We start from the raw sequence: 54,737 nt of genomic DNA, 5'->3' as shown, positions 1-54,737 counted from the left end.
CGTCAGCCTTCAGGCTATCGCCAGCTGACCAGCCCGGCTCTCGCCGGAGAACGCGGTAACCCGCCGCCAGCTACACCACGCCAGGGGACACGATCTCATCTGCGAGACGAAATTGCCAACGAGCGCGCCGCCTTCGCGCATGCGAGCGATGTCGGCATCACTGTAGCCTAGCTCCCGGCAGATCTCCTCGTTCTGTTCGCCTTGTTCGCTGGGAGCGCCAGGGAGAGGTAATTCCGCGTCGGAGAACTTCCACGGGCGGCCAGGTAGGCGGAATTCACCGCCCTGCCGATCCGGGACATTCAGCGTCGCGCTCCAGTAGTCGGCCCATTCGCTGGCCGCGAGTTGCTCAACCGTGCGGACTTCGCCGGTAGCCAGCTTAGCCTGGTCGAAATGGGCGTCGAGTGTCGCCATGTCGGGGAAGGTCCAAATCCATTTTTGGACGATCTCTTCGAACTGCGCGCGATTGGCCCGACGCAGGCCCGAGGTGGCGAAGCGGGGATCCTCCAGCAGGTCGGGCCGCCGCATCGCCGCGACAAACCAGCTGAACGTCATCGCACTGACGATACTGATTGCGCAGACGAACTTCTCACCGTTCGGACCAGTGAAAAACGATCCATCGGTTGCACCCAGGATGGCCGGGTCGTCACCCGGGTCGAGGCCGTTGAGGTCCACATGGGCATGTTCGTTTACGGCCAACATTGTTGCGGCCATGGCGACGTCAACGTGTTGACCGATTCCGGTCCGCTCACGCTGGTGGAGCGCTGCGAGCACCGCGATGACACCTTGCAGTCCGACATACGCGTCGGCATGGCTGAGAGCGTCCGTTTTGGGCTCATTCATCAAGCCGAAATGACGAAGCGTGTGGTGGGTGAACCCGGCTTCGGCCTGGACGGTCGGCGCGTAGGCCATCCGGCCGCGCCATGGACCGCCCTGGCCATAACCCGAGATCGAGACATAGATCAACCGTGGGTTGCGCTTGGCGACGCTCTCGTAGTCGAACCCAAAGGAGGCAAGAGTGCCGGGGCGGAAGTTCTCGACCAGAATGTCGGCCGCTTCCACTAGCTTCCACGCAATCTCCTTGGCCTCGTCCTTGTTCAAATCGATCGACAGGGCGCGCTTGCCGGCATTCTGCTGCGCGTAATAGCCGGTGACGCCGTTGAGATTGATCGGCGCGGCTAAGCGCGAAACGTCCCCGCGAGGCGGCTCGATCTTGGTGACATGGGCTCCGAGGTCCTGCAGCGTGCGTCCGCACAGGGGGCCCGCCAGCACGCGTGAGAAATCAACGACCTTCACGCCTTCGAGAGGAGCGGCCATAGCTTAGCGTCCCTTGAAGACGGCAAGACCGGGGCCCTGCTTCATCAGGCTTTCGAGGCCGATGTTGAGGTCGTCGGACGTCCAAAGCGGCCGCTGCAGTTGCGCCATGGCCTCGTCAGCGGCCTCGACGCCCTTGGCCGCGGCAAGGTTGGCGATCTGTTTTGTGCTCGTGTGCGCGAGCGTCGGACCATTGCCAAGTTCGAGCGCGACCATCATCGCCGCTTCGCCAAGCTTCTCATCGTCCACGACGAGGTTGATGATGTTCCACTTCTCCAGGGTTGCCGCATCGTAGCGCCGACCCAGCATCGACATCTCTTTGGCTCTCGCGATCCCCGCTCGCTGGACCTGACGCTGGATCGCGCCCATCAGCGGGTTCAAGCCCAGCGTCGCTTCGACCGAGCCGATCTTGGCCGAACGCGCCGCGATAATGAAATCACAGGCCAATGCCAGTTCAAAGCCACCACCGACGCAGACGCCCTGCACCGCCGCGACAATCGGCAGCGGAAAATTTTCTAGGTCGCGCAGGAAGGCAAGCGAGGAGCTTCCGACCCGTCCCTCCGGGCCTTGCGACCGTTCGAACAGAGAAGTATCCGCCCCAGCGGAGAAGTGTCTTAGGCCGCTCTTGAGCAGGACGGCACGCGAGCCAGCTTCTCTTGCTGAGGCAAGACCTTCCCTGATGCCGCCCATCAGGTCAAAGCCGATCAGGTTGTGCGGTGCAGATTCCATCGAAAGGACAGCAACCGGCCCTTCGTAGGAGACCTTGACGCAGGACGAAACAGGCTTGGAAATTGAAGACATAGGCGTTCATCCCTTGATATTGATGACAACATCATTGCGCCCGTCACGCTTGATGATACAGGTGGTATCGTGCCATCATGAGGTGAAATGATGCCACCCTCCGCACTGCGTGATACTGCTGTCGGTCATGGCCTCCAGGCCCTGATTGAAGAGCTGGGGGCGTTGGGAATAGACGCTGAAAAGCTGCGACGCGCAGCGGGGCTACGATCCCTCGGCGGCACGCTCACCCAGGCGCAGCGACTGGCCGTGCTCACGGCCGCGCATGAACTGACCCAAGATCCCTTACTCGCGCTCAGGGCGGGCAAGCGCCAGCGCGTGCATCATTTCGGAGTTTATGGCTTCGCGCTCGCCACCAGCCCGACGTTCGGCGATGCTTTCGCCTTTGGCCACCAACACGTCGAGTTCGCAGGTGCCGTGCTGCGGATCACCCTCCGCCGGGAGGGTGATCGGGTCGTGATGCAAAGCTGGAACCCAAACTCGCTGCGTGGGCTGCTGCCGTTCGTTGCAGAGTTTTGGCGCGCCTCTATGGTCACCCTGAAGGGCGAAATTCTCCAGGACCACTTCCCATCCACTCTCATGCGCTTTCCCTATCCTCGGCCTGCGCATTGGCGGGCGTATGCCGAACTATTTCAATGCCCGCTTGAATTCGAATCTGAAACGATGGAATGGCACTTCGATGCAGCCGTGTTCTCGCGGCCTTGCCCAAACGCCAGCTCACTCACCGCAAACATCTGCCGAGACTTCTGCGAAGGCTTGATTGTGGGCGCAGACGGAGAAAGCTCGCTGCTCCGGGAGCTACGCAGCTACTTCCTAGGCAACAGCGGCCGGCGCTCCACGGCTGATGAGGCGGCAGCCGCGTTGGGTCTTTCGCGCCGCACCCTGTTTCGTCGATTGGCGCGAGACGGTACCGCGTTCCAAGACCTGCTCGACCAAACTCGCGCTTCGCTCGCCTGCGAGTTCCTGGAGAACACACATCTATCCGTGTCTGAAATCGCGGAGAGGTGCGGCTTTGGCGACGAAGCCAATTTCAGGAGGGCCTTCACTCGCTGGCGCAGGATAACGCCTAGCGCGTGGCGTAGGTCACGCAGGAATGACGAACATGCCTCAGTAAGCCGCTTGAGTTCAACTGCACCAATGGCGGCCTCGTAGCCCCCCGAAGTAACAAACCGCAGCTACATCCAACGCGGCAACATTCCCAATATAGTGACGGTCTCCTTGAACGAGACGCCAGCGACGGCCCCGAGGGAGCAAGCAACCCATCCGCTGAGGTTTTGATGGGTTGGCAAGTGCATCCGTCGATCCTTTCAACCCGATCTCAGCCGATGTAACGCAGACGATCGGTCTGCCCTTACGAAGTTGCGGTTCGTTGCGGGACGGATGAACCGTCTGGCTGGTGGTCCAACTCCCCTATGGGCGATGCTGCGATCTGCATCGATGCATCGCCCAACTCAGTCAAGATCTCGAGGGAGCGACAGCAGCGAAACCGGCAGGCGGCCTGGGCCCAATTACGACGGCGCTGCTTCCACTTTCCCCTGCAATTGCTTCAGCGTAGGATAATCCGTATACCCCACGGCATCAGGGCCATAGAAAGTCTCGGGACGAGGCGGGTTGAGTTCGGCGCCGACTCTCAACCTTTCGGCAAGGTCCGGGTTGGCAATGAAGGCTTTTCCGAACGCCACGGCATCAGCCCCCCCCTTGGCGAGTGCCTCGTCCGCCGAAGCTGCCGTGAAGCCTTCGTTGGCGATATATGTGCCGCCGAAAGCCTTCTTCAGATCGGGGCCGATACTATCAGGCGCCACCTTCTCGCGGGCACAGATGAAGGCTATCTTGCGGCGTCCCAGCTCTCGCGCGACATAGGTGAATGTTCTCGTGCGATCACTGTCCCCCATCGAATAAACGTCGCCACGGGGAGCCAGATGCATACCGACCCTGCTCGGCCCCCACACTGAAATCGCGGCATCCGTGGCTTCAAGCATGAGTCTTGCTCGGTTCTCGATCGAGCCGCCATATTCGTCCTCGCGACGATTCGAGACATCCTGCAAGAATTGATCGAGCAGATATCCGTTCGCTCCGTGCAATTCGACGCCGTCAAAGCCGGCCATTTGAGCAAACTGAGCCGCGCGTCGGAACGATTCGACTACGCCTCGCACCTCGTCTGTGCGCAACGCTCGGGGTTCGACATACGGCCGCTCCGGACGCAGAAGGCTAACGTTCCCCTTCGCAGCAATCGGACTTGGTCCGACGGGCAGGCCTCCCTCGTAGAAACTCGGGTCGGATATGCGCCCTACGTGCCAGATTTGCATAAAGATGCGGCCACCGGCGCGCTTTACCGCTGCCGTGACGCGTCCCCAGCCTTCGATATGCTCCGGAGCCCAGTTGCCTGCAACACCCTTATAACCAACTGCTTGTGGGGATACCGGAACACCTTCCGATATGATCAATCCCGCCGTCGCCCGTTGACTGTAGTATTCCGCCATGAGGTTATTGGGCACTTTGCTGTCGCCCGCCCTCAATCTGGTGAGTGGCGCCATGATGACTCGATTGGGAAGCAGAATGTCTCCTAACTGCAGTGGGTCGAACAACGTTGGCATGTCTCAGTCCTTGCTGGTTTCAAGTGATTATGACGAAGTACTTGCGTGTGTGACTTCGTTGACCTGATTCAATTGACGATCTCGAACGGCCCCGCGGCACCCATGCCGCCGCCAACGCACATGGTCACAACCCCATAATTTGCTTTCCTGCGACGGCCCTCGATCAGGATGTGACCCGCCAAACGGGCGCTGGTCATTCCGTAGGGATGGCCGAGCGCTATTGAGCCGCCGTTTACGTTGAGCTTATCGGGATCATAGGCACGACCGATTGCGGTCCGCGCTGTCGAAACGATAACGGCGTCTACCATTTCTCAATCTCCTCGTCTGATCCGGCGCGAGCATTGCCGCCTTCATCGCGAATATCGTTCTTTTTTAGAACTGGTCAAGCGCAAAGCCCTTGCATGACTTGCGCGAGGAATGCCTTCGGTCCGAACGTAGACACGCCGTTCGCGCCTAATACGCGCGTATTCTAGCTATTCTGGTACCACCAAGAGACACTTGCCGCGCGCAAACTGCCGCTCTGGAAAATGATCCGGCTATCTTTTCTTAGTTCTTTTTTGCATTGACTGGATTGATATTCCGAGGACAACTTGATGCGATCCACGTGAGATCCTCGCTTGCTACACGAATTCGCAAAAGCTTCTCGCCTTCGTGTACCGGGGCGAGAGAGTTCGGCGCTTGGCTCAGCAGTAACGATTGCCGCCAAAACCAGTCAGATCAACGCAATTCAAGCTCCTCGCTCGGCAGCTCTTTTGCCGGTCGATTCAATCCGGATCGTACGAAAGTCGCGCGGTCCGACAACGCGGCCATCCTTCGTCTTGATCTGCAGCCGACCGAGCGGCTTTCGATTCCGATTGTCGACCATCACATGTTTGAGCTCACCAGGCTTGAAGCAGTTCTCTTCGCCCCATTGCCACAGCGCAATGAGAACCACGTACAGCTTCTCGCCCTTGTCGGTCAGAACGTAACGATGGATCGACGACGATTCGTCATCCGGTTCGATCCTGAAGATGCCGTTCTCGACCAGCTTCTTCAGTCGGGCCGACAGGATGTTCTTCGCCAAGCCAAGGCTCTTCTGAAACTCGCTGAAACGCCCGACCCCGTGGAACGCATTCCGAATTATCAGAAGGGACCACCAATCGCCGACGATCTCCAGCGTGCGTGCAATCCCACAGTTGGCTTGATCCAGTTGGGTTCGTTTTCCTTTCATTGCTTCTCTCAGTCCGCTCCTTCGACCATTGAGTTGCAAAGTTAAACCGTTCGGACCGTGATGTCGATAGTTGAGGTTCCGGAAGCGGGCTTTTCCAGGCGCTGCGGACTGCGGCAGTGCAGAAACGTTCCCTTGACAATCCGCAAGCCAAGAGACGCTCCCACCCTTTCGCTCAGGACGCCTGAAGCCACGGCTTGAGGATGATCTTTCCGGCGCTCGCGCGCGCGGCGAGAATTCGGTGCGCCTCCGCCGCCCTGCTCAAGGGAAGAATATGCCCGATTTGCACCTGGATCGCCCCCGACTTGATCAAGCCAATGAGGCGCAGAAGTGCGGCGACGGCTTGCTGCGGTCGGGCCTGAAACCAACCACCCACGTAGTACGTGATGAGCGATTGGTTTAACCCGAGCATGGCGTATGGGTTGATGGACTTGCGCTCACGAGATGCGGCTCCAAACACAACGATGCGTCCAAAGGGACCCATGGTCTGGATGCTCTGCGTAAGAACGTCACCGCCGGTGGCTTCGAGCACAACATCGACCCCCTTGCCGTCGGTGAGCACGCGCAACTGGTCGCCCCAATCCGGCGCGGTGTAGTCAATCGCGTGGTGCGCACCGAGCTTCAAGGCGAGGTCGCGCTTTGCCTGAGTGCTGGCAGCGGCGATGACCTTGCCGGCGCCCAGATGTTTGGCGATCTGCACGGCGTAAGTACCTACCCCGCCGCCGGCCGCCTGCACCAGGACGGTCTCACCGGACTGAAGATGGGCGCAATCGGTGAGAGTTTGCAGGGCGGTCATTCCGGCGACCACGAGCGAGCAAGCCTGGTCCGGCGTCAGCCCCTCCGGCAAGGGGATGACCTTACCGGTCTTCGCCACCGCGTACTGAGCGTATCCGCCCGCCCCACCGTTTTCGAGGGACGCGAAAACTGTCATGCCCTCTTTGATGTTGCCGGCACTCTCGCCAACTACCTCCACGACTCCCGCGACCTCGCTGCCTGGAATGAACGGGAGCGGTGAAGGAAATGGATAAGGATCGTTGTTCCGCCTGACTACATCAGCAAAATTGACGCTGACAGATTCCACCTTGATCAAAACTTCGCCGGGTCCCGGTTTCGGCTTCGGGGCGTCCTCATAGACGAGGACATCCGGACCACCGTACTTGTGCAGTCGTGCTACTTTCATTGATTGCTCCATAACGAAGATGCCAAAGGCCTAGCTGAAGCGAATGTCGTCAAAGTCGATCGCCACAAAAACGGGCTCCGGCACCGCACTTCCGTCGGTATTGCGACGAAGCGCTCGCCTCCGCGTGGGCAAAACAACTCCATCGAAATTCTCGTGGTCCAGCAAGTAGTGTGCGGTGGGGACGCCCCCCTGTGACCGTCGCCGCATAATCCATTCGCGCGATTAATCCATGCGGATTGATGTAGAAAACCTGTTCCGGACAATGCGTCGCGATGTTTTCTGGAAAGCAAACCTTGAGACGGCACCACGTCTCCTGTCCCTCTTTCCAACTCTCGATTTCCTGAACCTGGAATCCTGGCATCGCAAACGTAAACGGCACGGTGAGATAGTTCCACATCGCGTAGCCGCTGAAATACGCGAGATGAAGATCGTCCCACTTTGATTCGACGGCATGTCCATCAAATGCAGCACGAGGATTATCGCGCGCTTGCAGAACTTCTCCCTTCGAGTCTTCAATCGTGGTACGCGAGGGAGTGTGGACGCTGCGTCTGCCCGCGCCTTTGAAGGGCGAATAGCTGATCCATTGCTCACGCGGCTTCACCGTGATGTGAACGCCGCGGAGTGCATCGCCATGACCTTTGCGAATCCACATCGCGCCGTAGATCGAAGCGTCTGCCTCAATCTTCTCGATCTTTTGCCACCGGTCGAGCCCGCCATGGGCAGCGAGCACTTCGTCAAGCAAGCCAGACATCCAGCATCACTCCTTGGAAGACCTCGCACGGTCAGAGGTTCTTCTTCAGGTTTAATTTTGCAACCCGAACCGACATTTGTCACATCCGGTTTAATTTTGCAACCAGTCTTTTTGGTGCCCCCGTCGGAACGCAGACAGCCTTCCAAGCACGGCGAGGAAGCGCTACACGCATACGATTGCTCAATTCGATTTTGGCCTCCACGTCGCTCTCAGATGGAGCCCCAGGATTCTTGACGAAGCTCAAGAACTTGCTCGATCGGCAGGCCTGCGTCTCATCGAAGAGCGACCAGACGTCACTCCTGATGGTGATCGACTGCGGGCGGCAGCTCATGGCCGCTCACGATGCCCCTCTTGGGATCCGCCCCCGGGCAATCCGGCAACTCTCGTACGGTGACCTGGTCGATCGTTGCATGTACAGGCAAGGGACCGGCGGGTGCTGACTAGGGCCGACGCCGGAACGGTAGCGCATGGAAACTTGATCCAGTCGATGAGAACGCAGCCCGCCAATCGGATTTGCGTCCTGGCAAATGCGGCCCGTTCTTTCGGCCTACGCGATGGACTGTGACGATTTTGGCGTGGATGCTGGACGTGCAGACCGAGCACCAATTCGTCCACCTCACTTTGTTTGCTGTGGGTTTTCGAGCCGGCTACTCGACGTCCTCCGACATGCGACACCGCTCAGGAATCAGATCGTTCGAAGGAACCCGCAGATTCTCCCAAGGCAGCGTTTTCCGATCAGAGTTGAGCCAGGCACGGCATCGCGACATGGCATTGCAATCTGGCGCAGATTGCATGACACCCGTCATATGCAAAATGCCCTCGAATGGAGACTTGCCCATGCTGCGGGCAGTTCTAGGCGATCGCATTCCTCCGGAATGCATCATGATCAATCCGTTTGCGCGCGGGGCTGCGAAGGAGATCCGGACACCCTGATCGAGTGAGGCATTCCCCCTCATCGATCTCTTGTAATGATGGCTGGATCGGACATTACCTCGGCTCTTCCTCAAGATGCTCTGCCTCTCGCGTCGGTGCACGAGCGGGAATGCGCGCATCGAGATTTGCGGATGCGCGCAAAACACTCATCATTTAGAGAACTGGAATACGGATTTGATCCGCTCTCCCGCATTAGCGACAGGGATAACCCAAATGGGAGTAGATCCCGGCGCAGGACTAAGCATTGTAGTGTATGGTTCGTTGTTAGTTAGATCCTGATTTATCCCTCGAAGCGCGTCCACATAAGAATCCGGGAGCACGAGCATTACGTGCGGACCGGTGTAGTACCACTGCTCAACTTTCTTTGGATCCGTTTTCGTGAATACATTCTGTCCCTCCCGCGCCTCCCCCATAAGCATGTACGAGAGGCCAACTCGGTCGATGTTTGGTTTTTTTCCTGAGATAGTCGCCTCCGCCCATTTCATCATTACTTCATCCATACACATGGGATTATGCTGAGGTCTTCCGGGAATATCGGGCATGCAAGTCCAACCATTGGTACCCTCGCGCAGCATTCGGTATTGGTGGGTGCCTTCCTTGGGCCAATCCATCACGGCCGCCCGATCGGTGATGCTGGGCGGCCCGGCGCTCAGAGCATTTGCGATCTTCCATTCATCGGAGTGCTCTGATGTGGTGAATGTGCCCGGAGGCAGAGGTGCAGTCGCGGTGGAAAGGTCCTCCGCACGAGCTACCGATGTGATCGCTGCAAGGCAGACGACATAGAACGCCGTTTTCTTCATAAACTCTCTCTCCTTCGATATACGCGTGGGACGCATGCTCATCTTCCAGGGCGATTGGCCTCCGAAGCAGTTCAATAGGCCCGTCGACGGCACTTTCTGTCTGGGATTTAGGGGCTGTGTATTCGGGCGTTTCAGTCTCTCTCGTCTGCGGAAGTGTATTGCCTTCCGCTCGCTCGAATATCGAACTCTCAATTTTGGCCGTCGATCGGTTCAAACGCCCCCGTCCGGCCTATCGCTTGGTCGACCACTTCGAAGGATCTGTCGCGTCAGTTCCTCACTGACGTTTTCGAATCCGGGGATATGCGCAAAGTCCTGAATTCTCAGGACTTCATGCAGGACGAACATGTACTCATCAACGGGTGCCTTGTAGGCGACCATCGCACAACTCCAGAATAGCGAGGGAAGATCTCAGCGCCCCTTGAAGACCGCGGCACGACGTTCGACGAAGGACTGGATGCCTTCCTTCATGTCTTCGCTGTTCATGACCCGATCGCGGATCTGGGGAATGATGTCGACCGCGGCCTTCTCCCCCGCCTCGATGAACTTGAGACCCGCTTCCTTGGTGATCTGGATGCCGATGGGCGCATTCTTGGCGATCAACCGAGCCAACTCCATGGCTCGTTCCACCTGCTTGCCGGCGGGCACGACCTCCTGGACGAGACCGATCTTGTAGGCCCGCTGGGCGTTGAACTCGTCGCAGAGGAACAGATGGTACATGGCATCCCCCCAACCGGCTCGCGTCAGATAGCGGAAGTGAGCGCCCCCGAGCGGCGCGATGCCGCGCTTCGACTCCATCTGGCAAAAGCGGGTATCTTCGGCCGCGACGACGATGTCGCCCGCGAGCGAAATCTCGATGCCGATCGTGAAGCAGATACCCTGAACGGCGGTGACGATCGGTTTGCGGCAACGGTTGGCGAGACCGAAGGGATCGATGTTGCCTTCCTTGCGCGGCTTCACGGTCGCCTTGGGTCCGAAGAACTTCGGCATGTCCAGACCAGCGGTGAAGTCCGAGCCGTTGGCGCAGAGGACGCCCACCCATAAATTCTCGTCGCGGTCGAGCAGCGTCATCGCATCCGACAGCTCGGCCATCATTTCGGGGCTGAACGAGTTCTTCTTCGCGGCGTTGTCGATCACGATCTTGAGAACGTGACCGTGCGTTTCATGATAGACGCGTCCCACCGTTTCGACCTTGTCCGACATTTCTCTTCTCCGCTGCGTTGTGTTGAAAATCTGCCTGGCGCGGGATGATGATCACGTCGCTTGTGACGGGATCAGCGTATAGGCGATCGACGGCGGCGGACCGACGGGTCAGTGCGCGTTGATTGATGTAGCCCTTGTCGGTGATTTCGTTGTGGTCGATCGACGGCGGATCGCTGAGCAAGAGCACTCGCTCGATACGCCGGCTTCCAGCGTTGCCGCACGCTTCGTCATGAGAATGGATACCCCATCGGATGGCGCCGCGGATCTCGCGATTTCCGACGATCTCTTCGATGGTCGCGGTCCGGTCCCCGATAAAGGAGCGGCAAGCTTCCAGATGAGGCCAGGCCAACAAACCGACCTCGTCGCGATCCTGACCCGCAACCAATGCGTCCGAAATCAGCGGAATCGCAGCGGTAATTGCATCGACAGGCAGCACGCCGACCAGGACGAACGTCCCGGACAAGAGTTTGAAATCCTCGAGTAGGCGCCCCGCGAAAATCAAGCCTTCAGCCGGCCGATCGTATTTCGCGAATTCGACGAGATCGCCGATCTTGTAAAACCCTTCTTCGTCGAACGCCGCTTCAGTCAGATCCGGTAGTTTCTGATAGCCCGGCGTGACGGCGATGCTCTTGATCCTGACTTCGTACTTACCATCCGTGACAGGAAGCAATTTGAGTTCGACGCCCGGACAGGGCAGCCCGATCAGCCCCACCCGCTCGGCATTCCAATGGGACATGGTTGCTGCCGGCGCCGTCTCGGTCGTCCCGTACGTCGTCGTGAACACGATGCGCTGCCCCGTGGTCTTGACGGCGAGCGCCTGAACGCGGGCATAGACGTCGTCGGGCAGGCGCGCACCGCCGTATGTCATCACTTTCAAATTCTTGAAGAAGGAACGGCATAGCTCGTCGTCGCCTTCGAGTGCCGCTGCAAGAGACGCGAAACCCGCCGGTGCGTTCGTGTAGGAGATCGGTGAAATATCGCGCAGGTTCCGGATCGTCTTCGAGAACTGTTCCCCCACCGGCTTGCCGTCGTCGATGTAGAGCGACAAACCCAGAGATAGGATGACGTTGAATACGCCGTTGCCACCCATGACGTGGTTCCAGGGCAGCCAGTCCAGGTCGACTTGACGAAATGGGGCCGGACCACGCGACGGCACGTCAGCGTCGGCACCCGGTCGGATTGCTCCCACCTCGTCTTCTCCCTGTTGGCGATTGGACCACTCCCGGATAGCCGCAGCCAAAAGTGATTGGCTTCAACCGCGAACATCCTTATCTTCCGGAAAGCGATCTGGATGATGCTCATCATCCAGAACTCAGGATGACGACTATCATCCAGATCGTCAAGTCTTAGTTTTTGGAGATTTCGGAACGTGGGTCATTCTCAAGCCGACAAAGCGCAGAGCCGGCAGCGGATTCTGGACGCGGCAGCGCTTCAGCTGCGGGAGCTCGGTCTATCCGGCGTGAGCATCGGGGACCTGATGAAGTCCGCGAAGCTCACGCACGGGGGTTTCTACGGGCATTTCTCGTCTCGCGACGATTTGGTCGCCGAGGCGTTGGAAAAAGCGCTTCGCGATGGCGAAGAGTCATCGCTACGGAGCGGGAGCACGAAGGGTCCGCGCACACTCAAGTCCTTCTTGAACAGCTATCTCAGCAAGACCCATCGTGACAATCCGAGTACAGGTTGCGCAATTTCGGCTCTGGCTGGCGACGTTGCGCGCGCCGGCACCCGCGTTCGGACGATCATGTCGGATAGACTGGGGAAGTATTTCGACAACATCAAAGACATCGCAGCAGAGGATGAGGGGGATGACTTCGCCATGGCCGTCATGAGCATGGTCGTTGGAGCTGTGACCCTCTCGCGTGTCATGAAGGACCAGGAGACCTCAGACAAGCTTCTGCTAGCGGCTCGCAAGGCCATCCTCGAATATCATGAGCTGCGCAAGAAGACCTAGGTCTACCTAGCCACCGATCTGCCAGGAGTTACGCTCTTCTACTTTGCAAGTAACTCGAATGCTGCCTTCACCTCGGTGCACAAGAGACGTCTACACAGGACAAGCGCAAGCCATTCGCGAGCATGTTCGTAGTCAAGCAGAATAACGCGCCGAGGCTCCCTTGAACGCATGAAGCTCACGGAGCAGCAGCAGCAGAAGGTCTAAAACTTCATCCGCGACCACCGCGGCTGCACCACGTCTGACATCCAGCGCGAGACGAGGATACAGTGCCCGAGCGGACGCAAGGTCGAGATGAGATAGGCCGGCGTTCCTATCGTCAGCGTCGGTCAGTAGAAGTGCGCCGGGGAGCCGCTCCTTCGAGATGTACGCCATCGAGGGCGACCGACCTGTCCACAAGATGGCGTACCGCTATGACGTGGCACGGGACGTCGCAGTGAAGATCCTCATCCGGAGGAATACCTCACTGCTTCCAGTTCACCCATAGCTGCCGCACTCTTTCCGAAAAGTCGATGAACCCACTCAATCATTTCGAACGAGGTTTCGTCGTTGATTTGCAAACACACATTTTCGAATCTGACGGACAAATTCCGACGGCATACCGACGCAATTTTTTGGTCTTGAATTCACAGAAAAATTGCTCGTCACCAGGCATTGGCAATTCCGCCGTTACCTCTACACGGCGAGGCCTGCGCCAGATTAGCGACAGATCGAGATCATCGCTGGTCGAACTTGGTCAATCGCCACCGCACGAGTTCGTCGGCTCCGGGGCCGGCCTGCGGCCTGACGTCTCGCAGCCGCACCACCTCCCCTGACTTGTCGTCGATCAACGCGACCTTAACCGGACGTCCGCTGTTCTTGTTGATGAACCTGAGCGGCGGTCCCGCTTCGCCTGCAACGGCCCACTTGTCCCCGACCTGGGCAAGCGCCTGAATCACCAAGACGATGTCCCACCCTTTCCGCGTGAGGATGTATTCGTAGCGATCGGGGCCCGTCTGGTATTGCCGCCGCTCGATCAAATGGTTCTCTTCCAAATGGCCGAGCCGGTCCGAGAGCGTCGCATGCGTAACCCCGGTCGATTTCCTCAATTCCTCATATTTGCTTAGCCCCAGCGAGAGATCGCGCAGGATCAACATAGCCCAGCGGTCACCCACGGCGTCGAGCACGCCGGCAATCGAGCACGTCATCCCCTCAAAGCTCTTCGACCGCATCGGATCCATCCTAGCAAATTACTCTAATGATTAGAGTATCTCGATCATCTACGCAAATCATTGCAAAGGGCTTGTTATTCTGTCACTCTTATAATTAGAGTTACAAAGACTCAGCGAGGGAGATGGCTGTGACGGACTTGCGCGATCTGGTTCTTGAGGCTCACGGCGCCGAGCAATGGCAACGGTTCCGAAAGATCGAGGGGGACATGTCGATCGTCGGCGCCCTGTGGGCGCGAAAGGGCTGGCCGGACGCGCTGAAGAACGTTCGCGTCACCGCCGATATCGCCGAGCAGCAGCTCAGCTACGAGCCATTCACGGCTGACGGCCTGCGAAGCTTCTATCGTCCCGACTTGGTCGCGATCGATACCTTCGACGGCAAGCGCCTCAAGCAACGCACCAATCCGCGCGATGCATTTGCAAGCCATACGCCGGCTACCCCGTGGGACGATCTCCACCTCGCCTATTTCAGTGGCTACGCGATGTGGAACTACCTCAACACGCCCTTCATGTTCGCGCTGCCAGGCTTCGCGGCGGAAGAGATCGAACCGTGGGTTGAAGGTCACGAGAGCTGGCGCCGACTCAAGATCACATTCCCAGAGTCGATCGCCACCCACTCACCCGAGCAGGTGTTCCACGTCGACGGCAACGGCCTGATAGCGCGGCTCGATTATTCCGCGAACGTCGTCGGTGGCATTCCGACCGCGCACTACACTTCCGATTATCGCGACTTCGCTGGAATCAAGATTCCCACCAAACGCCGCGCCTATCGCCGAAACACCGATGGGACTCCGATCCGGGACGGAGTTGGCGTGGCCATCGACATCAGCAACGTCAAGTTCTCGTGAGGAGATGTCATGTCTACGCGTGAAGAGCGTCACACGGTGACCTTCGAAATCAACGGCGCCCGCAAGACCGTGGCCGTGGAGGCGCGACGACTGCTCGTCCATTTGATCCGGGAGGACCTTGGCCTCACCGGCACGCATGTTGGCTGCGATACCTCACAATGCGGCGCCTGCACCGTGGAGATCGATGGACTTGCGGTAAAGTCCTGCACCGTGCTGGCCGTCTCGGCAGAAGGTGCGTCGATCACGACGATCGAAGGCCTGACCAGCCCAGGCGCCGATCTCGACCCGATTCAGGCCGCGTTTCACGAGCATCATGCGCTGCAATGCGGTTTCTGCACGCCGGGCATGGTGATGAGCGTGCGTCAACTCTTAAAGGATCAGCCCGATCCGGGCGAGCACGACATTCGCCACGGTCTTGCCGGCAACATCTGCCGCTGCACCGGATATCACAACATCGTCCGCGCCGTCGAAAGCCTGGCATCGAAAGGCGAACAGTCATGAACCAGGCGCCCGCGATCCGCCAAATCGGTCAACCGCTCAGGCGACGAGAGGATTTCAAGCTCCTCGCCGGCAAGGGGCGTTACGTCGACGATATCAAATTGCCCGGCATGCTGCATATGGCGATCCTGCGATCGCCGCATGCCCATGCCAGGATTGGACGCGTCGATCTGTCGGCCGCCAGGAGCGGGCCCGGTGTCCGCCTCGCCCTGTCCGGCCAGGCGCTCGACGGCAAGATCGGCCCCATCAGACCAAACTGGATCATTCCCGGCAGCAAGGTACCATCTCGCCCAGTGATCGCAATCGATCGCGTTCGCTTTGTCGGCGAGTGCGTGGCTCTGGTGGTGGCTGAAACGCTGGCTGAGGCCTATGACGCCATCGGCCTGATCGATGTCGATTACGAGGTACTGCCCGCCGTGACCGACGAAGAAGTCGCCGTCCGCGATGGCGCGCCGCAGCTCCACGACAACGTACCCGGCAACATCACGACGATCTACAAGGTGCGCGGGGGCGATTACCAGAAGGTCAGTCGCGAGGCCGATCACGTCATCGGACTGCGCGTCGTCAACAACCGCTTGATCCCGACCTGCATGGAAACGCGCGCGATTGTTGCCGCGCCGGAACCGGATGGCACGCTGACAGTCTATATCGGCAGTCAAGTTCCGCACATGCACCGGCGCTGGATCGCCGAAACCGTCGGGATTCCCGAGCATCAATTGCGGCTGGTCGCGCCTGACATCGGCGGCGGCTTCGGCGCCAAGATGCATCTGTATCCCGAAGACCTGCTCTGCCCGTTTCTTGCACGCGAGCTCGGCGCACCCGTCAAATGGTGGGAAAGCCGCTCCGAAAGCCATCAATCGACCAGCCATGGTCGTGCCCATACGGAAAATATCGAGATAGCGTTGAGGAGCGACGGCAAGATCCTTGGCCTGAAGGTCGAGACGCTGGGCAATGTCGGCGCCTATCTCTCGAACATGGCGACCGGTGGCCCGACCGTGAACACGGTCAACTTCGGCACCGGCACCTACAAGATCGACAACTATGAGGCAGTTTCCCGCGTCGTCGTCACCAACACCGTTCCGGTCGATGCCTATCGCGGTTATGGCCGCCCCGAAGGCGCATACATCGCCGAGCGCGCCATCGATGCGGTGGCCCGCCATCTCAAGCTCGATCAGGTCGAAGTGCGGCGGAAGAACTTCGTTCAACCGGCGGAATTTCCCTACCGGCCGTACGGCAGCATGGGCGTGATGTATGACAGCGGCAACTACCAGGGGCTGCTCGAGAAGGCGCTCGCGGCTTTCGACTACGACCGACGCCGCAGCGAATGCGAGACCCTGCGCGGCAGCGGCATCTATCGCGGCGTTGGCGTCGCCGCCTATACGCATATGTGCGGAATGGCGCCATCACGCCGGCTCGCCATGAGCGGATTTGACCGTGGCGGCTGGGAAAGCGCGCGCGTCAGCATCGACTCCAGCGGGCGAGCCACGATCTATTCGGGCTCGATGAGCCAGGGACAGGGCCACATCACCTCGCTATCGCAGATCGCGGCAGACGTGCTGCAAATTCCGATCGAGAACATCGACGTCGTGCAAGGTGACACCCGCCAGGTGCAGGCAGGCCACGGCACTTTCAATTCGCGCTCGATGGCGGTCGGCGGATCCAGCGTGCACGTGTCCTCGCAACGTATCGTCGCCAAGGCCAAGAAGATCGCCGCGAGCATGCTCGAGGTCGACGAGAAGGATGTGTCCTATTCGGCGGGCGCGTTCAGCGTGCCCGGCACGGATATTGCGCCGGTGACGTTCTCGAAGGTCGCCCGCATGGCCTATGTCGGCCACAAGCTTCCGGATCGGCTGGAGCCGGGCCTCGATGAGACGGTGTTCTACGACCCGACCGGCATGGGCTCGCCTTCGGGCGTCCATCTCGCCTATGTCGAGGTCGATCCGGAGACCGGGATCGTCGACATTCTCGACTATGTCGCCGTCGATGACGTGGGGACCCTGATCAACCCTCGCCTCGCAGCCGGCCAAATCCATGGCGGCGTCGTGCAGGGCATCGCCCAGGCGCTCTACGAAGAGGTCAGCTACGATCCCGACAATGGACAGCTTCTGACCGGTTCGCTGCTCGACTACGCCGTTCCGCGCGCCGAGCATGTGCCGAACATCCGCTCGCTGTTTCAGGAAACGCCCTCGCCGACCAATCCGATCGGCGTCAAGGGTATCGGCGAGAGTGGTTCTATTGCCGCCCCACCCTGCATGGTCCATGCCGTGCTGGATGCCTTGTCTCCATTCGGCATCACGCATCTTGATATGCCGCTGACACCGCCTCGAATCTGGGCGGCGTTGCAAGAAGCACGCACGGGAGCAGACCAATGATCCCCGCAGCCTTCGATTATGTCCGTGCGTCTTCGCTCACCCAGGCGATCGGTCTGCTGCGCGAGGATTCCGACGGGGCGAAGCTTCTGGCCGGTGGCCATACGCTGCTGCCATCGCTGAAGCTGCGGCTGGCCTCGCCCGCGCTCCTCATCGATATCACCGGCCTCGCCGAGCTCAAGGGAATCGACATCAGCGAGGGCGGCATCAGGATCGGCGCGCTGACGACCCATGCCGAACTCCTTGCTTCCGAGCCGTTGAACGAGCAGCTGCCGATCTTTCGCCAGGCGGCCGGCCTCATTGCCGATCCCCAGGTGCGAAACCGCGGAACGATCGGTGGCTCGCTCGCCAACGCCGATCCCGCGGCCGACTGGCCGGCGATCATGCTGGCGCTCCAGGCAGAGTTCGAAATCGCAGGTTCCAAGGGCTTCCGGAGGGTACCAGCCCGCGACTTCTTCGTAGACATCTTTTCGACGGTGCTGGAGCCGGACGAAATTCTCACCGGCATCCATATCCCACGGCCAAAGCCACGCACGCGCTTCATCTACCGCAAGATCCGGCATCCAGCGAGCGGCTTCGCGGTCGTGGGAATCGCGATCGCCGTGCGCTTGACGCAACGCCTGGTAACCGAGGCCACCATCGGTGTCACCGGCGCGGCGAATCACGCATTCGCCGGCGACGACGCCGCCGATTTCTTGATCGGAAAGGCGCTTTCGCAGGAGAACATAGACCAGGCGGCAAGACTGCTCAGTGAAGCCACCGAGTGCCTCTCGGACCGGTACGCTTCGGCGGACTATCGCGCGAATCTGATCCAAGTGGAGCTTAAGCGAGCGCTACTTGGGCTTTCTCCGTGAAGCGGGAGCCTTCGTCCCAGCCGTCACGCCATCCGCAGCAACGCTGCCAAATCGCTTGCGATTGAAGGCGACTGCACCTGAGCCTGCAATGATCTCGACATCCTCGAGGCGCAATGGTTTGCCGCTGCTGGTCCGTAGTTCCGGAACGTCGATCGGGCGCGCCGCGCCGCGCTCGCGGAATACGACCTGGGGCCCGGCCGGCTCGGCCAGCCACGCGTCGCCCCATTTCTTCAGCGCCAGATAGGCCGGAAAGAAATCACGTCCTTTCTCGGTCAGGACGTACTCGAATCGTCCGGCATGTTCAGGAAGCCGCACGCGGGCCATGATGCCGGCATCGACCAATTTCTTCAGTCGGGAGCTCAAGATGTTGGGTGCAACGCCTACGTAGTATTCGAATTCGTCGAAGCGCTTCACTCCGTAATACGCTTCGCGCAGGATAAGGATCGACCAGCGATCGCCCACGATCTCCATGGCCCGGGCCATGGAGCATTCCTTGTTTGCCAGACGACTTTGCTTCACACCGGACATAACCACCCATCTGCTCCGAGACCTGCCTCCATCATATTGAGGCTGAATTCGTGCATGTCCAGCGCTACCATCGGAGTTTACCCCGGCCCGAGTTCAAAACCGCCCCCCTCGGGGATCCGGCGGCCTCGGGCCATTGTCCTTGGAGCGCACGATAGCCTCCTGCGGAATGCCCCGGTCGCCACGGCCTCCGAGACTGCCTGCAGAAGCTTCGAACGGGGCTCCGCCGGTTTGGTGAGACTTCCAATAGCGGACCGTCGATTCCCTACTGCGGCTTGGCCGAAAGCGACCGAAGGACCGTCAAATACTTCTCGCGTTCACTTTTGAAGAAACTCATTGCGCGAGAAACGTCCATGGGCGCGACACTTCGCGACGCGTTTGCCTTGATCCTCTCGAGGTTCTGGTCACTCGCGGTCCAGACGTTCATTGCCTCATTCAGGCGCGCGACGACCTCGTCGGGGGTATCCGGCGGCGCGAATAACGCCGCCCAGATGCTGTACTCGAACTTACCGATTTTTGCACTCTCGCCGAGAGTCGGGACGGTCGGCAACATCGGATTGCGCTCCGCACTGGCGATGGCGATCGGGTTGACCTCTCCGGCCTGAATGAGACTGACCGTTCCGCCGCCGATCGGCACAAAAGCGAGGTCGATGTGTCCCCCCAACATGTCCGCGATCACCGGCGCAACGCCCTTGTACGGCACCTCCAGGAATTTCGTCCCGGTTCGGTTCTGGAAGTCGGCTCCGACGACCTGCGCCGAGGATCCGGCACCCCAATGGGCAAGCGTCAATTCCTTGTTGCCCGGTTTCAGCGCGTAGTCGATCAGCTCATCGATGGTCTTGAACGCGTGCGCTTTGCTCGACAACAGGACGAAATCAGAATCGCCGACGATCCCGATCAGCTTGAACTTCTCGGGTTCGTACCTCGCCGATGGCATCGTGATCGGTGCCGTGATGAAGTCCAGGCCTGTGGTGCCGAGCAACGTGTAACCATCCGGCGAGGCCTTCAGCACGGCGGCAGCGGCAATCCAACCGCTCGCTCCTGGGATATTTTCCGTGACGATCGGTTTGCCGAGATGCCGCTCCAGTACTACGTTCGCAGCCCGTATTGACGCATCGGCGGGACCTCCGGCGGGAAACGCCACCTTGATGGTGAGAGCTTTCGCAGGATAGTTCTGTGCGATTGACGGGCCTGTCGTCCAAAGCAAAAGTAAAGCGTGCCCCAACATGCAACTGGCGTTCAGCAATCCAGCCCTCATGTGATCCTTCATTCTGAACCTCTCGAAGTTACGTAAAATCGGGCCGATCTCCGCGCTATGAAACCACGATAAAGAACGCAATGAGCGCAATCAGGGTCACACCCCAGCCGACCACGATCGTCCACCATTGAGACGCGATCTGGTTTTGCTTAGACCATGGGTCTTCATCCATCGGCATCATCGACTCTGGAAACCGTTTATGTCGCTTCGATTAGGCGACAAAGACGAACGTCCACGCCTCAACGATGTGGAAGGCGTGCTCCCGCCTGACTCAGCCCGTTTGGCCGATGCCGAGTTTATGTAGACAGTTCTGCACGCGGATGCGAGACGAGGACTCCGACATCGCTCAGGCGTTTCAATTCCACCTCACTGACGCCAAGCTCACCGAATACCGCCTTGTTATGCTCGCCTTGGAAAGCGGGTGCGCCGATCGGCGTCAATTCGTCGGCCGAAAACCGCCAAGGCCGACCCGGCAAGCGATACTCGCCCCCACTGCGATCGGGAACGTGCTGCACAGCGCCCCAATAATCGCTCCACTCCGACGCCGTGAGTTCCTTGATCGACCGGATCTCCCCCATGGCGATCTTGGCCTCGTCAAACTGGGCATCGAGCGTCGCCATGTCCGGAAACGTCAGGATCCAGGACTGGATGATCTGGTGCAGCACGCCGAAATTCAAACGGCGCGCTGCCGCAGTCGAGAATCGCGGATCGTCCGAGAGATTGGCCCGACGCATGGCACGCAGCCAAGACGGAAACGTCCTGCTGCCGATGATGCTCGTGGCCACAGTGAAGTGCTCACCTTGCGGCCCCGTAAAGAACGAGCAATCTGTGGCCCCGAGCACTGCGGGTTCCGCGCCGATATCGTCATCCGACAGATCGACATGCGCACGTTCGTTGACAGCGAGCAATGTTGCTGCCATCGCAATATCGATATATTGGCCCCGCCCGGTGTTCTGCCGGCTGTTGAGCGCCGCGAGGATTGCGACCACGGCCTGCAGTCCGGCATAGACGTCAGCATGTGAGAGGCTATCCGTCCGCGGCTCAGTGAGCGCGCTGCCATAGTGACGCACGCTGTTTTCGGTGAATCCAGCCTCGGCCTGCACGGTTGGTGCATAGGCCATCCGGCTCCGCCACGGCCCCCCCTGGCCGTAACCGGTGATGGACGCATAGATCAGGCGCGGGTTTCGCTTGGACAATGTCTCGTAGTCCAGACCAAAAAACCCTAACGTCCCCGCCCGGAAATTCTCCACGATCACGTCTGCCGTGTCGCAGAGCTTCAATGCCAACTCATAGGCGCCAGGGAGATTGAGATTGATGCTGACATTGCGTTTGCCGGCATTCTGCTGCGCATAATAGCCGGACATCCCGTCGGTCGATGGAAATGCAAAGCGCGAGACATCCGGACTTGGCGGTTCGATCTTGATGACCTCGGCACCAAGGTCCTGCAAGGTCCGGGCACACAGCGGACCGGCGAGCACTCGGGAAAAATCGACCACACGGATTCCGCTCAACGGGCCACTCATGTCAGCGCCCCGCGAACTTGGCCAGGCCGGGCCCGTTCTTGCGGAACGAGGCCAGACCGGTCTTCAGATCTTCCGACGCCCAAATCGGCGCCTGGACTCTCGCCATCGCCTCATCGGCGGCCGCAACCCCCTCATTGACGGCGATATGCGCGAGCTGCTTGGTCGCCGCGTGCGCCACAGTCGGCCCCTGCGCAAACTCTTCCGCTATCGAGATGGTGGCGGTCTCCAGCGACTCCTCCGGAACCGTGAGGTTGATCAATCCCCATTTTTCCAGGGTAGAAGCATCGTAGCGCCGCGCCAGCATCGACATTTCCTTGGCACGCTGCGCGCCGATCCGCTGCACCTGGCGCTGAATCCCGCCCAGCAGCGGATGTAGCCCGAGCGTCGCCTCGACCGAGCCGATCTTCGCCGAGGATGCCGCGATGATGTAGTCGCACGACAGCGCAAGCTCGAGCCCGCCCCCGAGGCAAACACCGTGAACGCTGGCGATCAACGGAATCGGCAGCAGCTCCATGAAGCGCAGGAATTCGACGCCGCTCAAACGCCGATTTTCACTGGCCTGATCCGCGCTGCCCGCTTCCACCCTCTTATCGAAGATATCGAGGTCAGCCCCGGCGGAAAAATGCCGTAAGCCACTGCGGATGACGATCGCCCGGCTGCCCGCCTGCTGCGCGCCCTCCACCTGCTCGACGAGCGCGTTGATGAGCTTCGGGCCGAGCAAGTTGTACGGCCGATAGACCATCGTCAAAACGGAGATATTGCCGCGCTGTTCGCGCGTTACCAACGCATCCTCGGACAAAGTTACCTCCTGTGTCGACGGCTCTCCGGCCGCACTATTCAACTTGCACAATGCAAGCTTAGCTCACGACTTGCATTTTGCAAGCCACTATTTTCAAGCGTCCTGACACTCGACCCGATTTTTCAAGACACCGATGTTCTCGACCTCTAGTTCGACGCTGTCCCCGTGCTCGAGATACCAGCCGAGCTCCAGGCCGCAGCCATTGCCTACGGTACCGGATCCGATGAACTCGCCGGGCATCAGCGTCTCGTCTCGTGTAACGTGCTCGATGATTTCCTCGAACGAGAACAGCATGCCTTCGGTCGTGCCCTGTGAACGAACTTCGCCATTGACGCGCGCCTCCATCTTGAGCTTGTAGGGATCGCCGATTTCGTCGGGCGTCACGATCCATGGCCCGAGCACGTTGCCGCCATCGAAGCTCTTGCCTTTGGCGGGTCCCAACCGCCCCTCCATCTCCAGGCGCTGGGCATCGCGGGCCGAGAAGTCGTTGAAGATCGTGTAGCCGAAAATGTGATCGCGCGCGTTCGCGGCGGAGACGTTCGCGCCTCTATTCTTGGTGATGATTCCAAACTCGAGTTCGTAATCCATCACCTGACTGTAGCGTGGCCACTTCACCGTCGTATTGGGGCCCTGCACGCTGAACCGATTGGTAATGTAGTAGATCGGTTGTTTGCGATACACCTCGGGCAGTTCTGGCAGCGGCGCCGCCTGCAGGCGAGCGAGCTCGGCCATATCGCCGGCCTGTCGTGCCTTCAGTTTGAGATGCCCAATCGGGCCCTGAACGATATGAACCGGAAACGACATGCCGTCGCGCATCTGACGCGGCTCCGGCAGCGGGGCAAGAATCTCGGAGTCCCCGACTGCGGAACACAAATCCTGATCATCCCGATAATGGTCAAACAGGCTGGATGCTTCGTCGAGCGCGGCGTCACCGTGATCCACAAGGTCCAGCATCGAGTTGAACGCCGGATTTGGCTTACCGGCCCGCTGCGATGCGGAAGCGAGATCAAACAACAAGCCGCCGCCCGCATGCACCAGCCCGACCTTGGTGTGACCGCCGGATCGATAGGTAGCCAGCTTCAAGATGCGCCTCCCAACAAAATGAACAGCTTCTGGGATGCAGCATAGACAACAGCTTGCATTTTGCAAGCCGTTGTCCAGGACTGAGCTCCGAAAGACGTCTGATCACACCGGTGCTGATCGGCCGAGGGATGTCGGAATTCCGCCGGAAGAGAATGAACGCGTCATCGGCGCCATCAAGACCCGGTTTGGCAGGTTCAGCCCTTTCAGCTTGAAAGGCCGGAAAAGAGCGTCGCTGGACATCCGTGCTCCACGAGTGGGTTGGTGTGTTACGGGCTCAATCCCCCGCGCTGCATATTCGGAAGCTACAATTCACTTGCCGTCGGCGCTGAGTACACTACCAAATTGCTCCCACGTGGTCCCATTCCAGCGCTGTAGTTGCAGCTGCGTATACGCCATGCTGCTTTCGGGGCTCGTGTTGATGATGACGCCAGGTATGACCGTGGGAAGCGACAGCCCGCGGATGCTACGCGATTGCCTGACGATGTTCTCGCGCGAGAGATCGTTACCGCATTGCTTGAGGACCTGCTCAAGGAGCTGTCCCTGCTGAGTACCGAACAGATAATTGTTATCGCCGATATCGGCACCGGGCAGGTATTTGGCAAAAAACTCACGGTACCATTTGATGCCGGGATCGTCGGCCCACTTCTTGTCATTTGGATCCTTGGTGATCGTCGCGGCGACGATGCCGACGGCCTTTTCCGGTCCGGCCGGGACGATGGTCGACGACACCGAGCTCGAAACGAAGTTGATCAGGAAGAGCGGCTTCCAACCGATCTCATCGACTTTCTTGATGGCCTGCGCGGCGAATTTCGGCGTGCCGGCAACCAGGAACGCTTCTGCACCGGACGATTTCAGCGAAACCACGTGGGAATCAATGGTCGGCTCGGACACCTCATAGGAGGAGACGACGACTTTCTTGTCGAAATCGTCTTTCAGGTAACCCTTGAACGCATTGACGAAGTCCTTACCCAAATCGTCGTTCTGATAGAGTATCGCGATCTTTGCGTCTGGACGGGTCTGGGTGATGTATTTCGCGTAGATCCGTCCTTCGGTGTCGTAGCTCGGCAGTCCCGTCGTGGTCATGGGGAATTCTGCGAACTTCGTGAACTTGGTGACCCCGCTCACGACGAATAGATGCGGCACTTTCTTTGCGTTGACATACTTGATGGTGGCGCTGATGCCCGGAGTCCCCAACGGACCAAACAGGAACGCCACCTCATCGCTTTCGATCAGTTTCCTGGTCTGCTCCACCGTCTTCGGGGGACTGTAGGCATCGTCGTAAGTGATCAGGTTTATCTTCCGCCCGTTGATGCCGCCGCGGTCGTTGATCGAATTGACGTAGGCGATCATGCCCTTGCCGGTGTTGCTCAAGGGCGAAGCGGGCCCGCTAAACGGAAAAGTCGCCCCTATCTTCACCTCGGATTCGGTGACGCCCGGCGTCTGCGCATGCGCGCCCGCCATCGAGGCCGCGAGCGTGGCTGCAATCATGATGTTTCTCATCATCGTCATCTCCCCTGGCGACACTCCGTCGCTCACAATTGTTTTTTGAACGGGCCTCTGGTTCCAAACGCTTTGATCATTTCCCGCAGCTGATCAGCCCGCGGTCGCTGCGCCGGTGGTCCTGGGAGCCACCTGCTCGTTCGCGATCTCCCGCAATCGGTGTTTGAGTATCTTTCCGGTTGAAGCCGAGGGCAGAGCGTCGAGCATGATCAATTCGGTCGGACGCTTGTAGGAGGTGAGCAATTGGGCCGCGTACCGCTTGAGTTCTTCGGGACCAATGCTGGCACCGGGCAGAAGCTGAACGAACGCGACCACCTCCTCATTGCCGTCGACCTTCCGACCGACTACGGCCGATTGAACGACCTGCTCGTGCGCGTTCAGGACCGCCTCCACCTCCGCCGGATAGACGTTGAAGCCGGAACGAATGATCAGCTCCTTGGTGCGGCCGGCGATGTAGAGGTGTCCCTCGTCGTTGACGCGGGCGAGATCTCCTGTGTTGAACCATCCGTCATCATCGATCGCCGCCGCCGTCAGGTCGGGCGCTCGATAGTAGCCGAGCATGATGTTGGGACCTCGAACGTGCAGTTCGCCCACCTCGCCTGTCGCCACCTTCTTTCCTTGCCCGTCGACGATCCGGTGCTCGATGCCGGGAAGAAATGGACCGACCGACTCATCCGACACAGGCCGGTCCGAGCGGACCCCCGTGAGTCCCGGCGAGCATTCTGTAATGCCGTAATTGTTCAAAAGCGGAATTCCGAACTCGCTCTCGATCCGCTTCTTCAGATCGAGATCGAGGGGAGCGCCGGCCACGGCCATGATGCGCAGATTTCCCCGTTCGAGCCGCTGGATGCCCTTGACAGCCTTGTATTCGAGCAGGCGCTGATATGTGGCGGGCACGCCGAACAGGCTCGTAATTCCCTCCTCGCCGATGGCATGAGCCAGCGCGGCGGGATCGGCTTTGGCTATGACGTGCAACGTGGCGCCATGCATCAGCGTCGAAATCAGCAAGATCGAATACCCGACGATGTGCGACATCGGCAGCACGCCGTAAATGCGATCGGCTGAGCCAGTTTGGCGAAGAATTCCCGACGTCCTTGCGGTGAAAAGCAGGTTGCGGTGGCTCAGCATGACTCCCTTCGGCGCACCTGTCGTACCCGAGGTGTACAAGAGCCCCGCGACCTGGCGGGCGCCATCCTTCTCGACGGGCTCGGCTACCGCAGCCGCATTGAGCGGACCAACACCGATTCCGCCAAAGGGCCCCACGGCGCCGATTTTAGCACCGATGCGAGTGGCATGATCGGCGGCTTCCCTTGACACCGCGGAGTTGAACAGCACGCGTCTGGCACCACTGTGCGTTCCGATCAGGTCGATTTCTCGGGACGAAAGACGGGGATTGACCGGGATACCCCAGGCATCGAGCTTGCTCGCCGCAAACAGCATCGCCCCAAGAGCCACACTGTTCTCGCTGGCGATCATCACGCGATCGCCGGGCTCAATGCCCAAACCGGCGAGATCCTTTGCCGCAGCGTCGACAGCATCCGAGAACTGCCGGTAGCTCCAGGAACGTCCGCCTTCCACGAAGGCCGGATGATCCGGAATGGCTCGCACGAACGGTGCGTAGACCTCGTGGACTCTGGACGGCAGGCCGTCCAGCAATTCGGCCGCGGTGAGCTCGTCCACGTTCCTCATGCCATCCTCCCTCGCGCCTTGTTGTCGGCAGCATTGTGGCCCCCTCTAACCGGGAAGGTCCGCAGCTTCGGTCCTATTGGACGGGCGGGAGTAAAGCGTTCTAAAATAGAACTGTCAAGCCATCAGAATGTTTCGAGTAGCTATGTACAACGGTAGCCACTGACAGAAGGGTTGCATTCCACTTTAGAATTTACCGACGCAGCGCAATCATTCGGAGAATTGGCTGAGCGCGATTACCATTTCTCGACCCACGGCCGCAGTACGATTTCAAAGGCCCATGTCGAGCGATGCTGACGGTGCAGTTGCAGATAGGTTTGCGCAATGTGGACAGGATCGGCCATGTTGTCGTCGACAGTTGCTCCCGCCAGCCGGTGCGCGCGGGTGCCGTCCTCCTGAGCCCATCCGATCGCGGCATCGATCGGCACGTTCGCCACATGGATGCCCTGCGGCATCAATTCTCTTGCCATGCTTTGCGCCAGTCCGGACTTGGCATGACACGCCATCGCAAATGCGCCACTCGATGGAAAACCTTTGAGCGCCGCGCTGGCGTTGGTAAAGATGATCGTTCCTCTCGCGCCATTGGCGTCGGGCTCGTTTCCGAGCATGAGCCGAGCCGCCTGTTGACCGACCAGAAACGCGCTGAACGCCGAGTTTCGGATTGTTTCGAGCGCCATGCCTGGATCGGCATCGACTATAGTCTTGCGAAAGATGCCAGGAACCCGGCCGTCGATATTGTGCACGACGAGCCTTGGCGTCCCGATCTCTTGAACGACCTTCTCGAAAAGCTGTGCCACGGCTGCTGGTTCGGCTGCATCACAGGCGTATCGACGCACGCCATGCATTCTTTCGAGAGACTGAAGAACTGGTTTTTCCGGATTCCTGGCTGCCACGCCGACACGCATCGCGTTTTCCGCGAACAACCTGGCGCAACTCGAGCTGATGCCCGGGCCGCCACCGACAATGAGTGCGACCTCAGGTGCGGAAATTCGGGTATCGCGAGAGGGCTGAGTCATCTTGGTTCCTCCGATTTTTTGGCCGGCAAGACTCCGGCGAAGCCGGATGAGCTATTCTCTTGCCCGCAAGCACGGCCCGCGCCGCCTTCAAGCTCATGAACCCACCGGGTTCACCTGTAACTGGGAGAACGTTTCTCAATGAAAGCCCGGACGGCTTCGGCGTGCTGCGCAGTTCCTGCCGCGAGGACCATCCGCTCGGCCTCGTGGTCCAGTGACGTCAGGAAGTCGGCCGACAACGCAAGGTCTAGATTATCCTTCATGGAGGCATAGGCGCTCGCCGGGCCATTCGCCAATGCTCTCGCCATTTCGAATGCTTCGCTTTGCAGTTCGGAATCAGGCACCACGCGATTGATGAGGCCCAATGCTTCGCAGCGCCGGGCACTGATCCGTTCGGACAAGAACATCAGTTCGCGAGCACGTGCCGTCCCGGCAAGCCGGGTCAACAGCCACGAGATACCGTAATCACCGGTGAGCGCAATCCTGGCGTAGCCAGTCGTCATGATGGCGGACTCGGCTGCAATACGAAGGTCGCAGGCGAGCGCGATCGCAAGCCCGGCGCCAGCCGCCGGTCCCGGCAGAGCCGCGATGGTGGGCTTCCGCACCGAAACAAGTACGCCGGTCAGGGTGCGCTGGCGTTCCTGCAATCGCGCGACCTTGTCGCTGACTGACATGGCCGGCGCGGCGGAGTTGCCGCCCATCCCCTTGACGTCGCCGCCCGAACAGAAAGCAGTGCCTGCGCCGGTAATCAGGAGCGCTCCGACCTCAGGATCATCGCCATTCTGTTTGATCATCCGGCGCAACGCCGGCGTCAGATGATCGGACAACGAATTTCGGGCTTGGGGTCGGTTCAAGGTAATCACCGCAACGCGATCCCGGATCGCGCACAGCAGTTCGTCCGTCCCCGTATCAACCGAGATTGATCCATCAGTCATGGTTCTGGCCTTTCAAGTCGCGCCGAGAGTTCGCAGAGTAACCCAGTACGCCGTGCCGTATTTGAGCATCACCAATTTTCGTTGAATGGCCGCAGTTCCGTGAGAAACGACCAGGCCGAGCGGTCCTGACCGTAAAGATGAAACAATTCGTCGGCGATCGCGGTAGGCTTGATGAAGAATTCATCCGGTTTGTCGCTCATCCGCGCGCGCATACGGGGCGTATCGATAACGGCATCGATGAGAACGTAGGAGACGTGCACGCCGAGAGGTCCCAGGTCACGTGCGATCGACTCGGCCAAAATCCGCTGCGCCGCCTTTGTCGGCGCGAAGCCGGCGAAATTGGCTTTGCCTCGGATCGACGACGTGTTTCCAGTCACGAGGATTGCGCCCTTGCCGCGATCGATCATGTCGGGAGCCACTTGGCGGGCCAGGTACAACAGGCCCATCACGTTGACCTCGAAGTTTCCCTTCAACAACATCGGATCAATCTCGCGAAAATTCCCCCAGCCGCCGCCGACCGCGTTGTGGATGAGAACGTCAGCCGGACCGAAACGCCGTTTTGCTTCTGTAATCACAATCCGCACCTGGCTTTCGTCCGATACGTCGCAGGTCATCGCGTGCACGTCGGGAAGCTCTTGCGCGAGGCGATCGATGAGCTCCGCAGAGCGGGCAAGCGCGATGATACGGAAACCACCGGCAGAGAAGCGCTTGACGATGGCAGCTCCCGTTCCCGGGCCCACCCCGGTCACGATCGCGATTGGCTTCTCGGTCATTTGACGCTCCCTTCGACTATTGTCCGGCCGCTCTGGAGTGAATTCGGTCGGATTGCGACTGATAGGCGGCAGCTTCGTGCCTCGACACCAGGGACAAGCGCACCGGGACGTTCTTGTGGTAAGGCGTGCCCGCAATGGGATCGCGGTTGCCGCTCTCGGTGAGCAGATTGATGCGCGGTCCGTTGATCAGGCGCTCTCCGTCTGATGTCGGGTATGCCTGGCCATAGCCGTGCGGCAGCGCCAATTGGCCGTTCCGCATGGCGTCATCGACCTTGCAGCGGACGACGAGCCGCCCGACCGACGACTCGACGGCGATCCAATCGCCATCCTTCGCACCCAGCTCGCTCAGATCGCTCGAATTGATCAACATGGCGCCGTCAGGGTCGTCGCGACGCCACGCGGGATCGCGAAATATCTGGTTGGCATTGAACATGCGGCGGCCACCAGCCGCTAGCACGAATGGGAACTCCTTTGGCGCGCCAGCGGCTTGTGGATCGAGACGCGCCAGCCATTCCAGCATCTGCGGGACGATCAGCCGGACCTTGCGATCCGAATGGCCGATCAGTGACCAGACCTCGTCATACTCGTGCCGGGTAACCGCCGTGCCTTGCCGGGCGGCCACGATGGTGTCGAACAGGAGATCTCCGAGCTGCTGATCCGCCACCTCGTCGGATGCACCGATCGCCCGCCGCACCGCTTGCGGCGATCGCTTCGCGCAAGCCAGTGCCGCGCTCCACAAGGGAGCCGCGGCCGCCGTCCCATCCGGAAGCGTCTGCCCCAGCGTATGGTAGAGCACAAGCGCCGGCACTACCCGCGGGTTTTCGGCGATGAAGGCACGAAAGGCGGCGGCGAACTCCGGGCGGGAGCGACGTGCTGTCTCGCGTAGCGGTGCGAGCACATTGTCACCCGGCAGAAGCCCAAGGGCGATGGCAAGGCGCGTATATATCTCAGGCTCCGGCAAGGTGCCGGCCAGTGGCGGCAATACACCGGCGCGCACATGAAAGAAATTGGTCGGGAATTCAAAGTTGAACAGAGTGAACTCTGTTTTTTCGAATTGCGAGGAGGCCGGGAGAACATAATCGGCGAGCAGCGCGGTTTCGGTCATCGCAACGTCGACCACCACGCATAGATCGAGCGAACGCAGCGCGCGCTCCACAGCATCGGTGTTGGCTGCCGTGTTGGCGGGATTGGAGCTCTCGATCCAGGCGCAGCGCAACCGGTCTGGATGGTCCTTGAGAACCGCTTCGGGGAAAATGTTGGGCGGCAACAAGCCGCCGATGATCGCGTCGCCGGTTGGCGCGAATGTCTGGTTCGGAGAATTTCCCCATAGCGGCTGAAGCCAGCTGTGCAATTGGTTGGTACCTTCACGGCCGAAATTGCCGGAAAGCATGATCAGGAGCTTCTCGAGATAAGAGTTGAGAGTCGAGTTGACGCCTTGCTGGATTCCGAGTTCAACCCGAACGACCATGGCCTTCGCGGCCGCGATCATCGCCGCGCAGCGCTCCAGCTCCGCGATCGAGATATCGGCGGCGGCCGCCCATTCCGCAACGGGGATATTCAATAGCGCCTGCCTCACCTCCGCGAAGCCGATCGTGTGCTCCTCAATGAACGGATGGTCGATCCGGTCGGAACGGACGAGCATGGCCAGCAGCGCTCCAAGGAGAAACGAATCGGCACCGGGCCGAACCGCAAGATGCAGATCCGCCATCTCAGCGGTTTCGGTTCGCCGAGGGTCGATGACGATCAGCTTGCGTGCGGGATCTTTGCGGATTTGATTGAGATGGTCGCGCGCATTGGGGAAGCCGTGGGCGATCCAGGGATTTGCCCCGATGACGAGCAAGAGATCGCAATGATGGACGTCTTCCGCCGTGTGGCACGTCTGGCTGCCGAACATGTGGCCATTGACCCAGAAGTCGCCGGTTTTCTCCTGCGAAAGCGCGTTGAAGACGCTGCGCGAGCCCAGCGCACGCAACAAGCCACTGGCGTAGGCGCCGCCAGCATGGTTACCCTGCCCGCCGCCGCCGTAAAGGGCAATGCTCTTGCCGCCATACCTGTCGACGACGTCTCGAAGCCGCTCCGCGATTTCCGCGATCGCCACATCCCACTCGATCTCGTCAAAGCCGCCATCGGCGCGGCGGCGCAGCGGGGTCGTGAGCCGATCTCTGTGATGGGCATAGTAGGGAATGCGTGCCGCCTTGTTGCACAGATAGCCTTGCGACTTCGGGTTTGAACGGTCGCCTCGTACCTTCTCGAGGCGCCCCTCATTCACCCAGACCTCGATGCCGCAGTTTACGTAACACAGGTTGCAGGCTGTCTTGAGCCACTTGCCGGCCGTCATGGGCACCTCCCAGATTACGATTTGTCGCAGCTCATAGCCTTTGCTGTTCTGCGCTGCCGCTTGTGATTGCCGCCGCAGACAGTCATCCGTCCGGCGTCGAGAATATCGTCGGAAAGCTTCCCGGCGCCGACAGCACGCGACAGCACGATCGATCCGACCATGGTCGCAATGGCGCTCGTCGCGATTTGGCGTGCCTGTTGGGGACCCTCGGCGGGAAGCACTTCGACCAGGATGTCGATCATCTCCTCCAGCTTGGAAGCAAGCGCCCGTTGCTCGCTCGGGCTCGATCGAGCGACATCTGCGGCCAGGGCTGGAAGCGCGCAACCTTGTCTGGGATTGTCGCGGTGGCGGGAACTTAGGTAATCGGCGATCACCGTCTCGAAGCGATCCCCGCTGGCCTTCCGGTTCGCCAGCCTTCTCCACCGCTCGACCATTTGGTCCATCGCAAACGCGATTGCCTCGCCAACAAGTGCGGCCCGTGACTCGAAGTGGTTATAGAACCCGCCGTGCGTAAGACCCGCGAGCTTCATCAACGCGACGACGCTAAGTCCTTCGGCACCGCTTTGACGCAAGCCGTAGGAAGCATTTTCAACGATCCGGCTGTGGGTCTGGCGCCTATGGTCTCCTACGTAACGCATCTCCCCTCCGTGCAAGCTGCTCGGTGACCGGCTTTTCGACCGATCCCATCCACCAGCGCTTCTGGACCGCGCTTTTGAAGTGACGGCAATATTTCATTGCAACGCCGGCCATGTTATATGATTATCGTCATATAACAACAGCGATCAACAGGAGAATTCGCCATGGCCGCCGCTTCGGATCCCGTCGTCATCCTCTCCGCAGCCCGCACGCCGCTCGGCCGCTTCATGGGCGAGCTCTCGCCACTCAGTGCCCACAAGCTCGGTTCCCATGTGATCGGATCGGCTTTGGAACGGGCCAAGCTGGCACCGGAACGGATCGACGAGGTCTTCATGGGCAACGTGCTGCCGGCCGGACAAGGCCAGGCACCGGCGCGCCAGGCCGCGCGCGGCGCCAAATTGCCGGATGCCACCGGCGCCACGACCATCAACAAGGTCTGCGGCTCCGGCATGAAGGCTACCATGATCGCTCACGACATCATCAATGCCGGCTCCGCCGAGATCGTTCTGTCTGGCGGCATGGAGAGCATGAGCAATGCGCCCTATTTGCTGGCCAAGGCGCGTGGCGGCTATCGCGCCGGCCACGACCGCATCATCGACCACATGCTGATGGACGGGTTGGAAGACGCTTACGAGACAGGACGCTCGATGGGCGATTTCGGCGAGGCCACCGCCGAAGCCTATCAATTCACCCGCAAAGACCAGGACAACTATGCGATCGAGACCTTGACCCGCGCCCGCAAGGCGGTTGAAGGCGGCGCGTTCAAGGCTGAGATTGCTCCGATCACGTTGGCCGAGAAGGCTGGGCCCCGGATCATCTCCAATGACGAACATCCGCTCAAAGTCGATCCCGCCAAAATCCCGGGGCTGAAAGCCGCGTTCCGCGCCAACGGCACCATCACGCCCGCCGCCTCATCCGCCAATGCTGACGGCGCTGCAGCGCTCATCTTGGCGAAACGCTCGCTCGCCGATCGCGACGGCCTTCCGGTGCTCGCCGAGATCAAGGGTCATGCCACCCACAGTCAGGAGCCACAATGGTTCACGACGGCGCCGATCCCCGCTATTCGCAAGCTATTGGACAAAGTCGGCTGGAGCGTTGGCGACGTCGATCTGTTCGAGATCAATGAGGCGTTTGCGGTCGTAGCGATGGCGGCGCAGAAGGATCTCGGCATCCCCAGAGAAAAGCTGAACGTAAACGGCGGCGCCTGCGCGCTAGGTCATCCCATTGGCGCCACCGGCGCGCGGCTGATCGTGACGCTGCTGCACGCGCTCGAAACGCGGAACCTAAAGCGCGGCGTCGCGTCACTCTGCATCGGCGGCGGCGAAGCTACCGCCATCGCAATCGAGCGCGTTGTCCGCTGATATCTCGGCTGGATCGACCAGACGCACTCGGCGAGCGGTGCGAGCCGCGTCAATCGCCACTTGATCTGCCCACCCCCCGACGAGGAATATCCATGGCCGATATAACGAACACCGCGTCGCGGGACATTCCTGGTTCCAGTGTCCTGCCGATCGCGATCCTTTCCGTGCTGGCCGCAATGGGAACGCTTGCGACCAATATCTTGCTGCCGTCTCTGCCGCAGATTGCGATCTCATTGAATGTCACGAGTGCGGCGGTCACGTCCGCCATCACCGTCTTTCTTGCGGTGTTCGGGTTGGGCCAGCTCCTGGTCGGACCGCTTTCGGACCGCTACGGAAGACGTCGGCCGGTTCTGATCGGATTTGCGGTGTTCTTCGCCGGCAGCGTCTGGTGCGGTCTGGCAACCGACCTGCCCAATCTCCTCATCGGCCGCGTCGTGCAGGCAACAGGTGCTTGCGCGACGTCAGTGCTGTCTCGCGCCATCGCCCGCGACATGTTCAGTGGTGCGGCACTGGCGCGCGCCATGGCGCTCATCATGATCGTGATGTCCGCAGCTCCCGGGTTCTCGCCGCTACTTGGCGGCGCTCTCGACCATAGCCTGGGCTGGCGCGCCGAATTCGCGCTGGTCGCGGCCTTTGCCGCCGTCGGCGCCGTTGCCTACGCCATCGTTCTTGGCGAAACTCACAATTCGGTCCGCACGCCGTTCAATCCAGTTGTCGTCGGCAGGACCTATGCCGGTCTGATTGGAGACCGTCGCTTCGCTACCCCCGCGGCCGCCTCGAGCCTCACGATGGGCGGCTTGTTCTCGATGTTCTCCGCTGCGCCGCGCCTATTCATCGAAGCGCTGCACTTCACGCCGATCCAGCTCGGGCTCTTCTTTGCCGGCACCGTCTTCATCGTATTCGCCGCGGGTATGCTGGCCACACGATTGGCACCACGCTACGGGCTTGATGGTCCGATTCGGGCAGGTTTGTGGGCGACTGCCGCCAGCAGCCTCGCGGTACTGCTCATCTCACTGATCAACCCGACTTTCTTGCCCTTTCTAGGCGCGATGAGCGTATATCTCCTCGGCATGGGCATTGTCAGTCCGTTGGCCACGGCGCGCGCGTTGTCTCCATTCGGCGAGAAGGCCGGCGCGGCCTCGGCGCTGCTGGGTTTCCTGCAGATGACGGTCGCCGCGATTGGGGTATGGCTTGCTGCCACAGTGTCACATGAAGCAATGTTTGCGCTGGGCGTCGTGATGAGCGCGTTTTCCCTGCTGGCTCTTGGCCTGTACGCGAGGGGCCCGGGGTCTTGATGGGCGTATGACTCCGCACGCGTTTCCGTTCAGTCACTCATCGGCTTTGCGAAGCCTGGCTTAGGCCTGTCGGCAAAACGCGGCAAGGCTTGGCCGGCCCGACAATTAAGCTTGTTTCCAGCGCAATCAGGTCCCGTGGAATTCCGGCTTGCTGCTGCCCGCTGGGCGCCTCATCTCGAACATGTTCTCGGTCCTGACCTCGAGATAATCTCCACCCCGGCCGGCGCGCAGAATGGGACGCGCAAGTGCCGTGTTGTAGACGCCGTCCTCGATCAACGTCTTGTCGATGTAGACCGCGACGACCTCGCCGAGCACGAACCACCCTTCGACCTTTTCACCACGTGCATTGGCTAACTGGGAGACATCGACGACCTTGCATTCCATGGCGGCTCTGCTCTCGCCCACCCGAGGCACAGCAACGTGGCGTCCGGGTATTGGTGTCAGTCCGGCAGCCTCGAACTCGCTGACACCATGATCGAGCGGCTTCGCCGTCACGTTCATGCGCTCGCCGAGATCCATGGTGACCAGATTCCAGACGAATTCACCGGTCTCGCTGACGTTCTTGACGGTGTCCTTCCACGAAATCGAGGAAAACCCGACGATCGGAGGATCGTACAGGAAGGCGTTGAAAAAGCTGTACGGCGCGAGGTTCAACTGACCGGCCGCATTGCGCGATGAAATCCAGCCAATCGGACGCGGCGCGATTATCGCATTGAACGGATTATGCCGGAGCCCGTGGCCTTTCGAAGGCTCGTAGTAGTGGAAGTCGACCTGATCCATTAATGCCCCCGAAGCTGCCGAAGGCCGTCGATCTGGCCCGTTGAGATTCAGCAAAGATCGGCGCATCGCATGACCATGCGTGCGCATCGCCCTCGTCAGAACGTCCGCAGTGCCCTTCCGGAAGGCTCAGGCGATCGCCCGAGCCGCGGCCCGCTGTTGCCCGGCGCCGTCGAGGAAACCAGTCAGGCGCTGCCGGATGATTTGTTCGGCGTCCGCCATGATACGGTCGATCAGTTCCTTCACCGTCGGGACGTCGCGAATGAGCCCGACGACCATGCCGCAGCTCCAGGCGCCCGCATCCATGTCGCCGTCGATCATCACCTTGGGATAGACACCCGCTACCTGGTCATGGATGTCCTCGATCTTGAGGCTCTTGCCCTTCTCGCGCTCGATCTCGAGCAGATGCTCGACGCCCTTGTTGTTAAGAACCCGCTCGGTATTGCGGAGCGCCCGCATGACGAGCCTTGTGTCGAGCTCCGTCGCCGCGACCAGCGCCTTCTTGACGTTCTCGTGCACCGGCGCTTCCTTGGTGGCGATGAAGCGCGTGCCCATGTTCATGCCCGCAGCGCCCATCGCCAGGGCGGCAACCAGGCTGCGCGCATCCGCCATGCCGCCTGAGGCAACGAACGGGATCTTCAGTTCCTCCGCGGCGCGCGGCAGCAGGATCATGTTAGGCATGTCGTCCTCGCCGGGATGCCCGCCGCATTCGAAGCCGTCGACGCTGACAGCGTCGCAACCGATCTGCTCGGCCTTCAGCGAGTGCCGAACGGACGTGCATTTGTGGATCACCTTGATGCCGCCAGCCTTCAGCGCCGGCATGTACTGCTCGGGGCTGCGCCCGGCGGTTTCGACGATCCTGACGCCGCCCTCCCTGATCGCAGCGATGTATTCCGGATAGGGCGGTGCGGTGAAGGTTGGCAGGAACGTGAGGTTCACGCCGAACGGCTTGTCCGTCATATCGCGGCAGCGCGCGATCTCCTTGGCCAAAAGCTCGGGCGTCCTCTGGGTCAGGCCGGTGATGACGCCGAGCCCGCCGGCATTCGACACCGCGGCTGCGAGTTCGGCGAAGCCGACATAGTGCATGCCGCCCTGGATGATCGGATGCTCGATGCCGAACAGTTCAGTGATCGCTGTCTTCACGACTGATCTCCCCGCGTTGCCGCTCAGTGGATGATTTCAAACAAACCGGCCGCGCCCATGCCGCCACCGATGCACATGGTCACCACGCCGTACTTTGCCTTGCGCCGACGGCCCTCGATCAGGAGGTGGCCGGTGAGCCGCGAACCGGTCATGCCGTAGGGATGACCGATCGCGATCGAGCCGCCGTTGACGTTGAGCTTGTCCGGGTCGATGCCCAGCTTGTCGCGGCAATAGATCACCTGCACCGCGTAAGCCTCGTTCAGTTCCCAGAGGTCGATGTCGCCGATCTTCAGACCATGGCGCTTGAGCAGTCGCGGGATCGCCGCGACCGGACCAACGCCCATCTCGTCCGGCTCGACGCCGGCGGCAGCGAAGCCGCGGAAGATGCCGAGCGGCTTCAGCCCTTTCCTCGCCGCAACCTTGTCGCTCATGATCACACAGGCCGAGGCACCGTCCGAAAGCTGGCTGGCATTACCCGCGCTGATGGTCTTGCCCTCGAACACCGGCTTGATCTTGGCGAGGCCCTCGGCGGTGGTTTCGGGACGTGGGCCTTCGTCCTTGGTGAGCGTCACCTGCTCGTACGAGACTTCCTTGGTGTCCTTGTTGACGAGCGCCATCCTGGTCGTGAACGGCACGATCTCGTCGTTGAAGCGGCCGGCCTGCAACGCAGCGCCGACGCGGCGCTGGCATTCGAGGCTGTATTCGTCCTGCTTGTCGCGGCCGATCTTGTAGCGCTCGGCGACGACCTCCGCCGTATCGAGCATCGACATGTACATTTCGGGCTTCATCGCCATCAGCTCGTCGTCGACGGCGTGAAACCTGTTCATGTGCTCGTTCTGCACGAGGCTGATCGACTCGATGCCGCCGCCGATCGCGACCTCGACCCCATCGAGCATCACCGATCGCGCGGCAACCGCGATGGCCTGTAGGCCGGACGCGCATTGCCGATCGATCGTGGTGCCCGCGACCGTGACGGGCAGACCGGCGCGGATCGCGCCCTTGCGAGCCACATTCATCACCATGGTGCCTTGCTGCATGGCGCAGCCCATGACCACGTCTTCCACCTCGCCCGGCGCGATGCCGGCGCGCTTCACGGCTTCCGCCATGATGTGCCCGGCCATGGTGGGGCCGTCCGTATTGTTGAGCGCGCCGCGATAGGCCTTGCCGACGGCCGTTCTTGCGGTGGAAACGATGACTGCTTCAGTGGTCATGCTGGCCTCTTCTCTTTACGCGGCCGCGTCCATCTGCGCGTAACGCAGCAGGTGGAACGCGGGATCGCCGAACTGGATGTTGATGGAGGAAATTCGCTTGAAATAGTGCCCGACGTTGAGCTCGTCGGTCATTCCCATGCCGCCGTGAAGCTGCACCGCCTGGTCGGCGACGAACCGGCCGGCATAGCCGATCTTCGACTTGGTCCCCGAGGCGAGCCGCGACAGGCCGGCATCGCCGGTGCCGAGGCTGAGGTTCAGGTGCTGCATCAGGGAGAGCGCTTCTTGATGGGCAATGAACATATCGACCATCCGATGCTGCAGCACCTGGAAGGAGCCGATGGTGGTGCCGAACTGCTTGCGGGTCTTCGAATAGTCCAGCGTCGCCGCGTTCAGCTCACCCATAGCGCCGACGGCTTCCGCGCAGAGCGCGCCGATGGCGCCGTCGCGACAGGATTCGAGCGCTGCAACGCCCTCGCCTTCTGCGCCCAGCAATTGCCCGCGTACATCGCGCAGGCTGACCTCGGCGGCCCGGCGGCCGTCGATGGTCTTGAAGCCCTGGAGGTCGAAGCCGGTGGCGCGCCGATCGACCACGAACAGACTCACGCCGCCGCGGTCACGATCATCGCCGGAGGTCCGCGCCGAGACGATCAGATAGTCCGCCCAGGGCGCGGCGATCACGATGGTTTTCGCGCCAGTCAGGGCGTAGTCGTTGCCCTCGCGCCGCGCTCTCGTCGCGACATTGGCCAGATCGAAGCGCGATGCTTTTTCCGTCCAGGCCAGGGTCCAGATTTTCGAGCCGTCAATGATTTCAGGGATGAAGCTCTGCTGCTGCTCCGGCGTCCCCAAATGCTCGATCAATCCGCCGGCCAGCACCACCGTCTCGACGAAGGGCTCGACCACGAGGTGACGACCGAACTCATGCATGACGATCATGGTCGACAGCGGACCGCCGCCGAGACCGCCGGCGCCCTCGGAGAACGGCGCAGCGAGCAGACCGAGCTCGGCGAACGCGTCCCAGTGCTTCCGGCTAAAGCCTTCCTCGCTCGCCACGATCTTGCGCCGTGCCTCGAAATCGTACTGGTCGCGTAGCAGACGCTGGACGCTGGATCGCAGCAATTCCTGCTCTTCCGTGAACTGAATATCCATCCGACCCTCCCGATCCGCCGCGGCTAGAGCCCGAGCACGGCCTTGGCGATGATGTTGCGCTGGATCTCGTTGGATCCGCCGTAGATGCTGAGCTTGCGCGCGTTCAGGTATTTCTCCGACGCGGTATGGCCGTAATCGGGGCCGGGCATGAAGCGGTTGGCGCTGACCGGATGCTCGCGGATGGCAAGACCGTAATTGCCGATCGCGCGATGGGTGAGCTCGGTGATGTCCTGAAATATCTCGGTGCCGCGGATCTTGAACAGCGAGGCCGCCGGACCAGGGTCTATGCCGCGCGCCATCTGGGCGACGACGCGCAGCTCCGTCGCCTCCAGCGCAAGCACATCGAGCTCGATGCGGGCAATGTCCCGCAGAAATTCGAGATGCGCGGGATCCTCAGTCGGGATCTCGGCCTTCACGATCTGCTTCAACCTGCCGATATAGCGGGTGGACCGCCCAATGCCGGCCATGCTGGTGCGCTCGTTGCCGAGCAGGAACTTGGCGTAGGTCCAGCCCTTGTTCTCCTCGCCGACCAGGTTCTCGACCGGCACATGGACGTTTTCGAGGAAGACGTCGTTGACCTCGTGGCTGCCGTCGATCGTGATGATCGGCCGCACGGTGACGCCGGGCGACTTCATGTCGATCAGCAGGAAGGAGATGCCGGATTGCGGCTTCGCGCTCGGATCGGTGCGCACGAGGCAGAAGATCCAGTCGGCATGCTGCGCCAGCGTGGTCCAGGTCTTGTGACCGTTGACGATGTAGTGGTCGCCGTCGCGCACGGCCTTGGTTCGCACCGACGCGAGGTCGGAGCCGGAGCCCGGTTCGGAATAGCCCTGGCACCACCAGTCCTCGCCGGAGAGGATCCGCGGCAGGAATCTTTTCTTCTGCGCCTCGTTGCCGAACGTGTAGATCACGGGACCCACCATGGTGACGCTGAAGGCGAGCGGCGGAAGAGTTCCAGCGCGGGACGTCTCCTGCTCGAAGATGAAGCGCTGCGTGATCGACCAGCCCGGGCCGCCGTACTCCTTCGGCCACAACGGCGCGATCCAGCCCTTCTTGTAGAGAATGCGATGCCAGAGCAGCGACTGCTCCTTGGTCAGATCGGTCTCGGGGTTGGGAACGCGCATTTCCGCGGGATAATTCGCCGCGATGAAGGCACGCACCTCATCGCGGAAAGCGGCATCCTCGGCCGACAGCGCGAGTTCCATCGCGATGATCTCCCTACCACTTCTCGCCGAAGGGACGGATTTCCAGCTCGAAGGTCCATGCGCTCTTCGGCTGCTGGTAGAGCTGCCAATAGGAGGCGGCGACGGACGACGGCGGCATCAACAGATCGGGATCGTCGAGCGCGTTCGGACCGAGCGCCTCGATCCGGCGCTGCCGCACCCATTCCGTATCGACGCCGGAATCGATGATGAGATGGGCGACGTGGATGTTCTTCGGCCCGAGTTCGCGTGCCATCGCCTGCGCCACCGCACGCAGCCCGAACTTCGCACTGGCAAAGGCGGCATAGCCGCTGCCGCCGCGGAGCGAGGCGGTCGCGCCGGTGAAGAAGATGTTGCCGGCACCGCGCGGCAGCATCAGCCGGGCCGCCTCGCGCCCTGCGAGGAAGCCGGAATAGCAGGCCATTTCCCAGACCTTGCGGAAGACCCGTTCGGTCGTATCCAGAATCGGGAAGTTGACGTTGGCCCCAATGTTGAAGATGCAGACTTCGAGCGGAGCGTGCTTGTCGGCATCGCCGAGGAAGGAGATGATTTCCTCTTCCTTTCGCGCATCCAGCGAACGGGCGTGAATCTCGCCGCCGGCCGCCTCGATCTCCTTGACCAGCGGCGCCAACTTGTCGCCGTTGCGCCGGCCGGCGAAGACCGTAAAGCCTTCCGAGGCGAACTTCTTGGCGATCTCGGCTCCGATATAGTCGCCGGCGCCGATCACGGCCACGGTTGCGTTTCTCTTCTGCACGGATGTCCTCCCGATGAAGTTAGATCTGTTGCCGTCGGAATTTGGGCGTATGCACCGGCGGGATTGCGCCACTTTCGCGCAAGGACTCCGCGAGCTTGTGCTTGAGTATCTTGCCGGTCGAGGTCGCCGGCAAGGCATCAAGTATGACGATTTCGGACGGCCGCTTGTAAGACGTAAGCTGGGGTCGGATGAAACTCATCAACATCTCGGGCGTCGTGCGAGATCCCGGCAACAATTTCACAAAGGCGACGATCTCTTCGTTGCCGTCCGCGACACGACCGACCACGGCGGATTGCACCACGTCCTTGTGTGAACTGAGGACCGCTTCGACCTCCGCGGGATAGACGTTGAAACCGGAACGAATGATCATTTCCTTGGTGCGCCCGACGATGTACAGACAATCGCCGTCGAAACGCGCCAGATCGCCCGTATTGAACCAGCCCTCGCTGTCAATCACCCTCGCGGTGAGCTCGGGGGCACGGTAGTACCCCAGCATCACGTTGCGCCCGCGGACGTGCAGCTCGCCGACCTGACCCGATACCGTCGGAAACCCCTCGATTGTTCGCACCCGCGCCTCCACACCCGGCAGCAGCGTGCCAACAGCCTGGTCCGAGCGCGGCCTATCGAAACGCACGCCTGAGATTCCCGGCGAGCATTCGGTGATCCCGTAGCCGTTGAGCAACGGAAGACCGAACTCCTTTTCAACACGCGACTTCAGGTTCAAGTCCAGTGGCGCACCGGCGACGGCAATCAAGCGCAACGAACCTCGGGCGAGTTGGTCCAAGCCCGATACGGTCTTGTACTCCAACAGACGCTGATAGGTGGCGGGCACGCCATTGAGGATGGTGATTCCCTCCTCCGCGATCGCCTCTGCGGCTGCCGCCGGATCGTATTTGCTGACCATCCGAACCGTGCCACCGACCATCAGCGTCATGATCAAGAGCGAGATGCCGACGATATGCGAGATCGGCAACACAAGATAGATTTTGTCGTCCTCATTCATCCTGCGGAAATGCGCGGTGGTCCTTGCGCTGATCAGCAGGTTATCGTGCGACAGCATAACGCCCTTAGGAGCCCCGGTCGTGCCCGACGTGTAGATCAAAACCGCAACCTGCTTTGCTCGATCGGCCTGCACCGGCTCGACCATTGCGCTTTCGTTGAGCGGACCGACACCAAGTTCCGCCAGCGTACCAATCCGCCGGGTCTCGGCGCCATAGCGCGAGGCGTGGGCGGCAGCCTCCTTCGAGATACCCGACGTGAAAAACAACCGGCGAGCGCCGCTATGGTCGCGGATCTGGTCCAGTTCGCGCGCCGACAAGCGCGGGTTGGCGGCAACGGCCCATGCGTCGAGCCGGCTCGCCGCCAGCAGCAAGACGGCAAGCGCAATACAGTTTTCGCTGACGATGATCATACGATCGCCGGGTCTGATCCCCAGCGACGAGAGCACCGTCGCGATCTCGCCAACGCGCTGCTCCAGATCGCGATAGCTCCAGGACGCTCCGTCTTCGACCAGCGCGGTCCGGTTTGGCGCCTCGGCAGCCGGTCCTGCCGTGACGTCATGGATGCGGCTCGGCAAGCCGGCAGCAATCTCGTCGAGACTGATCGCCTCTGAAAGCTCCACCACGACGAACCTCCCGATCGAAACATGCCGACCTTTGCGACGCGGCACATTACAACAACATATCGTTCTTTTTTAGAACTCGTCAATCGATAATTCGTCGCCGGTCTTTCCCGGAGTCCCGAATGACGATCATGACGGCATTCATTGCCGGCCGCCATCGCTTGACGCCGCCATTTACAACCCCTCATCTGACCGCTACGATCAAGTACCAAATAAGAACTTATATGGGAGGAGCGGGAAATGGCAGCGAGCCGGGGTGTAGCGATACTTGTGGGCGCAGGCGATGCCATCGGCGCGGCGGTCGCCCGGCGTTTTGCCGAGGGCGGCTATACGGTTTGCATCTGCAGGCGCGATGCGTCCAAATCGCAGGGGCTTGTCGCCGAGTTGAGGGCTCAGGGACATGACATTCACGCGTTCAGCGTCGATGCTCGCCAGGAAGCCGAGGTCCAAGGCATATTCGCACGGGTCGAGAAAGAGCTCGGGCCTGTCGAGGTCTGCCTCTACAATGCCGGCTCAAACGTCAACAAGCCCCTGCTCGACACGACGGAAAAGCTGTTCTTCAAGGCCTGGGAACTCGCCTGTTATGGCGGCTTCCTGGTGGGGCGTGAGGCCGCTCGCGTGATGTTGCCGCGTGGACGCGGCACCATCTTCTTTACAGGTGCGACGGCAAGTGTGCGTGGCGGCGCGGGGTTTGCTGCATTTTCATCGGCGAAGTTCGGACTTCGAGCGGTGGCTCAAGCGATGGCGCGCGAGCTTGGACCGAAGAATATTCACGTCGTGCATCTCCTCATCGACGCTGGCGTGGATAGCGAGGCGATTCACGCGCGCATGAAGGCAGCGAAGGGCATCGAGGCAAGCGATATTCCGCCGGACAGCCTGACCAAAACGTCTTCAATTGCCGAGGCCTATTGGTTCACCCATCAACAGAGCAGGGATGGCTGGACCCACGAACTCGATCTCCGCCCGTCCGTGGAGAAATGGTAACATGAACGCGACACCAAACCTGACCCTGTGGGGCGTCGGAACAAGTCGCACCATTCGTCCGCATTGGGCCATGCACGAACTGGGCCTGACCTACAACACGAAACCCATTGGGCCACGCACGGGCGAAACCAAGACAGCAGAATACTCGAAGCTCAATCCGCGCCAGAAGATTCCGCTGCTTCAGGACGGCGACTTCTGCATCGGCGAGAGCGCGGCAATCGTTGCCTACCTGTCGCGAATGTATTCCACCGCGGAACGAACGCTGATTCCGGAAGCTGCCCGCGAGTATGCGGCATGGCTGGAATGGTGCTTCTTTATCGTCGCGGAGCTGGATTCCACCAGCCTTTACGTGATGCGCCGTCATCGGGCGGACGCGCTCGGACCGATCTACGGCATCGCGCCCGAGGTCGTTGCGAAAGCCGGCGAGTATTTCCGCCAACAGTTACGCCATGTCGAAGTCGCGCTCGCAGATGGCCGGCAATTCCTGATGGGCGACCGGTTTACCAGCGCAGACATCCTGCTCACGACCTGCCTGGAGTGGGCCATCGCCTATGGCGTCGGCATTTGCGACAACGCTCAGCCCTATCTCGAACGCATCAGGAAACGGGACGCCTTTCAGCGCGCCGTTGCGGCGAATGTTCCGATGGCACCGATTACGCCGGCGACGGGGACGGTCTAGAATTGGTGCGAACGGGCCTAGCCCCGCCCTTCAGACGGCGACCCGCACGCTACGCTCCGCAACCATCTTGTCGATGGCATGGTCGTCGTAACCCAGCTCGCGCAACACCTCACGGGAGTGTTCGCCCACCCTGGGAGCGGGCCCACCGATCGCGGCCTCGTTCAGGGCAAAGCGGGCTGCGGGCTTCGGTTGCCGCACCCGCCCGACTTTCGGTTGATCGAACTCCGCGATGATATCGCGGGCGACCACCTGTTCGTTGTGGATGATCTCGCCCCGCCGCAGGATCGGTGAGCAAGGGACATCGGCCGCGTCAAGGCGCTCCAGCCATTCAGCAGTGGTGTGCCGGCTGATATATTCCGCCATCTTGTTGATGCGTGCCGTGGCGTTGACGGAACGCGCCGCCGGCGTCGAGAAGCGGGGATCCTTGGCAAGCTCCGGATCGCCGGACGCCCGGCAAAAACCCTGCCATTCGGAATCCGAAATGGTACCGGCGGTGATGTAGCCGTCGCTGGTCTTGAACACGAGATCGGGACGATCATTGGGATCGGCAGCAGCGGCCTCGGCACCCACCACCGTGTATTGCATCATGCCTTCGGGCCACAAATACGAGATCATCGCATCCAGCATGGCGACCTGGATGTGATCACCCTGCCCTGTCTTCTCGCGAGCGTAGAGCGCCGCCGCTACGGCCTGGGCGGTGAATACGGCGGTGGTCTTGTCGCAGACGATAGTCCGGATCATCTGCGGACGGTTCGTGACCGGCTGCGACTGGATATCGGCAAAGCCCGAGAGGCCCTGAATGATCGGATCGTAAACGCGCTTCTTCACATAGGGTCCGCTGTCGCCAACACCGCTGATCGATACATAGATCAGGCGCGGATGACGCTGGCGCAACTCCTCGACGCCGAGACCGAGACGCTCCATGGTTCCGGGCCGGAAATTCTGCACCAGCACATCCGCCTGCGCTACCAATTTGGCGAGAACCTCACGGCCCGCAGCGCTCTTGACGTCGACCGACAACGAACGCTTGCCGCGGTTTGACGAAATGAAAAGTGCAGAGAACTCGCCATCCTTGTCGATCGTTGCACGGCTACGGCGGGTAATATCGCCGCCGATCGGCTCGATTTTCAGGACGTCCGCGCCCTGATCCGCCAGGAACATGGTCGCGAAAGGACCCGACACCACGCCTGTCAAATCGAGGACACGAACGCCGTTGAGCGGGCCGGGCATGACATTCTCCCTAATTGGTTTCGTTGTAAGGCCGACTTAACTTTCGTCCTGCAGGCGCGCGGACGTCTGCCCGGCTCTGCAAGGCTCCAGGTTCTGGCCTTAGGCCGTCTTCGAAACTGGCTGGCCGATCTGCTCGACGATCGACTCCTCCACATCGCGGAGCTGGTCCTTGCCGAAGAACATTTCCTTTCCAACAAAGAAAGTTGGTGAGCCGAATGCGCCGCGGTTGACGGCGTCGGTGGTGCGATCGATCAACCCCTTCTTGACGTCGTCCTGCTGCGCACGCGCAAGCAACCGATCGATATCGACGCCTGAGGAGATGAACGCTGCCCGGAAGGTTTCGAGATCATCCATCTTCTTTGGCTCCTCCCACATGTGGTGGTAGGCCGCGCGGAAATAGGGTTCGAACACGCCTTCGAACTGGGCCGCGACGGCGCCGCGCATCAACATCAGCGTATTGACGGGAAAAAATGGATTGGGCCGGAACTTCGCTGCATTGTGGCGGCGTATGAAGCGCTGAGTCTCGAGTTCCTGGTACTCCGGCTTGTTCTTGATGCCGCGAAGAGACTCGAACGGGGACATGTTGCCCGTCGCCTTGAAAATGCCGCCGAGCAGCACCGGGACATATTCGAACTTCACGCCGGTGCGCCGCTCGATTCCCGGGAGCGCCAGCTCCGCGAGGTAAGCGTTCGGACTGCCGAAATCGAACAGGAATTCAACTTTCAGGGACATGTCAGCTCCTCCCGCAGAGCGCAATGATGGGCAGGCTTCGTGATCTTCTAGGCCGGTCGCTGCCTGTTACCCACCCTTACAGTTCTAAAAATGAACTGTCAAATGGACCATCGCCGTGGCCAGATCGCGCGTCGGCGGGGGTATTGTCTCAACTTTAGTACCTATCTAGAATGGAGCGGCGCTTGGCGTTTCCCCTGATTCAGGCGGAACGGGAGTCGGTCGACCGGAGAGCACGAATGAAATGGGACGAACTTGAGGAAGAGCCATGTTCGATGGCCCGCACCATTGGCGTGATCGGGGACCGGTGGACTCTTCTGATTCTCCGCGAATGCTTTCTGCGCACGCGCCGCTTCGAGGGTTTTCAGTCGGCGCTTGGAATCACCCGCCATTTGCTTGCCGAACGGCTCAAAAAGCTAGTTCGGCAGGGCGTTCTGCGCCGCATTCCCTATCAGGAGTCGCCCAAACGCCACGAGTACATCCTGACGCAAAAGGGCCTCGACCTCTATCCGATCATGATGGCGCTCGTACACTGGGGTGACACCCACATGGTTGACGAACGCGGACGTCCCCTGCTGCACGAGCACCGCAAGTGCGGCAAGACGTTCGATCCCGTGATGGTGTGCTCCGAATGCGGAGAGCCACTTTTGGCCAAGGAAGTTCATGTCCATCCTGGTCCAGGCGCGCGCCCCGCTCCAGAGCGAGTTTTGCTCGACAAGAAAGCAAAGCCAAAGCCCCGCAGGAAAGCGGCATAACGAGGCCAAGCCAGTCCACGTCACTGTTGGCGGTAATCCGGGCTCGCTGCGGACACCTGGCCCGCATCTTGCTCGATTGTCACGTCGACGTTGTCGGACTTCTTCTACTCGGTTCCACACCGCCTGATCCGAGAGCAGGCCTTTCTGTACGATCGTACGCGCGGCGATGCTTCGTCAGAAATGACTGCTTAATCGCGGTACTCTGCCCGGGATAAGATCAACTCATCGTCTCGGCTACAGGTGGAGCTAGGTCCAACTTCACTTCACCGCTTTTCACGCTGTGATGAGGGTGGGACGTTCGGCGCTGCCGCTGTCTCGCTACACAAGGCGCAAACGCCTTCAGAAAGGGAGCCTTGCGTATTTTTTCGACGTGCCAACGTGGGCACGTAAAAAGGGTTGTCCAGTCAAGAACGAACCGCTCGGCGCCGATTACGAGTTGGCCGTGCAGCGCGCCGAGAAGATCTTGCTGCCTGCGTTCGACAGCTGACTGACGGGTGGCGATGATGCGAGTCCCGTGGGCATTGGAGTGGTGATCGGAACGCTGGATTGGATGTTTCACGAGTATCGTCGAACGTGGAAACAGAAGACGGCAAAGCGTTTGCAGCCTTTGAGCCCCGGTCAATGTCGCGTGCATGAGACGGGCATCAAGATGATCTGCGAATATTTGTTGAAGGACGGAAGGCGCCTTGGCACGCTACGCGTTTCGAGCATCGATACGGCGTTTGCGGACGATCTGTTCGAGAAACTGCTCTACAAGAGTGTCGACGGCGAGAAGGTCGAACGCCGCACGACCGTGAACCACGCGATGACGACCGCGCGCGGCGCATGGAATACGATTTCACGGGCACACCCTCACCTGTTTGCGCCGAAGAACCCATTTGAGAAGATGGGCCTGCAATCCACCTCGCGCGAAACACCGCATGCCAACTTCGAAGAGTTAGCGGCATTCCGCGCGACAGCGATCGAATTGGGGTATCCGTCTTTGGCAACGGGTGTCCTGATCGGGTGGGAATGGCTGCAGCGCAAGGCTCATATCTTCATCCGGTTCATGGCAGAGCACTACCGGTCGGAAAGTCGCCCGAACCATGTCTATGTCATCAACTACAAGACGAGCACGGGCTCGTGGGAGCCGCTCTTCGATAAGAAGGGTTTAGCCGCTCTATCCTCTGCTAATCGCCGAGCTAGACGCCATGAAAGCATTGCGGCCGACGGGCGGCCTGATGCTGCGACGAGATGGAAGCAGTCTGCCCTGGAGCGGCAAGGGCGAAATGCTGACTCAAGTCGAGCGCATTTCGAAGAAGATCAGCCGCGGGCTTGCGTGCCGAGCTGACCTTCACGTCATTTGGCCGGCATGGCGGGACCACCGAGGCGAGCGCGTCAGGCCTCACAGAAACGCAGCTGATGAAGAAGGGCCAATGGTCATCGACCAAAGCGATGGCGCACCATCTTCATCATGACGACGAGGCCAAGCAGGACGCACAAATGAAGCGCATCAAGCGGCGCAAGCACGCGGCCAGAAAGTGAACATTTGTCGGAATGGATTCAGCCGTCTTGTCGGAATGGAAATGAACAAGTCCGATAAGTGATTGAAATCATTGGAGCGGGTGAAGGGAATCGAACCCTCGTATTCAGCTTGGAAGGCTTGTGAAAAAGACAAAATTCGCAAGAGAAATCAAATAGCCGGCGCGACCGTGTGCCAATGGTGTGCCGCCGCGCGCTTAGGAACTCACAACCGCAATTCTTGGCTCGACGATTTTTTTGGCGCCGTCTGCTTTTCATCGGCGATTGCCGCGTCGATGGCTTCGATCGCCTTCTGTATTTGGATCAGCTTCTCCGTGGCGTCCTCCGTTTTTCCGCGCTCATAGGAGCCAGCTAGAATCGATACCAATCTGCGTCGCGTGCTCACCATTTCGAGACGAGCTTTTTCAAGCTCTTTGATCGGGTCGCTCATGTAAACAGCCCCTTAGCAATCGCGTCCATGGCCTTCGCATGGTCATCGCTCGGGAACATGTGCCCGTAGGTGTCCATGGTCATCTGCAGCGTAGCATGGCCAACGAACGTTTGGACAGTTTTCGGTTGCAATCCCGCTTCGATCCAGCACGAGACGGCGAAATGACGGAGAGCGTGCCATTTGAAGCGCTTCGGCGCCGGCGGATGCCGACTAGGGTCCGACTTGTGCAGTGCGGCCAGTTTGTCGAACAGCGGATAGAACCGGTCCTTTAGCATGTGGCCGTGGCGGACATAATTGCCGCTCTTGTTCGGAAATACGAGATCGTCCGCCTTCGACCACTTCGACCGCATTTTCCACTTTCGCAGGTGGTGAAGAACGTCCGCCCCGATTGGCACGGTGCGCAAGCCGGCTTCCGATTTCGGTAAATCTTCCTCGTTATAGGCATCGACTCGCGTCTCGACCGAAACTTCCGACCTGTCGAAATCAATGTGCTTCCAGCGGAGCGCGTGCTGCTCGCCTGCCCGCAGGCCGCTCGCCGCGGCGAAAATGATCTCGACAGCAAAGTCCTGATCGGCCGCGGCGATGACTTGGCGAACAGCCTCTTTGCTCGGTGGTGTGACCTTCTTCGACCCCTCCCCGCGTTTGCCGATGACCCGGACGCCCCTGGCGGCATTGACCGCCACGATGTTTTTTCGAACGGCAAACTCGCAGATTGCGTGCAGCGTTCCGAGAATTTTGCGCGTCATCGGAACGCTGACGCCAGCGCTGCGCAACCGATCGCGGAAGTCGTCAACCACTGGCGGCGTTAAATGAGCGAACTTCACGCCGGCCACCCCTTCCGTGAAGGGGGTCGACTTTCGCACACCTTGGCGCCGGGCTGGATCCGGGCAGATGTAGTTCCAGACCCGCCCTTCGACCATGGCCAAGTGCCGGCGAGAAAAGCGCTCCCCGCGCTCCGAGCGACCTTTGACGTGATCGAGGTACTGCTCGGCGCCCTCTTTGACCGTCACCTTGTCTGCGTCGGGCCGGAACGTGCCGGCCCGAATTTGTCCCTCAACCTCGATACGGAAGGCGTCCGCCTTGCCTTTCGTTCGAAATTGCTTCCGCTGGCGATCACCGTTCTGGTCGGTGTAATCGACCGCCCAAGCCTCGCGCAGCTTGTCGCCCTCTTTCCACCCCGCCGGCTTCCACGTGCGCTTGCGGATACTAGCCATACATCACCCCCAGATCGGCGGCCGTGCGGTAGTCGGCCGCCAAGCGCGCGCCCGGGGTCGCAAGGTGCCACTCGATGTCATCCGTGGAATAGCCGAGCGCGCTCAAGTCGACGCGCAGTTCCAAATCAGCGCAGGGATCGTCCGCATAGGCCGCCACCGCAGCCTCGTACGCCCGGCGCTCGGGCGCGAACTCGTTGTAGGCTTGGCGACTATGAAAGATTGCCCCCGGAAGCCGGTAGTCGGTGACGCGGCCCGCCTTGGTCTCAAACACGAAATGCACGTTCATTGTGGTACTTCCCCTGCCCGATCCGGAATGGATCGGAACAGATAGTACACTTGACACGGATGGAGTCAAGTCAGTTGACACAGATCATGTCACATGGTAGTTCTCAAAATATGCACCAGTACCCCGAATTCGCAATCAGACCGCCCGAGACGATCGAGGCCAAGTTTGAAAAGGCCATTCAAGGCCCCCTGTGGGATCATAACCAGGTGTGGGCATTATCGATGCTCCGTTTTTGCACCGATGAAGAATGCGCCGCGCTTAGCGGCGTACCCGAACGATCGCTCCGCCTCTTGCAAACTGCCGGCGTTCTTTATGCGACCAAAGCGCCGCGCGCCGGCGGCAGCTTCAAGCGTGTTTGGCACCTTCCCGAAGCGGCCGTAGCGGCAGCATTGGAATGTCTTAAGCGGGCGACAAACGTTGATTACGCGACGATTGCCGAGATTTCGCGAGACGCCTCCGACACGCTTCGCAAGCTTTTCGTGAATTTTACTGAGATGTCGGAAGACGATATCCGCGAAGAATTTGGTGCGATGCTTATCCTTTCGGAGGGCAATGCTTTTCACGTCCAAATCAACAAAGCGGTCATGGGAATAGATCCGGCTCTCCGAGACCTTTGGGTCGGGAACGTCATCCCTGTATCTGCAAACCAAAATGGCACGTGGAAGGCTATCAGTCGCAAAAATATTGACCAGCGAGAGCGGTTCTCAAGCGAGTTCGAGACTGCCCGATTCCATTCTGTCGTCAACCTGAAGAACGTTTTCACGCAATTCGAGCGGGACGCCCGCAAGATGCGCACCTAGGGAAACCAAAAATGACTGATCCAAACAGCGGGCCTTCGCCCGCCACGGCGGAGCTTTGCCTGTCAGATGACATGCTGCGCGGTGCCGATGCGATCGCCGAGTTTCTGTTCGGCGACCCTAAGCAACGCCGCAAGGTTTACCACGTGGTCGAGACCGGCAAGCTCCCGACGTTTCGCCTCGGCGCGATCCTCTGCGCCCGGAAATCCAAATTGCTTGCCTGGATCGAACAACAAGAGCGACGGAGCGTGGGTGCAAAATGACCACGATCGTTTCTGCCAAGCGCGGTCAATATCTCTGGCTGCCTGCCCCCGGCAACACTTCCTTCGTCGTGGTCGACGTCATTGCTTGGGAAATTGGTGAAATCGGGGTGAGCGACCGGCCGACTCCGATCACCGCGGGCGGGCGCGTCGATCCGATGACGACTCCCTGCGTGCTCGCATCCGGCGCCGGCTGGCTCGCGCTTCGCGAGAACGTGACGCTGCGCAGCTCCGCCGAGGCGGTGGCCTATCTCAGTCAGGATGTGGCGTGACTGCAATTTTAGACGAAGCGTTCTACAGTTCGATCGGAGCAGCGATATTTCCGGTTCAACCGGGCAGCAAGCTCCCATTCCCTGGCTTCGAGTGGAAATCTGCCGCCAGCACGGACCTGTTGCAGTGGCGCAAGTGGGCGGCTGAATTCCCCGGCTGCAATTGGGCACTCTACGCACGTGGCTCCGGACTCGTCATTGTTGATGTCGATGTGAAGAACGTGGGCGAAGGCCAGGCATGGCAGGCATGGCAGGACATTCGCCGGCAGTGCAACATCGCCGACGGCGAACCGAACGTCAAAACCCCAACCGGCGGTTGGCACATCTATCTCCGCGTCGAGGACGGAACGCAGATCAGCCAGGCGCCTCTTGTGCGCGGCGTGATCGACATCCGACACGAGGGTTACACAATCGTCCCGCCCTCGGTCGTCGATGGAAAGCCTTATCTGCGCTACCCGTCCACGACCATCCATGCCGCCACGGCCGCCCTGCTCGAACGCGTCTCCCGAAGCAGCGATCCAGCCGCCGTGCCCGCGCCTTCCGTGTTCGCGCTTGAGGACATTCGGAACAGGTTGGGCTTCCTTTTGAAGACCGGCTATTTCGATGACGAACCTACGTGGACAGCGTCGGTATGGGCAATTAAGCGAGCTTTCGGCGATGCCGGCTATCCGCTCGCGCAGCTCATCAGTTACCGTGACGAGCAAAATCGATTGCCTTCCGTGTGGGCTCGGGAAGGCGACAAAGGCAGCCGGCCGACGACGTGCGCGACCTTGATCAAGGACAGCAACGAGGCGGGCTTTCGCGAGCACCAACGCGACAGCATGTTTGGGAACGTGCCCATCACATTGGCGGTCGCTCCGCCGGACAAGCTGATTCAATCGAGCGCCGAATTCATCGCTAATTTCGTGGCGCCGTCCTATCTTCTCGATGGCATCCTGCAGAAGCATTTCTGCTACGCCCTTACCGCTGCAACCGGCGCCGGCAAGACCGCAATTGCCCTCCGCCTCGCCGTTCACGTCGCTCTCGGGCGCAAACTCGGCGAACGGGACGTCGAACGCGGTCGCGTGCTGTTCGTTGCGGCAGAGAACTACGTCGACGTGCAGGCCCGCTTCATCGCCTCGGCTCAACATTGCGGCTTCGATCTCGGCAGCATCGACGTCTACTTCATCGCCGGCAAGACCAAGCTGTCCGAGATCGCCGATCAGGTTACAGCCGAGGCGCGGGCGCTTGGTGATTTGGCCCTGGTCATCGTCGACACCAGCGCCGCCACCTTTGAGGGTGCCGACGAAAATTCGAACGTCGATGCACTCACTCACGCGAAGCGGATCCGCAGCCTGACCGAACTGCAGGGTAATCCGACCGTGCTCCTGCTCTGCCATCCGGTAAAATCCGCGACCAACGACAACCTCGTGCCCCGCGGTGGCGGCGCGCTCCTGGCCGAAATCGACGGCAACCTGTGCGCCCGAAAGGGGGATAGTTCGATCGAAGTCCACTGGTCCGGCAAGTTCCGAGGAATGGATTTCACGCCGATGGCGTTCCGGCTGGATACCGTCGTCGCCGATCGTCTCAAAGACGCACGTGGGCGGAATATGCCCACGGTCCTCGCTACGCCCATAGACGATGCTGCGAGGCAGGTTCTGGCCGCGACCGAACGGAGCGATCAAGACCGTGTGTTGCGAGCGATCTCCGACGCCCCGGGCAAATCGTATGCCGACATCGCAAAGCAGCTCGGTTGGACGATGAGCGGCGGACAACCCTACGCGGTGAAGGTGCGGCGGGCTGCGGAGCGCTTGGCCGGCGATGCGTTGCTGATCAAAGAGCGCGGAAATTGGGTGCTCACGTCGCGAGGCGAGCGCGAACTGAACAAGCTTGATCAACGGAAATTTGAGGTCGGAAGGCAGAACAACGTTGTTTCGCCGATGCCGCCTTTGCCCGTGAGGAACGCGTGATGGCGATCGCAGAACAGCGGCTGTTTCGTTCTGTTTCGAAAAGCGCAAAAGCCCTTGTAAAACAAGCAGAACACCTGTTTCGAAACGTGTTTCGTGCCAATTGGCGGCGGGGGCGTTTACGCCCTCCGCATTGGGCGAAACAGAACACCATTTCTCTAGGGGTGTTTCAGTGTTTCGTCGGCTGCACGAGAACGTCTGCGCACTGGAAAATTCACCAGTGGCAGCGGCTTTTCCCGGCCATTTTTGCACGTAATCAGCTTCCTAGGCTGATCGCGTCCCAATTCTCTCGCAGCATCAATAGCTTATTTGCCATGTGCCGCACGTGTCACGTCGGCCAATTCAACATCAATGTGCAGTGAACCGAGTTTGAAAATGCCAGCCGATAAAGCGCCGATCGAAAATGACAATGCGGCCGATGCCAAGGTGAAGTTGCGCAGCCTTGCCGACTTGGACGGTCGCACGCTCGCCGCTAGGACGGCTAAGGCGCTCATTGCCGAACTGGCGAGCGATATGGGCGGCGTCGACCGGCTGTCCGCCGCCGAGCGCGCGCTGATCC

At 60.4% G+C, this 54,737-nt stretch carries 53 protein-coding genes and 1 pseudogene (1 of these 54 running past the window's edge); 19 read left to right on the top strand and 35 right to left on the bottom strand.

The features are described from left to right. Positions 1-9: 9 nt before the first annotated feature. Complete coding sequence (locus tag EDE08_RS24700) at positions 10-1,314, bottom strand: CaiB/BaiF CoA transferase family protein (protein WP_131871041.1); 1,305 nt, start codon at positions 1,312-1,314, stop codon at positions 10-12. Positions 1,315-1,317: 3 nt separating this feature from the next. Further along, complete coding sequence (locus tag EDE08_RS24695; RefSeq protein ID WP_283810565.1) at positions 1,318-2,112, bottom strand: enoyl-CoA hydratase/isomerase family protein; 795 nt, start codon at positions 2,110-2,112, stop codon at positions 1,318-1,320. Positions 2,113-2,199: 87 nt separating this feature from the next. Between EDE08_RS24695 and EDE08_RS24690 the strand changes: the two genes are divergently transcribed. Continuing rightward, positions 2,200-3,261: an AraC family transcriptional regulator gene (locus EDE08_RS24690; RefSeq protein ID WP_131871042.1), complete on the top strand. Its 1,062-nt coding sequence runs from the start codon at positions 2,200-2,202 to the stop codon at positions 3,259-3,261. A gap of 356 nt (positions 3,262-3,617) precedes the next feature. On the opposite strand, the gene EDE08_RS24685 is transcribed toward EDE08_RS24690, so the two are convergent. The 8 genes and pseudogenes from EDE08_RS24685 to EDE08_RS24645 form a co-directional block, all read right to left on the bottom strand. Continuing rightward, the gene (locus EDE08_RS24685) at positions 3,618-4,703 is read right to left on the bottom strand and encodes an alkene reductase (protein WP_131871043.1); all 1,086 of its coding nucleotides are present in this window, start codon (positions 4,701-4,703) and stop codon (positions 3,618-3,620) included. A 68-nt stretch (positions 4,704-4,771) separates the two neighbouring features. Continuing rightward, positions 4,772-4,960: pseudogene (locus EDE08_RS24680) on the bottom strand (acetyl-CoA C-acyltransferase); the annotation flags it as partial. A 470-nt stretch (positions 4,961-5,430) separates the two neighbouring features. Continuing rightward, positions 5,431-5,913: a winged helix-turn-helix transcriptional regulator gene (locus tag EDE08_RS24675; protein WP_131871044.1), complete on the bottom strand. Its 483-nt coding sequence runs from the start codon at positions 5,911-5,913 to the stop codon at positions 5,431-5,433. Positions 5,914-6,085: 172 nt separating this feature from the next. After that, positions 6,086-7,090 (bottom strand): quinone oxidoreductase family protein, encoded by a 1,005-nt coding sequence (locus EDE08_RS24670; protein WP_131871045.1) that lies wholly within the window; start codon positions 7,088-7,090, stop codon positions 6,086-6,088. 49 nt (positions 7,091-7,139) lie between these two features. After that, complete coding sequence (locus tag EDE08_RS24665) at positions 7,140-7,841, bottom strand: hypothetical protein (RefSeq protein WP_131871046.1); 702 nt, start codon at positions 7,839-7,841, stop codon at positions 7,140-7,142. 1,082 nt (positions 7,842-8,923) lie between these two features. Next, complete coding sequence (locus EDE08_RS24660) at positions 8,924-9,574, bottom strand: hypothetical protein (RefSeq protein ID WP_131871047.1); 651 nt, start codon at positions 9,572-9,574, stop codon at positions 8,924-8,926. A 408-nt stretch (positions 9,575-9,982) separates the two neighbouring features. Further along, complete coding sequence (locus EDE08_RS24650) at positions 9,983-10,774, bottom strand: crotonase/enoyl-CoA hydratase family protein (protein WP_131871049.1); 792 nt, start codon at positions 10,772-10,774, stop codon at positions 9,983-9,985. After that, positions 10,734-11,864, bottom strand: coding sequence for an AMP-binding protein (locus tag EDE08_RS24645; RefSeq protein ID WP_131871050.1), 1,131 nt, complete (start codon positions 11,862-11,864; stop codon positions 10,734-10,736). The genes EDE08_RS24650 and EDE08_RS24645 overlap by 41 nt, the downstream gene beginning before the upstream one ends. A gap of 279 nt (positions 11,865-12,143) precedes the next feature. Between EDE08_RS24645 and EDE08_RS24640 the strand changes: the two genes are divergently transcribed. Then, complete coding sequence (locus EDE08_RS24640; protein WP_131871051.1) at positions 12,144-12,725, top strand: TetR/AcrR family transcriptional regulator; 582 nt, start codon at positions 12,144-12,146, stop codon at positions 12,723-12,725. A 713-nt stretch (positions 12,726-13,438) separates the two neighbouring features. Here the strand turns inward: EDE08_RS24640 and EDE08_RS24635 are convergent. Then, on the bottom strand, positions 13,439-13,933 hold the full coding sequence (locus EDE08_RS24635) for a winged helix-turn-helix transcriptional regulator (protein ID WP_131871052.1): 495 nt from the start codon (positions 13,931-13,933) through the stop codon (positions 13,439-13,441). Between the two features lie 128 nt (positions 13,934-14,061). Between EDE08_RS24635 and EDE08_RS24630 the strand changes: the two genes are divergently transcribed. From EDE08_RS24630 to EDE08_RS24615, 4 genes are read left to right on the top strand one after another with little or no spacing between them, the layout of a single operon-like run. Continuing rightward, entirely contained in the window at positions 14,062-14,778 is a 717-nt protein-coding gene (locus EDE08_RS24630) for a hypothetical protein (RefSeq protein WP_131871053.1), read from the top strand. Between the two features lie 9 nt (positions 14,779-14,787). Next, complete coding sequence (locus EDE08_RS24625; RefSeq protein WP_131871054.1) at positions 14,788-15,279, top strand: (2Fe-2S)-binding protein; 492 nt, start codon at positions 14,788-14,790, stop codon at positions 15,277-15,279. Continuing rightward, complete coding sequence (locus tag EDE08_RS24620; RefSeq protein ID WP_131871055.1) at positions 15,276-17,648, top strand: xanthine dehydrogenase family protein molybdopterin-binding subunit; 2,373 nt, start codon at positions 15,276-15,278, stop codon at positions 17,646-17,648. Before EDE08_RS24625 ends, EDE08_RS24620 begins: the two co-directional genes overlap by 4 nt. Then, a complete protein-coding gene (locus tag EDE08_RS24615) occupies positions 17,645-18,499 on the top strand; it encodes an FAD binding domain-containing protein (protein ID WP_131871056.1) in 855 nt (284 codons plus the stop codon). The genes EDE08_RS24620 and EDE08_RS24615 overlap by 4 nt, the downstream gene beginning before the upstream one ends. On the opposite strand, the gene EDE08_RS24610 is transcribed toward EDE08_RS24615, so the two are convergent. The 12 genes from EDE08_RS24610 to EDE08_RS39680 all read right to left on the bottom strand — a co-directional run bounded on the left by EDE08_RS24610 (position 18,479) and on the right by EDE08_RS39680 (position 32,366). Further along, positions 18,479-18,982, bottom strand: a complete 504-nt coding sequence (locus EDE08_RS24610) for a winged helix-turn-helix transcriptional regulator (protein ID WP_131871057.1) — start codon at positions 18,980-18,982, stop codon at positions 18,479-18,481. The two genes, EDE08_RS24615 and EDE08_RS24610, sit on opposite strands and share 21 nt — an antisense overlap. A 307-nt stretch (positions 18,983-19,289) precedes the next feature. Beyond that, positions 19,290-20,294 carry a tripartite tricarboxylate transporter substrate binding protein gene (locus EDE08_RS24605; RefSeq protein ID WP_245524880.1) on the bottom strand — a complete coding sequence of 335 codons (1,005 nt, stop codon included), beginning with the start codon at positions 20,292-20,294 and terminating at the stop codon, positions 19,290-19,292. A 284-nt stretch (positions 20,295-20,578) separates the two neighbouring features. Further along, on the bottom strand, positions 20,579-21,793 hold the full coding sequence (locus tag EDE08_RS24600) for a CaiB/BaiF CoA transferase family protein (RefSeq protein ID WP_245524879.1): 1,215 nt from the start codon (positions 21,791-21,793) through the stop codon (positions 20,579-20,581). Positions 21,794-21,806: 13 nt separating this feature from the next. Then, positions 21,807-22,604, bottom strand: a complete 798-nt coding sequence (locus EDE08_RS24595) for an enoyl-CoA hydratase/isomerase family protein (RefSeq protein ID WP_131871059.1) — start codon at positions 22,602-22,604, stop codon at positions 21,807-21,809. A gap of 93 nt (positions 22,605-22,697) precedes the next feature. Next, on the bottom strand, positions 22,698-23,687 hold the full coding sequence (locus tag EDE08_RS24590; protein WP_131871060.1) for a fumarylacetoacetate hydrolase family protein: 990 nt from the start codon (positions 23,685-23,687) through the stop codon (positions 22,698-22,700). A 309-nt stretch (positions 23,688-23,996) separates the two neighbouring features. Further along, complete coding sequence (locus EDE08_RS24580; RefSeq protein WP_165936145.1) at positions 23,997-25,190, bottom strand: ABC transporter substrate-binding protein; 1,194 nt, start codon at positions 25,188-25,190, stop codon at positions 23,997-23,999. A gap of 90 nt (positions 25,191-25,280) precedes the next feature. Next, positions 25,281-26,876, bottom strand: coding sequence for a class I adenylate-forming enzyme family protein (locus EDE08_RS24575; protein ID WP_131871061.1), 1,596 nt, complete (start codon positions 26,874-26,876; stop codon positions 25,281-25,283). 233 nt (positions 26,877-27,109) lie between these two features. Next, the gene (locus EDE08_RS24570; protein ID WP_131871062.1) at positions 27,110-27,889 is read right to left on the bottom strand and encodes an SDR family oxidoreductase; all 780 of its coding nucleotides are present in this window, start codon (positions 27,887-27,889) and stop codon (positions 27,110-27,112) included. Between the two features lie 110 nt (positions 27,890-27,999). Continuing rightward, a complete protein-coding gene (locus tag EDE08_RS24565; protein ID WP_131871063.1) occupies positions 28,000-28,821 on the bottom strand; it encodes an enoyl-CoA hydratase-related protein in 822 nt (273 codons plus the stop codon). A 68-nt stretch (positions 28,822-28,889) separates the two neighbouring features. Then, positions 28,890-29,594 (bottom strand): SDR family NAD(P)-dependent oxidoreductase, encoded by a 705-nt coding sequence (locus EDE08_RS24560; RefSeq protein ID WP_131871064.1) that lies wholly within the window; start codon positions 29,592-29,594, stop codon positions 28,890-28,892. A 16-nt stretch (positions 29,595-29,610) separates the two neighbouring features. Then, on the bottom strand, positions 29,611-31,932 hold the full coding sequence (locus EDE08_RS24555) for a molybdopterin-dependent oxidoreductase (RefSeq protein WP_131871065.1): 2,322 nt from the start codon (positions 31,930-31,932) through the stop codon (positions 29,611-29,613). Between the two features lie 14 nt (positions 31,933-31,946). After that, complete coding sequence (locus EDE08_RS39680) at positions 31,947-32,366, bottom strand: LmrA/YxaF family transcription factor (RefSeq protein ID WP_502700635.1); 420 nt, start codon at positions 32,364-32,366, stop codon at positions 31,947-31,949. A gap of 366 nt (positions 32,367-32,732) precedes the next feature. Between EDE08_RS39680 and EDE08_RS24545 the strand changes: the two genes are divergently transcribed. After that, positions 32,733-33,929, top strand: a complete 1,197-nt coding sequence (locus tag EDE08_RS24545; protein WP_131871067.1) for an acetyl-CoA C-acyltransferase — start codon at positions 32,733-32,735, stop codon at positions 33,927-33,929. Positions 33,930-34,021: 92 nt separating this feature from the next. Then, a complete protein-coding gene (locus EDE08_RS24540) occupies positions 34,022-35,224 on the top strand; it encodes a multidrug effflux MFS transporter (protein ID WP_245524878.1) in 1,203 nt (400 codons plus the stop codon). 126 nt (positions 35,225-35,350) lie between these two features. On the opposite strand, the gene EDE08_RS24535 is transcribed toward EDE08_RS24540, so the two are convergent. The 7 genes from EDE08_RS24535 to EDE08_RS24505 form a co-directional block, all read right to left on the bottom strand. Further along, positions 35,351-36,004 (bottom strand): flavin reductase family protein, encoded by a 654-nt coding sequence (locus EDE08_RS24535; protein WP_131871369.1) that lies wholly within the window; start codon positions 36,002-36,004, stop codon positions 35,351-35,353. A 126-nt stretch (positions 36,005-36,130) separates the two neighbouring features. Next, positions 36,131-37,144: an NAD(P)H-dependent flavin oxidoreductase gene (locus EDE08_RS24530; RefSeq protein ID WP_131871068.1), complete on the bottom strand. Its 1,014-nt coding sequence runs from the start codon at positions 37,142-37,144 to the stop codon at positions 36,131-36,133. A 23-nt stretch (positions 37,145-37,167) separates the two neighbouring features. Next, entirely contained in the window at positions 37,168-38,355 is a 1,188-nt protein-coding gene (locus EDE08_RS24525; RefSeq protein WP_131871069.1) for an acetyl-CoA C-acyltransferase, read from the bottom strand. Between the two features lie 15 nt (positions 38,356-38,370). Continuing rightward, complete coding sequence (locus EDE08_RS24520; RefSeq protein ID WP_131871070.1) at positions 38,371-39,501, bottom strand: acyl-CoA dehydrogenase family protein; 1,131 nt, start codon at positions 39,499-39,501, stop codon at positions 38,371-38,373. Between the two features lie 23 nt (positions 39,502-39,524). After that, entirely contained in the window at positions 39,525-40,706 is a 1,182-nt protein-coding gene (locus EDE08_RS24515) for an acyl-CoA dehydrogenase family protein (RefSeq protein WP_131871071.1), read from the bottom strand. A gap of 13 nt (positions 40,707-40,719) precedes the next feature. Beyond that, positions 40,720-41,457 (bottom strand): SDR family oxidoreductase, encoded by a 738-nt coding sequence (locus EDE08_RS24510; RefSeq protein WP_131871072.1) that lies wholly within the window; start codon positions 41,455-41,457, stop codon positions 40,720-40,722. A 19-nt stretch (positions 41,458-41,476) separates the two neighbouring features. Beyond that, complete coding sequence (locus EDE08_RS24505) at positions 41,477-43,081, bottom strand: class I adenylate-forming enzyme family protein (protein WP_131871073.1); 1,605 nt, start codon at positions 43,079-43,081, stop codon at positions 41,477-41,479. A gap of 237 nt (positions 43,082-43,318) precedes the next feature. Between EDE08_RS24505 and EDE08_RS24500 the strand changes: the two genes are divergently transcribed. Together EDE08_RS24500 and EDE08_RS24495 are read left to right on the top strand one after the other, a co-directional pair. After that, positions 43,319-44,062 (top strand): SDR family NAD(P)-dependent oxidoreductase, encoded by a 744-nt coding sequence (locus EDE08_RS24500; RefSeq protein WP_131871074.1) that lies wholly within the window; start codon positions 43,319-43,321, stop codon positions 44,060-44,062. Position 44,063: 1 nt separating this feature from the next. Then, a complete protein-coding gene (locus EDE08_RS24495; protein WP_131871075.1) occupies positions 44,064-44,741 on the top strand; it encodes a glutathione S-transferase family protein in 678 nt (225 codons plus the stop codon). A gap of 30 nt (positions 44,742-44,771) precedes the next feature. Here EDE08_RS24495 and EDE08_RS24490 read toward each other — a convergent pair whose 3' ends face one another. Together EDE08_RS24490 and EDE08_RS24485 are read right to left on the bottom strand one after the other, a co-directional pair. Next, positions 44,772-45,971 (bottom strand): CaiB/BaiF CoA transferase family protein, encoded by a 1,200-nt coding sequence (locus EDE08_RS24490; RefSeq protein WP_131871076.1) that lies wholly within the window; start codon positions 45,969-45,971, stop codon positions 44,772-44,774. Between the two features lie 99 nt (positions 45,972-46,070). Then, positions 46,071-46,703, bottom strand: coding sequence for a 2-hydroxychromene-2-carboxylate isomerase (locus EDE08_RS24485; RefSeq protein WP_131871077.1), 633 nt, complete (start codon positions 46,701-46,703; stop codon positions 46,071-46,073). Between the two features lie 236 nt (positions 46,704-46,939). On the opposite strand from EDE08_RS24485, the gene EDE08_RS24480 reads away from it, so the two are divergent. The 3 genes from EDE08_RS24480 (at position 46,940) to EDE08_RS39155 (ending at position 48,979) form a co-directional block, all read left to right on the top strand. Then, entirely contained in the window at positions 46,940-47,455 is a 516-nt protein-coding gene (locus EDE08_RS24480; protein ID WP_074447923.1) for a winged helix-turn-helix transcriptional regulator, read from the top strand. Between the two features lie 514 nt (positions 47,456-47,969). After that, positions 47,970-48,785 (top strand): hypothetical protein, encoded by an 816-nt coding sequence (locus EDE08_RS24475; protein ID WP_245524877.1) that lies wholly within the window; start codon positions 47,970-47,972, stop codon positions 48,783-48,785. After that, entirely contained in the window at positions 48,770-48,979 is a 210-nt protein-coding gene (locus EDE08_RS39155) for a hypothetical protein (protein ID WP_245524876.1), read from the top strand. The genes EDE08_RS24475 and EDE08_RS39155 overlap by 16 nt, the downstream gene beginning before the upstream one ends. A gap of 202 nt (positions 48,980-49,181) precedes the next feature. Here EDE08_RS39155 and EDE08_RS24470 read toward each other — a convergent pair whose 3' ends face one another. The 3 genes from EDE08_RS24470 to EDE08_RS24460 are packed head-to-tail and all read right to left on the bottom strand — an operon-like array spanning position 49,182 to position 50,906. Beyond that, complete coding sequence (locus EDE08_RS24470) at positions 49,182-49,406, bottom strand: hypothetical protein (RefSeq protein ID WP_131871078.1); 225 nt, start codon at positions 49,404-49,406, stop codon at positions 49,182-49,184. After that, positions 49,403-50,620 carry a tyrosine-type recombinase/integrase gene (locus EDE08_RS24465; RefSeq protein ID WP_131871079.1) on the bottom strand — a complete coding sequence of 406 codons (1,218 nt, stop codon included), beginning with the start codon at positions 50,618-50,620 and terminating at the stop codon, positions 49,403-49,405. Before EDE08_RS24465 ends, EDE08_RS24470 begins: the two co-directional genes overlap by 4 nt. Continuing rightward, the gene (locus EDE08_RS24460; RefSeq protein WP_131871080.1) at positions 50,613-50,906 is read right to left on the bottom strand and encodes a hypothetical protein; all 294 of its coding nucleotides are present in this window, start codon (positions 50,904-50,906) and stop codon (positions 50,613-50,615) included. Before EDE08_RS24460 ends, EDE08_RS24465 begins: the two co-directional genes overlap by 8 nt. 74 nt (positions 50,907-50,980) lie before the next feature. Between EDE08_RS24460 and EDE08_RS24455 the strand changes: the two genes are divergently transcribed. The 6 genes in view from EDE08_RS24455 to EDE08_RS24430 are tightly spaced (at most 13 nt apart) and all read left to right on the top strand, a layout consistent with a single transcriptional unit that may run on beyond the window. After that, positions 50,981-51,706 carry a hypothetical protein gene (locus EDE08_RS24455; RefSeq protein WP_131871081.1) on the top strand — a complete coding sequence of 242 codons (726 nt, stop codon included), beginning with the start codon at positions 50,981-50,983 and terminating at the stop codon, positions 51,704-51,706. An 11-nt stretch (positions 51,707-51,717) separates the two neighbouring features. Continuing rightward, on the top strand, positions 51,718-51,966 hold the full coding sequence (locus tag EDE08_RS24450; RefSeq protein ID WP_131871082.1) for a hypothetical protein: 249 nt from the start codon (positions 51,718-51,720) through the stop codon (positions 51,964-51,966). Continuing rightward, positions 51,963-52,235: a hypothetical protein gene (locus EDE08_RS24445; RefSeq protein ID WP_131871083.1), complete on the top strand. Its 273-nt coding sequence runs from the start codon at positions 51,963-51,965 to the stop codon at positions 52,233-52,235. Before EDE08_RS24450 ends, EDE08_RS24445 begins: the two co-directional genes overlap by 4 nt. After that, positions 52,232-54,181, top strand: coding sequence for an AAA family ATPase (locus EDE08_RS24440; RefSeq protein WP_131871084.1), 1,950 nt, complete (start codon positions 52,232-52,234; stop codon positions 54,179-54,181). The genes EDE08_RS24445 and EDE08_RS24440 overlap by 4 nt, the downstream gene beginning before the upstream one ends. Then, positions 54,181-54,540, top strand: coding sequence for a hypothetical protein (locus EDE08_RS24435; RefSeq protein WP_131871085.1), 360 nt, complete (start codon positions 54,181-54,183; stop codon positions 54,538-54,540). The genes EDE08_RS24440 and EDE08_RS24435 overlap by 1 nt, the downstream gene beginning before the upstream one ends. 13 nt (positions 54,541-54,553) lie before the next feature. Beyond that, positions 54,554-54,737: the 5' portion of a hypothetical protein gene (locus EDE08_RS24430; protein WP_131871086.1), read on the top strand. 233 nt of this gene lie beyond the right edge of the window; 184 of the gene's 417 nt are visible here — the first part of the coding sequence; its start codon is at positions 54,554-54,556; the stop codon falls past the right edge of the window.

Origin of the sequence: Bradyrhizobium sp. R2.2-H, from assembly GCF_004346455.1 — a bacterium.
In the GTDB taxonomy this organism is placed as follows: Bacteria; Pseudomonadota; Alphaproteobacteria; order Rhizobiales; family Xanthobacteraceae; genus Bradyrhizobium; species Bradyrhizobium diversitatis.
Note: the sequence above shows the minus strand (reverse complement) of the source record. Positions and strands in the feature narration are given on the sequence as shown.

Bases quoted from the DNA above. Each gene is read 5' to 3' on its own strand.
- EDE08_RS24660 (WP_131871047.1), bottom strand. From the start codon at position 9,574: ATGAAGAAAACGGCGTTCTATGTCGTCTGCCTTGCAGCGATCACATCG.
- EDE08_RS24445 (WP_131871083.1), top strand. From the start codon at position 51,963: ATGACCACGATCGTTTCTGCCAAGCGCGGTCAATATCTCTGGCTGCCT.
- EDE08_RS24490 (WP_131871076.1), bottom strand. From the start codon at position 45,971: ATGCCCGGCCCGCTCAACGGCGTTCGTGTCCTCGATTTGACAGGCGTG.
- EDE08_RS24520 (WP_131871070.1), bottom strand. From the start codon at position 39,501: ATGGATATTCAGTTCACGGAAGAGCAGGAATTGCTGCGATCCAGCGTC.
- EDE08_RS24495 (WP_131871075.1), top strand. From the start codon at position 44,064: ATGAACGCGACACCAAACCTGACCCTGTGGGGCGTCGGAACAAGTCGC.
- EDE08_RS24515 (WP_131871071.1), bottom strand. From the start codon at position 40,706: ATGGAACTCGCGCTGTCGGCCGAGGATGCCGCTTTCCGCGATGAGGTG.
- EDE08_RS24690 (WP_131871042.1), top strand. From the start codon at position 2,200: ATGATGCCACCCTCCGCACTGCGTGATACTGCTGTCGGTCATGGCCTC.
- EDE08_RS24560 (WP_131871064.1), bottom strand. From the start codon at position 29,594: ATGACCGAGAAGCCAATCGCGATCGTGACCGGGGTGGGCCCGGGAACG.
- EDE08_RS24665 (WP_131871046.1), bottom strand. From the start codon at position 7,841: ATGTCTGGCTTGCTTGACGAAGTGCTCGCTGCCCATGGCGGGCTCGAC.
- EDE08_RS24480 (WP_074447923.1), top strand. From the start codon at position 46,940: ATGAAATGGGACGAACTTGAGGAAGAGCCATGTTCGATGGCCCGCACC.
- EDE08_RS24645 (WP_131871050.1), bottom strand. From the start codon at position 11,864: ATGGGTGGCAACGGCGTATTCAACGTCATCCTATCTCTGGGTTTGTCG.
- EDE08_RS24625 (WP_131871054.1), top strand. From the start codon at position 14,788: ATGTCTACGCGTGAAGAGCGTCACACGGTGACCTTCGAAATCAACGGC.
- EDE08_RS24470 (WP_131871078.1), bottom strand. From the start codon at position 49,406: ATGAGCGACCCGATCAAAGAGCTTGAAAAAGCTCGTCTCGAAATGGTG.
- EDE08_RS24635 (WP_131871052.1), bottom strand. From the start codon at position 13,933: ATGCGGTCGAAGAGCTTTGAGGGGATGACGTGCTCGATTGCCGGCGTG.
- EDE08_RS24525 (WP_131871069.1), bottom strand. From the start codon at position 38,355: ATGACCACTGAAGCAGTCATCGTTTCCACCGCAAGAACGGCCGTCGGC.
- EDE08_RS24685 (WP_131871043.1), bottom strand. From the start codon at position 4,703: ATGCCAACGTTGTTCGACCCACTGCAGTTAGGAGACATTCTGCTTCCC.
- EDE08_RS24545 (WP_131871067.1), top strand. From the start codon at position 32,733: ATGGCCGCCGCTTCGGATCCCGTCGTCATCCTCTCCGCAGCCCGCACG.
- EDE08_RS24465 (WP_131871079.1), bottom strand. From the start codon at position 50,620: ATGGCTAGTATCCGCAAGCGCACGTGGAAGCCGGCGGGGTGGAAAGAG.
- EDE08_RS24540 (WP_245524878.1), top strand. From the start codon at position 34,022: ATGGCCGATATAACGAACACCGCGTCGCGGGACATTCCTGGTTCCAGT.
- EDE08_RS24485 (WP_131871077.1), bottom strand. From the start codon at position 46,703: ATGTCCCTGAAAGTTGAATTCCTGTTCGATTTCGGCAGTCCGAACGCT.
- EDE08_RS24620 (WP_131871055.1), top strand. From the start codon at position 15,276: ATGAACCAGGCGCCCGCGATCCGCCAAATCGGTCAACCGCTCAGGCGA.
- EDE08_RS39680 (WP_502700635.1), bottom strand. From the start codon at position 32,366: ATGGTCGAGCGGTGGAGAAGGCTGGCGAACCGGAAGGCCAGCGGGGAT.
- EDE08_RS24575 (WP_131871061.1), bottom strand. From the start codon at position 26,876: ATGAGGAACGTGGACGAGCTCACCGCGGCCGAATTGCTGGACGGCCTG.
- EDE08_RS24460 (WP_131871080.1), bottom strand. From the start codon at position 50,906: ATGAACGTGCATTTCGTGTTTGAGACCAAGGCGGGCCGCGTCACCGAC.
- EDE08_RS24675 (WP_131871044.1), bottom strand. From the start codon at position 5,913: ATGAAAGGAAAACGAACCCAACTGGATCAAGCCAACTGTGGGATTGCA.
- EDE08_RS24570 (WP_131871062.1), bottom strand. From the start codon at position 27,889: ATGACTCAGCCCTCTCGCGATACCCGAATTTCCGCACCTGAGGTCGCA.
- EDE08_RS24615 (WP_131871056.1), top strand. From the start codon at position 17,645: ATGATCCCCGCAGCCTTCGATTATGTCCGTGCGTCTTCGCTCACCCAG.
- EDE08_RS24610 (WP_131871057.1), bottom strand. From the start codon at position 18,982: ATGGCCCGGGCCATGGAGATCGTGGGCGATCGCTGGTCGATCCTTATC.
- EDE08_RS24650 (WP_131871049.1), bottom strand. From the start codon at position 10,774: ATGTCGGACAAGGTCGAAACGGTGGGACGCGTCTATCATGAAACGCAC.
- EDE08_RS24605 (WP_245524880.1), bottom strand. From the start codon at position 20,294: ATGAAGGATCACATGAGGGCTGGATTGCTGAACGCCAGTTGCATGTTG.
- EDE08_RS24450 (WP_131871082.1), top strand. From the start codon at position 51,718: ATGACTGATCCAAACAGCGGGCCTTCGCCCGCCACGGCGGAGCTTTGC.
- EDE08_RS24695 (WP_283810565.1), bottom strand. From the start codon at position 2,112: ATGTCTTCAATTTCCAAGCCTGTTTCGTCCTGCGTCAAGGTCTCCTAC.
- EDE08_RS24700 (WP_131871041.1), bottom strand. From the start codon at position 1,314: ATGGCCGCTCCTCTCGAAGGCGTGAAGGTCGTTGATTTCTCACGCGTG.
- EDE08_RS24435 (WP_131871085.1), top strand. From the start codon at position 54,181: ATGGCGATCGCAGAACAGCGGCTGTTTCGTTCTGTTTCGAAAAGCGCA.
- EDE08_RS24580 (WP_165936145.1), bottom strand. From the start codon at position 25,190: ATGATGAGAAACATCATGATTGCAGCCACGCTCGCGGCCTCGATGGCG.
- EDE08_RS24555 (WP_131871065.1), bottom strand. From the start codon at position 31,932: ATGACGGCCGGCAAGTGGCTCAAGACAGCCTGCAACCTGTGTTACGTA.
- EDE08_RS24565 (WP_131871063.1), bottom strand. From the start codon at position 28,821: ATGACTGATGGATCAATCTCGGTTGATACGGGGACGGACGAACTGCTG.
- EDE08_RS24535 (WP_131871369.1), bottom strand. From the start codon at position 36,004: ATGGATCAGGTCGACTTCCACTACTACGAGCCTTCGAAAGGCCACGGG.
- EDE08_RS24670 (WP_131871045.1), bottom strand. From the start codon at position 7,090: ATGAAAGTAGCACGACTGCACAAGTACGGTGGTCCGGATGTCCTCGTC.
- EDE08_RS24500 (WP_131871074.1), top strand. From the start codon at position 43,319: ATGGCAGCGAGCCGGGGTGTAGCGATACTTGTGGGCGCAGGCGATGCC.